The sequence below is a fragment of the Paenibacillus sp. FSL W8-0439 genome (assembly GCF_038008995.1).
Taxonomy (GTDB): domain Bacteria; phylum Bacillota; class Bacilli; order Paenibacillales; family Paenibacillaceae; genus Paenibacillus; species Paenibacillus polymyxa.
In genome coordinates, this window is the sequence record NZ_JBBPAK010000001.1 from 937,672 (window position 1) to 995,342 (window position 57,671).

The following is a 57,671-nucleotide window of genomic DNA, read 5'->3' on the forward strand; positions in this document are numbered from 1 at the left end:
TTGGAAGTACCTATGTGGGTGAAAATCTCAGCTGCAACAGCCATGGCGCTTGGTACGTCTATTGGGGGCTGGAAGATCATCAAGACGATGGGAACTAAGATTTTTAAAATTGACCCAATCAATGGATTTGCAGCCGACGTTTCGGGGGCTTCCGTTATATTCACAGCTACTTTGCTTCATTTGCCAGTAAGTACCACTCATGCTATTACTTCGGCGATTCTGGGTGTAGGGTCTGCGAAGCGTTTTAGTGCGGTTCGCTGGTCACTAGCTGGCCGTATTGTAATAACCTGGGTAATAACGATTCCAATTTCTGCGCTATTGTCAGGTTTGATATTCAAAATTCTTTTCTAGTTTTCTTCATGGTTTCTAGAAAAAGAACATACAATATAGGATACACAATAAGCTTCCGTCCGCTTTTTGCGGCAGGGGCTTATTGGCATTCTCGGGCAAAAATGCATCTCTAAAGTTTACACATCCAGATAGTTCCATGAGATGTTTTTTAAAAAATACCTGACATCAAAGTAGTCAATTTTTAATAACTCCTGTAGAATAAACAGAAAACTTTGAACCGTTCAACTGACTGGAGGATCTTATGCAAAAACCAAGAAAACTAATAGCACTCATGATTTGTTTGTTTTCTGTGGTTGCCCTGGCCGGTAATTTCGGTGTAGTGGCCCACGCAGAAAATAAAACAAAGTATGATATCGGCACGGATACAACGTTCGCGCCTTTTGAGTTTGAAGATGTAAATGGTAAATTTGTCGGAATTGATATGGATTTACTGGCAGCTATTGCTAAGGACCAGAATTTTGAGTATACCGTTAAGCCACTTGGCTTTAACGCGGCAGTGCAGGCCCTTGAAACGAATCAAGTGGATGGTGTCATTGCCGGGATGAGTATTACAGATGAACGCAAGCAAAAATTTGATTTTTCTGAGCCCTATTTCGACTCAGGTGTTGTCATGGCGGTCCGTAAGGATAATGATACGATTAAACGCTATGAGGACCTGAAAGGACAGCGTGTCGCTGTCAAAACAGGAACACAAGGCTACACATTCGCGGAATCCATTAAGGCAAAATATGGCTTTACTACCGTTCCGTTCGACGATTCTTCTCAAATGTATGATGAAGTTAAAACAGGTAACTCGGTTGCCTGCTTTGATGATTATCCGGTACTGGCATACGGTGTGACTCAGAATAATGGTCTTAAGCTGGTGACTGATAAGGAAAAAGGTGGCTCTTACGGTTTCGCTGTCAACCAAGGCAAAAATGCGGAGCTGCTAGAAAAATTCAATGCAGGGCTTGTGAATCTTCGTAACAGCGGGGAATATGACAAAATTATGTCCAAATACCTGGGAGAATCCGGCAAAGGTGTGGCTCCTGTAGAACGCAGCCGCTGGGAACTCATTTCCGCTTCGCTGCCTGCGTTGATTAAAGGGATGGGAAATACGCTGTTGTACACCCTGGTATCCTTGCTCGTAGCCTTTTTGCTGGGACTGGTGTTTGGCTTTATGAAAGTGAGCCATAACAAGGTGTTCCGCGGTATTGCAACTGTTTTCGTTGATGTATTCCGTGGTATTCCACTGATCGTACTTGCATTCTTTATTTACTTCGGTATCCCACAGGCACTCGATTTTAAAATGCCGCTTTTTGTCGCGGCGGTGTTGACGTTATCCCTAAACGCTGGTGCTTATGTGACCGAAATTATCCGCGGGGGTATTCAGTCCATTGATCCGGGACAAATGGAAGCCGCTCGTTCGCTTGGTTTGCCGTATCGGACAGCCATGCTGAAGATCATTCTGCCACAAGCTGTGAAAATCATGATCCCGTCGTTTATCAATCAGTTGGTTATTACGTTGAAGGATACGTCCATTCTGTCGGTTATCGGTCTGGTTGAATTGACTCAATCGGGCAAAATCATTATTGCACGGACGTTCCAATCCTTTGATATTTGGCTGGTCGTTGCGGTGATGTATCTTATCGTCATTACAGTCCTGACCAAAATTTCCAACCGTCTTGAAGGGAGAGTTCGCCGTGGGTAAGATTATCGTTAAAAACCTGAAAAAGAGCTATGGCAGTAACCAGGTGCTGAAAGGCATTGACATGCAAGTACGGGAAGGCGAAGTTGTATGCGTCATTGGACCTTCGGGTTCAGGGAAAAGTACGTTTTTACGTTGTATGAATATGCTGGAGGAAATTACAGCTGGTGAGGTCATCGTCGATGATTACAAATTGGGTGACAAAAACGTGGACATTAACAAGGTCCGTGAAAATATAGGTATGGTGTTTCAGCATTTCAATCTGTTCCCGCATATGACGGTGCTCAAGAACATTATGTTCGCGCCGACTGAGCTGGGCAAACAGACGAAGACAGAGGCCCGCGAGACAGCTATGAAGTTGCTGGATCGTGTAGGTTTGGCCGATAAGGCAGATGCATTGCCAGGACAGCTTTCCGGCGGTCAGAAGCAGCGTGTGGCGATTGCACGTGCGCTGGCAATGAACCCAGACATTATGCTGTTCGACGAGCCAACCTCGGCGCTTGATCCTGAAATGGTGGGCGAAGTGCTCGGCGTAATGAAAGATCTGGCTCGCGAAGGCATGACGATGATGATCGTAACGCATGAGATGGGCTTTGCGCGTGAAGTAAGTGACCGTGTCGTATTTATGGACGGTGGTTACATCGTGGAAGAGGGAACACCGCAAGAGGTATTTGGTAATCCGAAAAACGAGCGGACTATAAGTTTCTTAGAAAAAGTATTGTAAGTGGGACAGGGTTTGCTGGGAGTGCAGGCAAAGACATAGGAGACCGCTCCGCGTTCCATTTGATCTTTCGATCGCTGTTGCCCATGAATTTTTTCGATTATATAAGACCTTATAAGGTGAAAATTCAGGGGCAAAGGCGAGCGCTTCGCTTCTCCAGATTCAAATGGACCACTACGCTACTGCCCGCTGAATCTGCTCCTTTGTCGCAAAACCTGCGCCACTTTTAAATAGGTGGGGATAGGCAGAGGGAATTGGCGCAGCGCTTTGCTTGCTGCGCCAAGGGAAATAGCGATACAAGCAACATATGACTATCGGGGTGAACGACTGAATGCACATCATTTTTATTGCCGATTAGGGTATGAAGCGACAAGCATAGTTTTTTTGAAAAATATAATGCGTTGATTATTGTATAAGGATATCTTCGGGAGCGTGCTGGCCCGGAGATATCCTTTTCTTCATTAGAGCATATGAAACCTAGAACTTGAGATTTGTATAATGTTGAATGGCTTATATAAAATATAAATAACATATAAGACGGCAGTATAAGCGAGGGGGACGTACGGTGATACGTACATTGACTATAGGGCACGATCATCAGGTGACGGTGGGACAACCGTTAGAGCAGATTGTCATGGAAGATTACATATGGATCTGGGCTGACTTTAACGAGCCTACAGATCAAGAGTCAGAGCTGCTGACGAGTTATTTTCATTTTCACCCGCTGGCTGTAGAGGATTGTATGCATGTTCTGCAACGTCCCAAGTTGGATTATTACGAGAATGTACAGTTTCTGGTGGTACATGCGCTTGATGTAGATACATTAGAGGCGGAAGAGGTAGATATGTTTATTAGCAGCCGTTTTTTGGTTACATATCACCATCATGAACTAGAGGAGCTGGATCAGGCTTGGGAGCGGATTGTCGAGCATGCGAACGAACGTAAAATATGGTCTCGCGGACCGCTGGCTGCAGCTTATACTGTGATGGACAAGCTGGTAGACAACTATTTTCCAAGCCTTTTCATCATTGAGGATGAATTAGCCGAACTGGAAGGTTTGGGCGCACACGAATCGGTAGAGGAATTAATGAAGCAGGTATTTGACCTGCGTGGCAGGTTGCTCAAGCTGCGCCGTACGATCGTACCGATGCGTGATCTGATGTACCGAGTTTTGAATTCGCAGCATGTGCAGGGTCAAGGGGATCATATGGCTTATTTTACGGATATCTATGATCATTTATTGAAGCTGACGGACATGCTGGAGGCCGACCGCGAGATGACAGCCGACCTGAGAGACAGTTACATATCGCTTAATTCCAATCGCATGAATTCAATTATGAAGACGCTGACCGTAATTACGACCGTTTTTATGCCCTTGACGCTGATTGCAGGAATTTATGGTATGAATTTTTCGAATATGCCCGAGTTGGGCTGGAAATATGGATATTTTGGCGTACTGTTCTTTATGTTCTTATTGAGTGTTGCGATGGTGGTGTGGTTTATGCGCCGAGGTTGGTTTAAATAAAATAGCCTACTTTCTTGTGCGTTTGCGCGGACGTCTGCGCGGGGTAGTGGTACCTTTGCGCTGTGTCTTTTTCCGGCGTCGGCGTGGTGGTGTATATTCATCCAGTTCCTCAGTAATTGGTGTTGTCGTTTTTTTGCTTGCGTTTTTGTTGAATGCTGGGAGCGAGCCCATAATCAGTTTTGCCATCGGAGCAAATTGCTGCACGCTAGACATGATCTTTTGTACCTTGCCGACCGTAGCAACAATCCCGTCAATACCGCCCATACGGTCAATAATACCTTTAATATCGTTGAGATTACCAAGATTGCCAAGACCGCCAAGCAGCCCTCCTTTGGCTGGGGCGGGGTCTGGCGTGACCACGGCGGCATCTGTTATGCTCGCTGGTGCCTCATAAGGCACCACGGCGGAGGAATCGACTTGCGGAACTTCGCTGTAGGGATCGAGTCCAGGGTAAGGAGTTGAACTATACGGATCGGAGATAGAACGCGTTTGCGCCCTCCGATGATAGTAATGTCCAGGCATGAGATCACATTCCTTTGCAGATTGATACTCTACTGTATGTTACAAACGCACAGTGGGTTTAGGCACGTGTCCTGAAATGAGGTATAAAAGCGGATTTGGGCATTCGTACAGGAAGTTTCTGTAATCATGTAATGTTGTTCTGTAATGCGTGAAACCGTTAATGCTTGAAAAACTAACTATTTGTCGAGTACAATGAGGAGAGATTGTAACCTTTGGGAGATGATAATCTATGCAGCTTAAAAAGCTTAATGATAAAAGTATTGATCAATTGTTCGAAGCTATTTTAACTCTTAAAAATTTGGAAGAGTGCTATGTATTTTTTGATGATCTGTGCACAATTAACGAAATTCAATCCCTCTCCCAACGTCTGGAGGTTGCCCGTATGCTTGGCAAAGGCAGCACATATAATCAGATTGAAGCTGAGACAGGCGCCAGTACAGCCACCATTTCACGTGTGAAACGTTGCCTGAACTATGGGAATGACGGGTATAAAATGACTCTGGAACGTCTAGGTCGCTAATGCAGAGCCCTGGGATACTAGTCATCAGCCATGGCTCTAGAGAGCCATATTGGGTGGAACAGGTGGATCAGGCAGTTGCAAAGCTTCAATTGCTGGAAGCAATGCCGGTAGAGGTTTCATTTTTGGAAACGGTTAAAGGAAGATTGATTCAAGATGGGATTGACCGTCTGGAAGCCTTGGGGGTAACAGATTTACTGGTTATTCCTTTGTTTGTGTCGTCAGGCAGTACGCATGTAGATGAAATTAGCTATGCGCTGGGAGTCAAAGCTGCGCCAGACAAAGAAACGGATTTGGAGCCGTTTCGATTGAAGGCACGTGTGCATTTGGGTAGTCCATTGGATGATGGCGAAGATGTTGCCCGCATGGTGTGGGACAAGGTTCGTCTATTGTCGGTTGACCCTGCGAGAGAGGTCATTTTACTCGTAGGACACGGGAGCGCGCACAACGGCTTTCTTCAGCGCTGGGAGCAAGGGATTTCCTCGTTGGCCCGTACGGTGCAAAACGTGAGTGGTATCATCACGGATTACGCTTTGCTAAATCCTGAGGGTGTGCATGACAAGGCAGCGTATTGGAATCAGGAGCGGGGTCATGATGTTATTGTGGCACCGCTGTTTTTGAGTTCGGGTTATTTTACAAGTCATATGATTCCCAAACGCTTACAGGGACTCGATTATCGTTACTCAGGAGATCCTTTATTGCCGCATCCTTTGCTTACAAGCTGGATGGATAGACAAATTCGTGAACTGTTCCAGAATATGCAGGAGCAAGCAAGGACCGATAATAAATAAGATGATCTGAATTCGGTGATAGTATCTTAACCTGAAATTCCCTTATTTGGATGGTAACTGGCTTCTTTTATTGTAAAAGAGGTCTTTTTCCAGTATGATGATATTTTGTACAGACTGAATGTGATGAACTGCGATGTGAATATAAATATCATTAAATATACGGGTGGCGTAACTGAATGAAAAGAGCTAGATTAATCTATAACCCGACCTCTGGGCGTGAGGAAATGAAACGTCGCCTTGCGGATGTCTTGCAGCGCCTGGATGAAGGTGGCATTGAGGCCTCTTGCCATGCAACTACAGGAGAAGGGGACGCAACGCGTGCCGCAACAGAGGCCGTTGAGCGTGGCTATGATATGATTATTGCCGCTGGTGGCGATGGTACATTGTATGAGGTCATCAACGGGATGGCTGAAAGGGAAAACCGCCCGCCTCTGGGTGTGTTTCCTCTGGGAACGACGAATGATTTTGCCAGAGCACTGGGCATTCCCAAGCACTGGGAGGATTATTGTGACCTTGTTATTCGTCAAAATCCGAAGCCACTGGATATCGGAAAAGCCAATGACCGCTACTTTATCAACATCGCAGGCGGCGGAACTTTAACCGAGCTTACGTATGAAGTTCCAAGCAAGCTCAAAACGATGATTGGCCAATTGGCGTATTATTTTAAAGGTATGGAGAAAATGGTCAGCCTTGCTCCACAGGAGCTGATCATCAAGGCAACGGGTCAGGAAGTGATCCACGACGAATTTATGCTTTTCCTGATCGCGAATACAAATTCGGTGGGCGGGTTTGAAAAGCTTGCTCCTGGGGCGACAATAGATGATGGACTGCTCGATGTCATCGCTGTGCGCAAATGCAATTTGGCGGAAATGATCCGCTTGGTTACACTTGCGCTGCGCGGAGAGCACTTGCAGGACAAAAAAATCGTTTATTTCAGAACAGATTACATGGAAGTGACCTCACCTGGCTATGTCCAGCTTAATCTGGATGGCGAATTAGGAGGCACACTGCCAGCGACCTTCCGAAATCTTCCGCATCATTTGAATGTTTTTCGGTAAGGAAATGAACGGGAATGAATTGGTTCCCAGTTGGTTGAGCAGTGCGATATACAGAACGCAGAGTAGATAATTGTTTATGTAGGGAACATATCGGTCCTTGCCGTTCTCCGTGGGGAGTAACGGCATTTTCGAGTTGATGTTTAAACATCGTCTAGATGACGATTTGAATGATGTGGCTGAATGAAGATAAGCATGAAAAGAAGAACAGAAAGAAGTGACCATCATGACGAATAACCGTAGCGGACGTGGAAAAAGCCGCCGGAATACAGCAACAGCAACTCCAGTTCAAGGAAAGCAGCACCACAAGACCATACAGGCGAAAAAAGAGAGAGAACTGGAACAGTCACGAGTTGGAGCTGGGAATAGAATGCTTCGGGCTGGAACCGAAAGCAAAAGTGGAAATATGGATAATTCGGATCGAAAAATGCGGGGGGATGAACGGAAATCTCGTCCATTTTCCGATGATGAACGGAGTAACGATAGACGGAATCAGGAAGCTTCCAATCGTAGCAGGTCTAATGCAGAGCGTAGCGATCTGCCTGTGCAAAAGAATGATGAGGCCGTGATAGACATCATCGGCATGAACCATGATGGCGAGGGTGTAGGGCGTGTCGAGGGTTTTACGCTGTTTGTTCCGGGCGCGTTACCGGGTGAAAAAGTACGGGTCAAGGTGCTGAAAACAAAAAAGCAATATGGCTATGCCAAGCTTCTGGATATCGCGCAATCTAGCCCTGACCGGATCGCAGCTCCGTGCGCTATCTACGATCAATGTGGCGGTTGTCAGATCCAGCATATGAGCTACGAAGCGCAGCTAGGCTGGAAGCGACAGCATGTGGTGGATGTGCTGGAACGTATCGGAAAGCTGAGTGTGGCTACGGAGTCCAGTGAGCATACTGCAGAGGTTTTGGCTGACTCTGCGGATGGAAGTGCAGACCACATGTCGCGTGTACAAGGCGTAGTCGTGCATCCTACACTCGGTATGAGTGAGCCTTGGCGGTACCGCAACAAAGCCCAAGTGCCGATTGGTGTCACCGAGGGCGGGCTTGTCGGTGGTTTCTACGCACGTGGCAGCCATCGCATCGTGGATATGAACACCTGTCTCATTCAGGACGAGCGCAACGACGAAGTTATCGCACATGTCAAAGAGATTGGCCGAATGCTGGGCATCAGCGCGTATAATGAAGAAACCGGACGTGGGCTGCTGCGCCATGTCGTTGTAAAGACTGCTTTTCGCACGGGTGAAATGATGCTGGTGCTCGTCACGAATGGACGAGATATTCCGCACGCTGATGCGTGGATCGGCAGTATTCGTGAGCACATCCCACACGTGGCAAGCATATGCCAGAACGTGAACACGAAGCGAACGAACGTTATTTTTGGCGACGAGACTCGTGTACTGTGGGGACGTGACGTGATCTACGATTACATTGGAAACGTCCAGTTTGCGATTTCCGCGCGATCCTTTTATCAGGTGAATCCCGTACAAACGGAAGTGCTGTATGGCAAAACCGTCGAATATGCCGGTCTCACGGGCAAAGAAACGGTTATTGATGCGTATTGCGGCATCGGCACGATCTCTTTGTTCCTCGCTCAGCATGCAGACCAGGTGTATGGGGTGGAGATCGTCAAAGAAGCCATCGACGATGCACGAAGTAATGCGCTATTGAACGAAATGCGTAATGTGAAATTTGAGGTAGGCGCGTCCGAGGACGTCATTCCTGCATGGAAAGAGCAAGGGATCACCGCCGACGTTATCGTCGTCGACCCACCCCGCAAGGGCTGCGATCCACGCCTGCTCGACACCATTCTGGAGATGAACCCAGAACGCGTGGTGTATGTATCCTGTAACCCAAGCACACTGGCGCGGGATTTAAGGATATTGGAGGATGGCGGGTACAGTACAGCGGAAGTACAGCCTGTAGATATGTTCCCGCATACGGTTCATGTGGAGTGCGTGGCGTTGTTGGAATGGCGGGGTTTGGAATAAGTGAATGTTTGAGTTGGGGACGCGTCTGATTTTATATTCTTACTTGTTTCTTGGATTAGTATTTTGATAAGTAAAAATTGAACTTATGAGCAAGATTAGAGATTTTCATATATCTGGTAATTTTATAAGAGTTTTTCACTCCGCTGAATAAAAAAGAAATTACAATCGGCTAGCCTTTAATACTGAAGACTTTTACGCTTAAACTCGTGCGTTGGCAGTTTTGCTCTAACTTACGCTTTTCATTAAAATGCTTTGCTCTCAGGGAAAGTCATGAACCACTCGCTAAAGCATAAGGGGCTATTCGTTTTAATTTGCCGTGTATGCATCTTTGGTTGTAAAACTTTATTTAGTCATTCAATGACGAATACTCGCGTCGGCGAAACAGGTTGTACTCCAAAATGCTGTGAAACGGCTCGAATTACTAGCGTTCTGCCCCGTTTTCAGTAGGACGTAGCATCCCGCGTCCAAGGTTTTTTGGAGCATTTCGCAAATCCATGGCAGCTGTACACAACGGCTCTCATTAGCAGTCCACAATCGAACGGCCGAAGACATCTCGTTTAATTTGGTATAAAAAATTCGAATGAAATTCTCTTTTCTAACTTAGGGAACCTAAGAGATAATAGATGTAAAAGAAGAAAATATTAAGATCAGCGCCTAAAAAAGCAGAAAAACAGAGCAAAATTAGTATTGTAGAATGATGAGAGTGCTCATTGTAAAAATCGGAGGTATACAAATGTCAAGTGCAGTACAACGTGCAGGATTACAATCTCAAATCTGGAAAATAGCTAATGATGTTCGTGGATCTGTAGACGGATGGGATTTTAAGCAATATGTTTTGGGAACTCTTTTTTATCGTTTTATTAGTGAGAATTTTTCTAGTTATATTGAAGGTGGCGACGAAAGCATCAATTATGCAGAACTTGACGATAGTATTGTAACTGAAGAAATTAAAGAGGATGCAATCAAAACAAAAGGTTATTTCATATATCCTAGTCAGTTATTTGAAAATATTGCAAAAAACGCCAACACAAATGAAAGTTTGAATACAGATTTAGCTACTATATTTTCTGCTATTGAAAGTTCAGCAAATGGTTATCCTTCTGAACTAGATATTAAAGGATTATTTGCCGATTTTGACACGACAAGCAATAGACTAGGGAATACTGTAAAAGATAAAAACAGTCGTTTAGCTGCTGTGATTAAAGGAGTTGAAGGGCTTAATTTTGGTGGTTTTGAAGATAGTCAAATTGACCTTTTTGGTGATGCCTATGAGTTTTTAATCTCTAATTATGCTGCCAATGCTGGAAAATCTGGAGGGGAATTCTTCACACCGCAGTGTGTATCTAAGCTTATTGCCCAATTAGCAATACACAAGCAAACAACCATCAATAAAATTTATGATCCTGCAGCCGGTTCAGGTTCATTGCTATTACAAGCAAAGAAACAGTTTGATGCTCATATTATCGAAGATGGTTTTTATGGACAGGAGATTAACCATACAACTTATAACCTTGCTCGTATGAATATGTTTCTACACAACATAAATTACGATAAGTTTAATATTGCTTTAGGAAATACGCTATTAGACCCTCACTTTGGTGATGAAAAACCTTTTGATGCTATTGTATCTAATCCACCTTATTCCGTAAATTGGATTGGTAGTGATGACCCTACGCTTATTAATGATGAAAGATTTGCTCCCGCAGGCGTATTAGCCCCAAAATCTAAAGCCGATTTTGCCTTTGTACTTCATACGCTTAGTTACCTTTCAAGTAAAGGTCGTGCTGCTATCGTTTGTTTTCCTGGTATTTTTTACCGTGGTGGTGCAGAGCAAAAAATCAGAAAATACCTGATTGATAATAACTTTGTTGAGACGGTCATTTCATTAGCACCTAACCTTTTTTACGGGACTTCAATAGCGGTTAATATTTTGGTTCTTTCTAAGCATAAAACCGATAATAAAACTCAATTTATTGATGCAAGTGGAGTAGATTTCTATAAAAAAGCAACGAATAATAACATACTTACAGATGAACATATTGAGCAAATAATGAAAATGTTCGACAGCAAAGAAAATATTGACCATGTTGCAAAATCCGTTGATTATGATGCAATCGTTCAAAATGAGTATAACCTTTCTGTAAGTTCTTATATAGCAGCAAAAGACACAAGGGAAGTCATTGATATAAATGAGCTGAATGCAGAAATAAAAACGACTGTAGCAAAGATAGACCAACTTCGTGCTGAAATTGATGAGATTATTGAGGGGATTGAATCATGATTAAGCCGAACTTTATAGAGAAATTGCTTGACGGGGTTGAGGTTGAGTGGAAGCCTTTGGAGGCTGTAATTAAGTCATTAAAAACGGGTTTAAATCCTCGTAAAAATTTTCAATTAAATGCACCTGATTCAGAAGGGTTTTATGTGACAGTTCGTGAAATACAAAATGGAAAAGTTGTATTTCTTGACAAAACAGATAGGGTAGATAACAGAGCCTTATTATTAATAAATAACCGTTCTAATTTAGAAAGTGGCGATGTTTTATTTTCAGGGACTGGAACTGTTGGACGTACTGCTGTTATAGAAACAAAACCTATAAATTGGAATATTAAGGAAGGGGTATATGTAATAAAACCTATCCAAGAAATTATTAGTTCAAAATATCTTTCTCATCTACTTAATTCCCATGATATTGTAAACGATTATAGTAGAAGAATTGTTGGTTCACCTGTTGTGAGCTTACCAATGAGCGAGTTAAAGAAACTCAAAATCCCCATCCCACCCCTTAATGTACAAGAAGAAATTGTTCGTATTTTGGACACCTTTACAGAGCTTACAGCAGAGCTTACAGCAGAGCTTACAGCAGAGCTTACAGCTCGTAAAAAGCAATATACCTACTACCGTGATAAGTTGTTGACTTTTGAAGAGGGTGAAGTTGAGTGGAAGACGTTGGGGGAAATAGGGGAGTTTGAACGGGGCAACGGATTGCAGAAAAGTGATTTTGCAGAGAGTGGTGTGAGTTGTATCCATTACGGTCAAATTTATACTTACTATGGAAACTTTGCATATCAAACAAAATCTTTTGTTTCACCAACATTGGCAACCAAGTTGAGGAAAGCTCAGAAAGGCGATTTGATTATTGCGACTACAAGCGAAAATATTGAAGATGTTTGTAAGCCTCTAGTTTGGCTGGGTGAGGATGAGGTTTGCGTTAGCGGAGAGACTTATGTTTTTAAGCACAATCAAAACCCAAAGTATTTAGCTTATTATCTGCAAACCCCTATGTTTTTTGATTATAAAAAGCAAAATAGAACAGGAACAAAGGTTATTCGAGTACATGGAGATAAGTTAGAAAAATTTAAACTTCCCATCCCATCTCTTACCGAACAAGCCCGAATCGTATCTATCCTCGACAAATTCGATGCCTTGACATCCTCAATTACTGAGGGTTTACCTCGTGAAATAGAGTTGCGTCAAAAACAATACGAATATTACCGCAATATGCTTCTTAGCTTTCCGAAAGAGGAGGTGAAGGAATAATATGGGTGCTTCATTAACGGACATTGCACAAATGTTAAAAAAATCCAAACATAAAACGAAAGCTAAAGGTGCGAGTGAATCGGATGTAACAGTTCAATTAATTTATGCTTTTAATGGAACGGGTAAAACGAGGCTTTCACGAGAATTCAAATCGTTAGTGGCACCGAAAGCAGATGAGGATGCGGAGATAGAGGAATCAGAAGCAGTTAATAAAAAAATTCTTTATTACAATGCCTTTACGGAAGATTTGTTTTATTGGGATAATGACTTAGAAAATGATGCTGAGCCAAAACTTAAAATCCATCCTAATTCTTTTACAAGATGGATCTTTGAAGAGCAGGGGCAAGATAGAAATATTATTTCTAATTTCCAACATTATACCGATGAAAAATTAACGCCACATTTTAATGAAGAATATTCTATTAAAGATAAGAATGGGAATAATGTAACCGTAGGAGCCTTTTCAGAAATAACCTTTTCATATGAGCGTGGTAATGATGAGCGTTCCAATAACATTAAAATTTCAAAAGGAGAAGAGAGTAACTTTGTATGGTGTGTTTTTTATTCTCTGCTTGAACAAGTTATTGATGTATTAAATGTAGCCGAACCAAGTGAGAGAGAAACAAATCAGTTTGATCAGCTGGAATATGTATTCATAGATGACCCTGTAAGTTCATTAGATGATAATCGCTTGATTGAATTAGCGGTAAATTTGGCACACTTGATTAAATCAAGTCAGTCATACCTTAAATTTATTATAACCACACATAATCCTTTATTTTATAATGTGCTGCATAATGAGTTTAAAAAGGGTACATTTAAAAAATATTTTCTTAAAAAAAATGAAGATGGAGAATATGATTTGGTTCCCCAAAGCAATGATTCTCCTTTTTCCTATCATCTTTTCTTAAAAACCGAAATTGAAAAAGCGATTGAAACAGGTCAGTTAAAGAAGTATCATTTTAATTTCTTTAGAAATATTTTGGAGAAAACATCAACATTTTTAGGTTATGACAACTGGGGAGAACTTCTGCCTAAAGACACAAATGAGAATATTAATCCTTATGAGACAAGAATTATTAATATATCAAGTCATTCAAAGCATTCAGGAGACGAGATGGTTGAATTGACAGATGATGATAGACGTGTAATAAAGTATTTAATGAATAACATTAAAGAAATGTATCGTTTTAAATAAAATGAAAGAAATTTTATATAGGGGGGAAATGAATGAGCGATTTCAAACCCATTGTAGAATCAAACAACTTCATCGTTCTGGATAAATATACGAAGATCGATCAGCAAGGAGCCGATTATCAAACAGAAGCTGATTTAGAACGAGAACTCATTCAAGATTTAGTAAATCAAGGTTATGAACATCTCCCAAGTTTAACCACTCCTGAAAAAATGCTTGCTAATGTTCGTGTGCAACTGCAAAACCTTAACAATGTACAATTTTCAGAAGCAGAATGGATTAGATTTTGCGAGCAGTTTTTAGATAAACCGAGTGATAACCATATTGATAAGACCCGTAAAATTCATAACGATTATATTTATGACTTTGTTTTCGATGACGGGCGTATTCAGAACATTTACCTAGTAGACAAAGATAAGATTTCCAGAAACAAAGTGCAGGTCATTTCCCAATTTGAACAAAAAGGAAATCAAGCCAATAGATATGATGTTACCATTTTAGTGAATGGCTTGCCTTTAGTACAAATAGAGCTTAAAAAGCGTGGGATTGCCATTCGTGAAGCCTTTAATCAGGTTCATCGATATAGTAAGGAGAGCTTTAATTCGGAAAACTCTCTGTTTAAATATTTACAGATTTTCGTGATTTCCAATGGGACGGATACCCGCTATTTTGCCAATACGACCAAACGCGGTAAAAACAGTTTTGATTTTACTATGAATTGGGCTACATCAAAAAATAAACAGATTAAAGATTTAAAAGATTTCACAGCTACCTTTTTTCAGAAAAACACTTTATTGAGTATATTACTGAAATATTCTGTTTTTGATGCGAGCAATAATCTACTGATTATGCGTCCTTATCAAATTGCGGCTACAGAAAGGATTTTATGGAAAATCGAAAGTTCATATCTAGCCAAAAATTGGAGAAGTACTGAAAGTGGAGGATATATTTGGCATACAACAGGTTCAGGAAAAACGCTTACGAGTTTTAAAGCAGCTCGTTTGGCTACTGAGCTTGATTTTATAAACAAAGTATTTTTTGTTGTGGATCGAAAAGATCTGGATTTTCAGACGATCAAAGAGTATCAGCGTTTTTCTCCTGATAGTGTTAACGGTTCAGAAAATACCGCTGGATTGAAGCGTAACATTGAAAAAGAAGATAACAAAATCATAGTGACGACGATTCAAAAACTGAATAACCTGATTAAGAGCGAAACAGATTTGCCCATATATCATAAGCAAGTGGTATTTATTTTTGATGAAGCCCACCGTTCACAATTTGGTGAAGCTCAAAAAAATATCAATAAAAAATTTAAGAAGTTCTATCAATTTGGCTTTACAGGTACGCCTATTTTCCCGGAAAATGCGTTGGGGTCTGAAACGACTGCTTCTGTCTTCGGTCGAGAGCTGCACTCTTATGTTATTACGGATGCCATTCGAGATGAGAAAGTTTTAAAGTTCAAAGTAGACTATAACGATGTACGTCCCAAGTTCAAAACGCTTGAACAAGAACAGGACGAGAAGAAGCTATCGGCAGCAGAAAATAAAGAAGCATTATTACATCCTGAACGGATTAAAGAAATTTCTCAATATATTCTTCATAATTTTAAAATAAAAACCCATCGTTTAAATGCGAGTGGAAAAGGATTTAATGCGATGTTTGCTGTGAGTAGTGTTGACGCAGCCAAGCTCTACTATGAATCATTAAAAAACTTACAAAAGGGAAGCAGTAAACCCCTTAAGATTGCGACAATCTTCTCTTTTGCTGCTAATGAAGAGCAAAATGCTATAGGTGAAATTCTTGATGAAACTTTTGAACCTTCAGCAATGGATAGTAGTGCAAAAGAGTTTTTAAGTTTAGCCATTAAAGACTATAATGCCATGTTTAGAACCAATTACGGCGTAGAAAGTAAGGAATTTCAAAATTATTATCGTGACCTTGCTAAACGAGTAAAAGACAAAGAGATCGATTTATTGATTGTTGTAGGCATGTTTTTAACCGGGTTCGATGCTCCTACATTAAATACTTTATTTGTTGATAAAAATCTCAGGTATCATGGTTTGATGCAAGCCTTTTCGAGAACAAATCGAATCTATGATGCAACTAAAACCTTTGGAAATATCATTACATTTAGAGATTTAGAGCAAGCCACTATAGATGCTATTACTCTTTTCGGGGATACAAACACTAAAAATGTAGTGCTGGAAAAAAGCTACAAAGAGTATATGGAAGGGTTTACTGATATCGCAACGGGGGAAGCCCGGCGTGGTTATGTAGACATAGTAAAAGAGCTGCAAGAACGTTTTCCTGATGCTGAAGATATTTCTACTGAAAAAGATAAGAAAGAGTTTGCCAAGCTTTTTGGTGAATATTTGCGTGTTGAAAATATTTTGCAGAATTATGATGAGTTTTCAAGTCTAAAAGCTTTACAAACAGTAGATCTCAATGACTCTGAGGCTTTGGAAAATTTTAAATCTACTCACTATATGGGTGATGAAGATATAGCTGCCATGCAAGAAATTAATGTACCAGAAGAAAGAACGATTCAAGATTATCGTTCATCCTATAATGATATTCGTGATTGGCTTCGTCGTGAGAAAAACGGAAAACAAAAAGACAATTCCTCTATTGATTGGGATGATGTTGTCTTTGAAGTGGATCTTCTAAAATCCCAAGAGATCAATTTAGATTATATTCTTGAACTTATTTTTGAAAATAACAAAAAAATAAAAGATAAAGAATCGTTGGTTGAAGAGGTACGTCGTTTAATTCGTTCGAGTGTAGGGAACCGTGCGAAAGAAAGTTTGGTCGTCGATTTTATTAATCAAACAGACTTGGATAATATTCAAGATAAAGCAAGTATTATTGATGCCTTCTTCTCATTTGCTCAAAAGGAGCAAAAACGTGAAGCAGAAGAATTGATTACTACTGAAAGCCTTAGTGAAGAGGCTGCAAAAAGATATATTTTAAATTCATTGAAAAAAGAATATGCTAGTGAAAATGGAACGGAGCTTAATGAAATTCTTCCTAAAATGAGTCCTCTTAATCCTCAGTATTTAACAAAAAAGCAGAGCGTTTTTCAGAAAATCTCTGCCTTTGTAGATAAATTTAAAGGAGTAGGCGGAAGGATTTAATAAATCTAAAATAGCATGGTGTCTTGTTCTGTGGTGCAGCAGAAGGTGCGATTCGCCAAACGATCATTGAGAAAAACTATCTTGATACCGTTATAGGCTTACCTGCCAACTTGTTTTACGGTGTATCCATCCCAACTACGATTTTAGTATTCAAGAAAAATCGTAAAACAAAAGACATCTTGTTTATCGATGCAAGCAATGAATTTGAAAAAGGCAAAAATCAAAACAAACTTACTGATAAAAACATTAATAAGATTATAGAAACGTACCGAAATCGTGTAGATGTTGATAAATATGCTCATGTGGCATGCAGCTGAAAATGTTGGGTATTCATGTGTGGAAATTGACGAAAAGGGTCCAGGATATTATTCCTCGGCTCTTTTTTTAAGCGATTCGCTTGGGAACGGCGTAGGCTGGGGGGAAGTTATGCCGTGCAGTATTTCTATGAACTGCGGCGCAGTACGTTATAGAAGATGGCAAGGAGGGGCGGCGCTCTTCCTTTTTTTGCGAGTCTTTTGGGGAGTCTGCTCCTCTCTTGGGTATGATATACTCATTTAGATGTCTATGCTTAACATATACTGCCGTTTGAACTACGTTGCTTAAACATATTATATGTGAAGAAGAAGCAAGGACATGAACAGGTTAGCTTTACCATTTTGGGACCAAAGATTTGTCCTGGTATTTATAGAGGAGTTTTTGATATGACGAATAATTTTTGGCGTGATTTGCCACGACCTTTTTTTATACTGGCACCGATGGAAGATGTGACGGATGTTGTGTTTCGCCATGTCGTAAGTGAAGCAGCCAGACCGGATGTGTTTTTTACGGAGTTTGCGAATACAGAGAGTTATTGTCACCCGGAGGGGAACAAAAGTGTACGCGGGCGTTTGACTTTTACAGCGGATGAACAGCCCATGGTGGCCCATATCTGGGGAGATAAGCCGGAATATTTCCGTGAAATGAGCATCGGTATGGCGAAAGAAGGCTTCAAAGGCATCGATATTAATATGGGTTGTCCTGTAGCGAATGTAGCCGAGAATGGGAAGGGAAGCGGCCTGATCTGCCGTCCCGAAATCGCAGCGGATATCATTCAGGCTGCCAAAGCCGGGGGACTGCCCGTCAGTGTGAAAACAAGGCTCGGTTTCACTACCGTAGACGAATGGCGCGACTGGTTGACCCATATTTTGAAACAAGACATTGTGAATTTGTCCATTCATCTGCGGACAAGAGAGGAAATGAGCAAAGTAGACGCTCACTGGGAACTGATTCCGGAGATTAAGAAACTTCGTGATGAGGTGGCACCAGATACACTGCTGACCATTAACGGAGATATTCCGGACCGTCAGACCGGCTTGAAGCTCGCTGAGCAATATGGAGTGGATGGCATTATGATTGGGCGTGGTATTTTCCAGAATCCATTTGCGTTTGAGAAGGAACCGAAGGAACACAGCAGTGAGGAATTGCTTGAATTGCTGCGGCTTCATCTAGATCTCCATGATCAATATTCAGCGCAGGAGCCACGTTCGTTCAGCCCTCTCGCCCGCTTCTTCAAAATATATGTCCGTGGATTCCGAGGGGCAAGTGAACTCAGAAACAGCTTAATGAATGCCAAATCAACAAGTGAAGTGCGTACATTGCTTGATGAGTTTGGAAGCAAGGATCATGATGAGGTAGAGGAACGTGGAAATTAAATTCCCAAGTTGGGGACGGGCTGTTAGTAGGCATTGAAAACAAAGGAGGATATATGTCCTGGAGTAAATTGAAGCAACAACTGGAGAGCTTCCTCTCTCCTGCTTTAGACGGAAGGGTCGAATACCGAGCTACCAGTTACCGTTATTTATCTGATAAGTCTGGAATTTGTCATATAACTGTAGATAAGAAGAACATACTCAATATGAATGATATCACTAGTCCAATCAAATGGTATCAGACGGAGCTGGAAATCAAGAATGATCCCAATATCCAAGTTCCTATCAGCAATGAGGAAATTGAAGCGGTCAGAAAAGATACTAATGGGAACGTTCCGGAGGATCGTCTACAAGTAATTGCAAGAGGTAGAAAAATATCAGAACATGCAAAGGAGCTTTTGTCAGCACAGGCCTCATTAAGCAAGTCTAATTTTAATGTTGTAGCTAATAACTTTTTAACTACTTCTATAGAGGACAGCTTAGAGAGTAATGATATCTTATTGAATGTTCTAGCTTTAGTGGACAGACGAGTAGGAAAAAAGCGAATTTTAAACATGTCTGAGAAGATGAAGTTAAAGCATCCGATTGTTCAGTATTTTTATGAGTTACGGCATAGTACGTTATGAAAATAAATAACTTTTATTGATGGAGGCCCATCGTGTCAGGGTTGTTCTCACTGAAGATATGAATATAGGATGTGAAAGAAATTTGGGAAAGGTTGAGTGGAGAACGGGGCAAACCGGCTTCTACCATGACTTTTCCCTGTTTTTTTGTCTCGGCTATATTCTAGAATTCCCTGCTTGGTAGCATAAGTCTATCTATACAGGTGCGGCCATACAACGGAATTATTACCTATCGTAAATGTCAAAGTTTCTGTTATCTTCCTCCGGTTTGACAAATCAAAACCACCGAACTACACTAAAAATGAATGAATTATTCATTATTGAATGAGGGTGCTCATCATACAGGCCAAAAAAGATGAAGTGAAAAAGGAAATTGAATCAGCCGCTTTAAAGGTGTTTTTTCGAAAAGGCTTTGTAGATGCCAAAATGAGCGATATTGCGGATGAGATCCAAATTTCTGTCGGGAATATTTATACTTATTTTAAGAATAAAAAGGAGTTATTTTATTCGGTTGTTCCGCCATCTTTAGTGGATTATTTGAAGAATGTGTTAGTGGAAAGCATTCATATCGATAACCAGACTTTTTTTGGAGAAACCCATAACGAAAAAAAATCGGCGATTGTTCAGGAGCAAATCAACCTATTAACTCAATACAGCATGCAGATTGTCATTATTTTTGAAAAAAGTAAAGGGACAATCTACAGCAATGCAAAAAAAGAACTAATTGATCTGATGATCGAAACCAAGAAGCCCTATTTGAAAAATACTTATAAAAGATATGAAATCGAAACTGATGAAAATATGATTTTGCTCAGTATCATTGCCAATAGTGTTATCAATATGATTTTGGATTTGTTAAAAAGGGATATGAGCGCTGATCGCCGGAAACGGATTTTTGAGGCGCTTAACCTGTACAGATTGCATGGACTAGAAGGCTTGAATGAATAATGTCTACACGTAGGGAAATATTCTCGGGACAGTCTATCATTTTTTTGACATCAAGATAGTCCCTATTTTTTTGTTTCAAAAATGAATGGGTAATTCATTATTAAACACCATGAGCGCAACAGGAGGGAGAAACGATGGGGACAGGTTATGCACTTAAGAACTGCAATGTGGTTTATGGAGATACGAAAAAAGACGTTGAAAAAATGATGACGATTTTAATTCATGAAGACGGGCTGATTCAGGAGATCGGGAAGGCAAACAATTTGGCTATTCCCAGCCATTATCAAACGATTGATTTATCGGGGAAATATGTGATGCCTGGTCTCATCAACGCGCACGTCCATCTATTCGCAGATGGAAAGCCGTTTACGCTGTCTGTAAGCGAAGGGCTGCTGAATTTTGCATTCCATCATATTTTGGATACGAGACTAGGGCGAAGTGTGTTAAAAAAACGGGTGAAGAAAAATGCTCTGACGGCACTACATTCCGGTGTAACCACGATGCGCAGCGTCGGTGAATTTTTTTACACTGATGCACAGCTCCGAAATGAAATTAATGCAAACCAGTTTGTCGGTCCCAACCTTTTGGCGTCCGGGTATTTCCTGAGCGTAACGGGCGGTCATGGGGCACCTTATTTGGCTTTGACTGGCGATTCGCCATGGGAAGCGAGAAGAAATGTAAGAATTAATGTAAAAAACGGAGTAGACCTAATTAAAATATGCGTGACTGGCGGGGTTACCGATGCCACCATGGTCGGCGAAGCGGGCCGCTTGCAAATGACGGAGGAAGAAGTAGCCGCCGTCTGCGAGGAAGCCCATAAAAACGGTATGCGTGTAGCAGCCCATGTGGAAAGTACCGAAGGCGTAAGAATCGCGCTAAAGGGCGGGGTGGATACCATTGAACATGGTGCGGAGATGGATGAGGAGATCATAAGACTGTACCAAAACAATCCTAGAGCATTAAAGGGCTATACCGCCTTAATTCCTACTTTGCAGGCTGGGTATCCCATTGCAAAATTGGACACAAGCCTAACGAAGGTGAATGAAACGGTTAAGGAAAATTCGCGGCTTGTGTACGACTCCATGCTAAAGGGGCTGCGTCAGGCTGTAGAACATGAGATCAAAATTGGGATTGGAACGGATGCCGCAATGTCTTACGTCACTCACTATGATATGTGGCGGGAACTAGACCACCATATGAGACAAACGAAACTGAATGCGGGTCAGGTCATCGAATGGGCAACAAAGTCTAATGCGGAAATCCTAGGCATTGATCACCTTACAGGGAGCATTGATATCGGAAAACAGGCAGATTTAATCGTGCTGGAGCACAACCCTTTGGACAACATAAAAGCTTTGTCAAATGTAGCTATGGTTATGGTGAAGGGCAATCTTATACCAACACCATCAGTGACCCGAATTCAGGAAGTGGACGAGCTGCTGGATTCAGTTTGGCAAAATTAAATCCATCCCGTAAACTCCAGTATAGACGCTTTCGCCGATTGTGCTTCGGATTGCGCCCCTTTACGCCATTCTTTGGGGGGCTCTCCGATAAGCCTGGAGAAGCATCGGTTGAAGCTGGAAATGGAGCGATAACCGACTTGCTCGGAGATTGAAAGAATGGAGTCTTCTGTGCTTTTTAACTGCTTGCAGGCCTCTTCGATTCGGGTGCTGTTTAGAAAATCAAGGGGCGACGTCCCCATAATCTCATGAAATTTTCTACGGAAATGGGTTGTACTTAGATGGCACAGATCAGCCAAAAAATCTATGGTAACGGGTTTCATATAATGTTTGGTGATGTACTCCAAAGCTGGAGAAATGACAAATTCGCTTTTCAAGCTATGCTCTGTTTCTTGATTTGCCATTGGTTCATTCCTAGAATGAATTCTAAGGAGCTCTATATAAAGGGATAGCAATAAGCCGTAGGCGCTTTCCTGATAGTAAGGGTTCTGTTGTTGTAATTCCTCTACGACCGAAGTCGCAAGTGTATACACCTTGGGATGCTGCTCCTTGTTTAATATGCAGTTTATTCCCTTTACGACCCACAAATTGGGCTCAAAGTTGCTGTAAGCGCTTTTAAAAGTGTGTTGAAAAAGATCCTCTGGCGAAAAAAAGATATAAGACCAAAGGCTGGCTGTATTTGGCGAACTGTACGTGGTATGAGGAAGATACCTGGGAATGAAAGTTACATCCCCGGCTTTGAAGGGGACAGATTCTCCTTTGATCTCCATGAAGCCGCTATCCGAATAGCAAATACCAATCTCCAAATGGTTATGAAAATGGAGATGCTCACTTTTAATATCAGAAATCTTCCAGCGGTCACCGCTTAATAGCAAGACAGGAAAGTTGATGGGTAAACTGTAGTGTCGGTATTCTATAACGGGCTTCTTTTTTCTGGGCATATTCGATACTCCCACACTTGGATTTGAGTTGATTCTAGGTGAACGCTATGTCAAGTTTAGCCAGCAGATATACATCAGGATTTTGCAAAATTCGATTCCAATCGCTGCAAGGTGCAATATATAGACGAACTAGACCATGTCGATCTATATATTGTTTATTGGAAGTCGCTTATTGGATTTTTGCAAAATTCTCACATAAATGATTGAAATTGCGCAGTTTTGTTGCGAATGTGCTTAGATTGAGACTATTTTACTGCGTACAATGGAATAAGTAAAGCGTTTCCAAAATAGTGACGAACAGCTCTCAAGCGCCTTTGGGGGCGTGCGCGCTAATGAGAGGGGAATAACGATGCTTCAATTAACTTATGACAAGGAAGAGATACTAAGAGTTATTGATAAAGTCGTCAGAAAAACCATGGCGATGGATTTAACATGGGATTGGCCCTGCGGTGTGGCTTATTATGGTGTATCCAGAGCCTATACCCAAACAGGAAATAAAGATTATTTAAATATGCTTGTCCAGTGGGCAGATGAATACATCGAGCTTGGTCTGCCGCACTGGACGGTAAACACATGTGCCATGGGTCATATGCTGATCACATTGTATGAAGAAACAGGGGACCAGAAATATTGGGATATTGTGATGAGCAAGGTGGATTACATCCAAAATAATGCTCTCCGGTTCGGAGATCGTGTTCTGCAGCATACGGTATCCACTGCTAATGATTTTCCAGAACAGGCATGGGCAGATACGTTGTTTATGGCGGCATTTTTTCTGCTTCGAGTAGGAACCAAATTAAAGGACGAGAAAATGATCCAGGATGCCTTAAATCAATATTACTGGCATATCAAATACCTGCAAGACCCTAGCAGTGGTCTCTGGTACCATGGCTACAACAATGTCAAACAGGATCACATGTCCGGATTTTTCTGGGGAAGAGCGAATGCTTGGGGAGCATATACCATGTCGCAAGTCAAAATTCATTTGAAAGACTGGTATTTGTATCCGCCGTGTATGGACGTGGAATGTTCCCTTCGGGATCAACTGGCGGCACTGAAAGGTGTCCAAACAGAGAACGGCTTATGGCGGACGGTACTGGATGACGAGGAGTCCTATGAAGAAGTGTCTGCATCTTGCGGTATTGCGGCGGCCATGATCAATAACGGCAATCCGCTGCATACCAAATACGTGCAAAAGGCATTGGAGGGCATCTTGAACCATATTAGCGAAGACGGACGGGTACTGGGTGTATCGGGCGGCACAGCGGTTATGAAAGATCGGGAAGGGTATCGCAATATTCCTAAAGACTGGATTCAGGGCTGGGGACAAGGCTTGGCGTTGGCTTTTCTATCCGATATGTTGAATTAGGAGGGATTGAAGTTGTCTAAACAAACAACGGGGGCCTTTACACTACCGGGGGAATCTGGTTACGAGGCGCTGACCCTAAAATTAGCCGAACGATGGGGCGCCGATGTCATCCGTGACAGTGACGGCACGCAATTGTCCGATGAGATTATAAACGCTGGATACGGCATTTATTCTACAATCTGTATCATCAGAGATCATAACGAGTGGGCGTCCCGCAATCTGGATAAGCTGCAGCAGTGTTTTTTAATTACGAATCCGAAGGTAGCTGTACAGAATTATGTATCTATCTATCTGATGGAGGATTTTTTTGCAGAACAATTCAAAGTGAATGATTCCAAAGAGGCGCTTAACTACTGGCAGGTTTTTGACAGAACGACCGGGGAAGAAGTTCCAAGAGAACAATGGAATTATGAAAGGGAATCCGGAAATGTGGTCATTACCGGAATTGCTCCTTGGCATAAATACACGGTAAGCTTCATGGTCTACCGGATCTGGGAAGAGATTTCCATGTACAATCACACCACGAACCATTGGGACAAAGAGCATTTGATGCAGATTGATCCTATCTATACAGAAACGCAACAGTATCTGCTGGATTGGATGGAAGATTGGTGTCTTCATCATAAGGAAACCACGGTTGTCCGGTTTACCTCCTTATTTTATAACTTCGCCTGGATTTGGGGCAGCAATGAGCGCAATCGCCATCTGTTCTCTGATTGGGGGTCATACGATTTTACGGTAAGCTCAAGAGCGCTTGATCTATTTGCCAAGAGATATGGGTATTCGATGACTGCCGAGGATTTTGTGAATGGTGGAAAGTATCGCGTCACACATATCCCGGCTGAGCAGCGCAAGCTGGACTGGATGGCATTTATCAATGATTTTGTAATCGAATTTGGCAAGAAATTAATTGATATTGTGCATCAGCACGATAAGCTGGCCTATGTGTTTTATGATGACAGTTGGGTTGGCATGGAGCCTTATAATGAACGTTTTCAAGAGTTTGGATTTGACGGATTGATCAAATGTGTGTTCTCAGGTTATGAGGCAAGGCTGTGTTCAGGTGTAAAAGTGAATACGCATGAGATTCGGCTGCATCCCTACTTATTTCCGGTTGGCTTAGGCGGGCTTCCTACCTTTATGGAAGGGGGCGACCCCACGCTGGATGCCAAAAAGTATTGGATTAATATCCGGCGCGCCCTGTTGAGGGAGCCTATTGACCGGATTGGACTGGGTGGATATTTGCATCTTGTAGAGCCTTACCCGGATTTTTGTGATTACATCGAAAAGATTGCCAACGAGTTCAGAGAAATCAAAGAACTGCATCATGAAGGCAAACCCTATCACATGAAGACGAAGGTAGCTATTCTGCACAGCTGGGGAAAATTGAGATCGTGGACCTTGTCTGGTCATTTTCACGAAACATATATGCATGATTTGATTCATATCAATGAGGCTTTATCCGGATTGCCGATTGAAGTGCAGTTCATTAATTTTGACGATATCCGTCAGGGAATACTACAGGATTGTGATGTAGTGATTAATGCGGGCTCTGCTGGTACAGCATGGAGTGGCGGAAAGTACTGGGATGACAACAAATGTGTAGACTTACTGACCCAATGGGTTTATGAGGGCGGCACCTTTATTGGCATCAATCAGCCTTCAGCGGTTGAAGGTCATGACAGCTTTTTCAGAATGGCACATGTCCTCGGTCTGGATGAGGATACAGGCTCCAGAGTAGCTCATGGAAGATGGACATATGAGGTTAGGGATGAGCATGGTTTGGTGCCTGAAGGGGCAAGTATAACGCCGAAGAATAGGATTTATCTTACGGATGGGGCAGCTGCGATAGCGGGTGAAACGAATGGAATGATAACACTATCCACTCATGCCTTTGGTAAAGGAAAGGGAATTTACCTTCCTTCTTTCGAATTCAGCTGGGAAAATACAAGATTGCTACTGAATATAATCCGCTTTGCGGGCAATGAGCTCAATGAAACGAAGTATATTACAGATAACTTATATACAGAGTGTGCTTATTATCCAGAAAGTAAAATGTTGGTTGTTATTAACAATAGCAATCAACTGCAAAAAACGACGATTGAAACGGACTATGGCAAACAAACCATGGAGTTAGAGCCCTATGACACCATGATCACCCATATCGGCTTAACAAAATCGGTATAGGAACAAAAGTGAATAAGAAGTAGCGGTATCAAGCCCTCCTTTATTTAAAGGAAGGGCTTTTTGTTTCAGTTTCAGCACCTCCAGAAAATCCAGCCAATTTACCGGGGATTTTGTCCATTCAAAAGCATTTAGTCCTTCATTAACTATAAGTATAACAATGAAGGAGATGATTTCTTTGCGAAAGGCAACTTTAGTGAAAATTAGAAAAGCGGAAGCAAAATTGGGGAAAAAACTGAAAAAAAGAAGCCATGTGGTTATGAATGTTAGAAAAGCCATTCGTGTAACTCAACTTGGAGATGGGTTTGCACGCTTCACTTTCGCTCCGGTCACTATTTCTCCTAATAGCTTTAGAAGCACTACGATTAACGGTAACGACTACAATCTGATTAGCGGTTCATGGATTTTCTCAGGAAATCAGCAAGGGTTTCTGCTCGATAACTATTCTGCGGCTGAAGACAGATGGTTCTTTACTGCATGGAATCCAACGGGAACCACAAGAACGGTATCTTATGCTGTTATCGCCAAACGGAAGCCATAATACCAATGTCATCGTTAGCAGGGAAAAGGAGCTTGAGGCTTCTTTTCCCTGCTAAAATGTAGAGAGCATTTTGAACAAACCTTCGATGATCTTATAATTTTTGATAGTGGTTTAAGAGGTGCTCAACTCTTTCTTTAATAATCTGTTTTAAAGATTCAGGCTTCACGGATCGTACATAATGACCATATCTCATAAAGTAATTAGCGATAAACTCTTCTTCTCCAGGATTATAGAATCCTTTTATGACTGTTTTATGACCCTGTTCTATTTTCATAGAAGGATAATGTTCTTTATAAAAAATATCCTTAGCTTGTTCTACAATTTCTACTTCAAAATCAATGCTCTTCTCAGATTGATACATTTCTAATGAACGAATAAGGAGTTCATCTATAGAAAAGTGAGAATTTATTTCCTCTTCTTCTATTGAGGTGATTCGATCACATCTGAAAACCCTATATTTGTTCGTATTTAACTCTATTCCAGTAGCGTACCATTGGCCAAACTTAGCGGAAATCTTGAAAAATTGAACATGATAACTTTTGTTCTGGTTATTTTTTGAATATTGAATCTTACAGTACGTCTCATTAAGAACGCTGGTTAGAATTTTATCTAAATAACGACTAACATGATTATGCTGATATATTTCAAATTGTAGAACCTTTTTCATTTTATGAATCTGGTTTATTTGTATTTTAGAAAGACAGTGTTCAAACTTTTCATTGAGTTTATTAACACTTAAATGAAAGGGTGTAGATTGATAAGCTTCTAAGGTCAACATTGCAAAGTATAGAGCATACACTTCATCCATCGTAAAAATAATAGGGGATAACAGTCTATTTTTTAAGATACCATATCGTCCATGTCGGCCATGTTCCGAATAAATAGGCATACCTAATTGTTCTAATGAACTAATATCACGTAGGGCTGTACTTTTTGAAATGTGGTATTTATCCATGAGATCATTTAAATTAAAGTACTCTCGACTGTTTAAGTATCTAATCATGTCATTTAATCTTTCGGGTTTCTTCATACATAAATCTCCTTATAAAAGGTGTCATGTTTTGATACCTTTACAAATGATAATAGATTCAAGGTGATATATCAAATCTATAAGATATCTACCTAAAAGCATGATAAAAAAGGAGATTGAACCCATGAGTACAACACTGGAAGTAGCTATTTTCTTATCCATGAACGGAAAAGCAAAGGAAGCTATAGCTTTTTACAAAAAACATTTTAACGCAGAGGAACGATTTCTCGTTACTTATCAGGACATGGCCCAACGTGACAGTTCAATACAGCTTACTGATGAAAATAAAGATTATATTTCTCATTCTGTCTTATTGATCGGAAGAACAAAGGTTATGATAGCAGAAGAACCAATGAATCCCAATGAGGAATATACCGTAGGGAATAACATTTCATTATGTATTCAAAGTGCTGACAGAGAAGAAATTGAACATTTTTATCATAGTCTAATAACAGATGACCGAGTGAAAATCATTGTTCCTTTATCTAGTAATGTGTTTAGCCAAGCCTATGGTATTATTGAAGACCCGTTCGGTATCCAAATACAATTCATGTTTGATCAGCGGTTACAATAAAAAAGTAGGTTAAAAAAAGCACAACAGCATGGTGAAAAGTGGATAATAAATGGATAGAAGTAAAAACTAAAATGGGCAAATCCAAGATACCACAGCAGAAAAGGAGACACTATGACGGAGAAAAAAGAAATAGCTGATAAAATAGGGTGGAACTTTGACAACAGTTATTCTCGTCTGCCGGAATCCATGTTTACGAAGCTCAATCCAAATCCTGTTCGCTCACCAAAGCTGATCATTTTAAATCATCCGTTGGCAGTCTCACTGGGTTTGAACGAAAATGCGCTGCAAAAAGATGATGCCGTAGCGATATTGGCCGGCAATCAGGTTCCCGAGGGTGCTACGCCTCTTGCTCAAGCTTACGCAGGACATCAATTTGGGCATTTTAACATGCTAGGAGACGGCCGTGCTCTACTGCTCGGCGAACAGATCACTCCCTCGGGCAAACGGGTTGATATTCAGCTCAAGGGCTCAGGCAGAACGCCGTACTCCCGTCGTGGTGATGGCCGTGCGGCACTTGGGCCGATGCTCCGCGAATACATCATCAGCGAAGCGATGCATGCGCTAGGTATTGCTACCACCCGCAGCTTGGCGGTGGTAATCACGGGTGAGGCGATCGTCCGGGAAACAGAGCAGCCCGGTGCCATTCTGACTCGTGTGGCTGCCAGTCATCTTCGCGTCGGCACCTTTCAATTTGTCTCAGCATGGGGCACGTCCCAAGATCTGCGGACTCTGGCTGATTACACATTGGAACGACACTATCCGGAAGTTGCCAATGACGAAAACCGTTACCTTTCACTGCTTCAGGAAGTGATTAAGCGTCAGGCGAAGCTGATCGCCCAATGGCAGCTAGTGGGTTTTATTCACGGAGTGATGAACACCGACAATATGACTCTTAGCGGAGAAACCATTGATTACGGTCCTTGCGCCTTTATGGATACCTATAATCCTGAGACGGTGTTCAGTTCCATCGACATGCAGGGCCGCTATGCTTATGTCAATCAGCCGCATATCGCTGCGTGGAATCTCGCGAGATTGGCGGAGACCCTCTTGCCACTGCTGCATGACAACAGAGAGCAGGCTGTCAAAATGGCCGAGGATGCAATTTCAGATTTTGCAAACATGTTTCGCCATCATTGGCTTGCGGGAATGAGGGCCAAATTGGGGATCTTTAACGAAGAGCCGCAGGATGAGTCCCTTATTGAGGATCTTCTTAAAATCATGCAGAAGCATCGCGCGGACTACACCAATACCTTCCGTGCCCTCACTTTAAACAAGCTGGAGGATGCGGTTTTGTTCAGCACGGCGGATTTTACCCAGTGGCACGAGCAGTGGCAGGCGAGGCTGAACAGACAGCAGGAATCCGAAGCCACCTCGTATCAGCTGATGCGCAGCAGCAATCCCGCAATTATCCCGCGCAACCATCGGGTAGAAGAAGCACTGGAGGCTGCGGTGGAACGAGAAGATTACCGAGTGATGGAGCAGCTTCTTGAAGTTCTTTCGAACCCTTATGCTTATTCTACCGAACAGGAAATTTACTCTACATTGCCTGAGGAATCCACTTGTCCTTACCGAACCTTCTGCGGCACCTGATCTGTAGTAGTCATGTTGAACAATTGGCTGATAACGTATTTCATGCGTTGGTGGAGAAGAACGACTTTCTCTCACCAACGCATTTTGTTTTTATTTTGAATCTGTTCATTTACAGATGAGATCCACCACTTGCATCAATCAATTGACCCGTTATCCAGCGGCTATCCGTTGAGGCAAGAAAGGCAGTTATATCTGCAACATCTTCAGGCTCTCCCCAACGTTTAAAGGTCGAAAGGCCAGCGGCAAATTTCTGTCCGTCAGGATCTTGTAATGTTCCGCTATTCATCTCTGTATTGATAATGCCTGGTTGGATGGCGTTGACGGTAATATGACGGCTCCCAAGTTGATGAGCCAAAACATGCGTTAGTGTGTCGATGGCCCCATTTGACATGCTATATGCAAAAACACCAGGGGAGGCCACGCGTGTAACAAACGATGAGAGATTAATAATGCGGCCTCCATCTTTTAGACGCGGCAAAGCTTGCTGGGTAACAAAAAGAGGTGCTTTAACATTCATGTTCATGACTTCGTCAAAAGATTCTTCTGTTGTCTCTTCCAGAGGGACAATTTGACCTATTCCAGCGTTATTGACGAGAATATCAAACCGATTATCGCCTGTACATTCCCGAAGCGCTTCATCCAATTTCGCATATAAATCATGAATGCCGTTCAGGGCACTGAAGTCAGCACCAATCGTAAATGCAGCCCCTCCAAGTTGCTCAATTTGATGAACCACCTCATCTGCTTCTTTATGCCTTTTTCCGTAGTGTACTGCGACAATGGCCCCCTCCCGAGCCAGACGTAATGCAATGCCACGACCGATTCCTCGACTTGCACCAGTTACTAAAGCGATTTGACCTTTTAACTTACTCATGTCTTCATCTCCTTGTTTGGAATTCATGCATAGTTATATCACAAGGGTATGTTTGAAATGTTGCTCTTTCATTCGGAGCTTATGTTTTACACTGTATGGATATAGGCTTTAAACAAGCTTAATATCGTGATATTTATCATTGAAAAAACACGTATCTTCAACGCTCTAATGCATTACATTGAATTGACCAATGTTCAGTAAAATGAATCTCCTTCCTTTCCATTTCATGTCTAAAAATGTCTGCTAATTAGCAGTTGTATTTAGACGTTTTTTGTCATACAATGCATCTAATGCTACGGACTCGGTCTTAGAAACAGTAAGGTTTGGACGGCAAATAGGACGTGGTTGACTTTGTATATTTATGAATCGTGGAGCTACTGTGTAGTCGTTCGATCAACCACGTCAGTCTGAAAATTAATAATGTTTGGGGGCAGTTTTCCGGATCATTAGCATTTGATGACGAACATATACGAAGGGGAGCGTTCTTTTGGAATCGAAACAATTAACGAGAGGGCTGAAGCCACGACACGTTGAGTTGATTGCGCTTGGAGGCACGATTGGCGTTGGCTTGTTTATGGGATCGGCAAGTACGATAAAATGGGCAGGTCCTTCGGTGCTGTTGGCTTATCTCTTAGCTGGGATTATTATGTTTTTTGTCATGCGGATCATGGGGGAAATGCTGATTCTTGAACCGGTGACGGGCTCATTTGCTACCTTTGCTCATAAATACATCAGCCCTTTGGCCGGTTTCTTGACCGCTTGGAGCTATTGGTTCTTATGGGTTACTGTAGGAATGGCGGAGGTCACTGCGATTGGGGTATATGTGGGCTACTGGTTCCCGGATATCCCGCAATGGTTGCCGGCTTTGGCAGGTGTAATTATTATTGCGCTGGCCAATTTAGCGGCTGTGAAATTCTATGGAGAATTTGAGTTTTGGTTTGCGATGATTAAGATTATCGCTATTATCTTCATGCTAGTAGTTGGTACGGGGATGATCTTCTTTGGCCTTGGTAACGGCGGACAACCGATAGGTCTATCCAATCTAGTCAGCCATGGTGGTTTTTTTGCAGGAGGGTTAAAAGGGTTCCTATTTGCACTATGTATTGTAACGGCGGCTTACCAGGGGATTGAGATGGTAGGCATTACAGCGGGTGAAGCAGAAAATCCGAAAATGACCCTGCGAAAAGCTATTAAAAACATCATCTGGCGTATTCTGATTTTTTACGTAGGGGCAATCTTTGTCATTGTTACGATTTATCCTTGGAACCAAATTGGCGAGATTGGCAGCCCGTTTGTTCTGACTTTTGCCAAAGTAGGAATTGTAGCTGCTGCGGGTATTATTAACTTTGTTGTACTTACAGCTGCGATGTCAGGTTGCAACAGTGGTATTTATAGTGCGGGCAGAATGTTATATACATTGGCAAAGAACGGACAAGCTCCTAAGTTCTTCGGGAAGGTTTCCGCAAGCGGTGTCCCTAGAAATAGTATAATAACGACCATTTCATTGCTACTGGTAGGCGTGTTATTTAACTACCTAATGCCTGATTCCAAACTGTTTTTGTATATTTACAGCGCTAGTGTTCTCCCGGGTATGGTACCGTGGTTTGCATTAGCCATCAGTCAATTTAAATTCCGGAAAAAGTGGAAAAACGAAATGGAAGATCATAATTTTAAGTCTCGTTTTTTTCCGATCAGTAATTACATCACCATTATCTTTTTGTTGCTCGTAATCGTTGGAATGTGGTTTAACCCGGACACACGCTTGTCGTTGATTGTCGGGGCAACATTCATGGCGATCGTCGTTGTTGGATATTTTGTCTTTGGTATAGGAAAGCGGCAGAGAATTGAAGAGTTAGAGAAACACGAATAGGCTGCTCAAGATGTAGTATTTGCCGAGTGTAATTCAGATGTCCTGAGTTGCACTCGGCTTTTCTTTTTATATGAAGAGAAATAGAGCAATGGGAAGGCTGTGAGTGAGCTACAGAAGGGTGTGATCATTGCAAAATAAAGCGAAGGTATCCCCAAGCTATACTTGGAGACACCTTCAAATTAAAACTGCTTTTACAACTTATTGATTTACCTAGCTTACATTGTGCTAATGTCAATCACGAATCTGTACTTCACATCAGATGCTAATACTCGTTTGTAAGCTTCGTCAATCTGGTCAGCTGATACCACTTCAATTTTAGGAACAATATTGTGTTTCGCACAGAAATCCAGCATTTCCTGTGTCTCGCGGATACCTCCTATCATTGATCCTGCAAATGAACGGCGATGTCCGATAAGGGACATCACATTGAGTGACATCGGCTCCCCGGGGGCACCGACATTCACCAAAGTTCCGTCAAGAGTGAGTAGTGCAAAATAAGCGTTCAGATCGATGTTGGCACTTACCGTATTAATAATCAAGTCAAAGCGTCCAGCCAGTTCTTCAAATGTTTCTGGTTCGCTTGTGGCATAATAGTGATCCGCGCCAAATTGCAAGCCATCTTCTTTTTTCTTTAATGTTTGTGATAGAACGGTTACCTCAGCACCCATAGCATGTGCGATCTTGATAGCCATATGGCCAAGGCCTCCCATACCCACAACTGCCACTTTCTTATCTGGGCCAGCTCCCCAGTGGTTTAACGGCGAATAAGTCGTAATACCTGCGCAAAGTAATGGAGCAGCCACGTCAAGCTCAATATTATCTGGAATTCTTACTACAAAATCCTCAGTTACGACAATGTGGGTGGAATACCCGCCTTGTGTAGGCTCGCCGTATTTGTCAACACCAGCGTAGGTAGGGACATTTCCTTTAAGGCAGTATTGTTCCTCTCCTTTACGACAGTTCTCGCATTCGCCACAGGAATCAACCATACAGCCAACTCCTACCCGGTCACCAACTGTGTACTTTGTAACTTTAGCTCCTACATCCGTAACAATCCCTGCAATTTCATGTCCAGGTACAAGTGGGTAGTTCACGGGTCCCCATTCGCCGTGAGCAGTGTGGATGTCAGAATGGCATATGCCAGCATATTTAATTTCAATCAATACATCATGTGAATCAAGATCCCGTCGTTTAATTTCAGCCGCTCGAAACGGTTTGTCTGGGCCGTCGACAGCTCGTGCTTTAGCAGTAATCATAAATAGCCTCCTAATTACTTATATTTTTCAAGAGAAAGTAATTGTATTGAATACAAAGTGAAAACTAAGTGAAGTCGATTGAAGTTTTCCTCTTGCAGATCAATGTTAATCCTTATAGTTAACTCTAAGTCAAGCAACTACCTATATTCCTTTTAAAAAATTATGCTAGGAGACTTTGACACTCAACCAATAGCTTGATAGAATCCCTTTATACCTAGAGTTAACTCGAAGTCTATATCATTAAGGATAGGAGATACATGATGAAGACATATTCGATCAGCGAAGTTGCTAAAGAATTGAATCTTACAGCATATGCATTGCGTTACTACGACAAGGAGGGACTTATGCCTTTTGTAGAACGGACATCTAGCGGAACAAGATTATTTAAAGAATCCGATATTGACGCTTTAAAAATAATTGAATGTCTAAAATCCACCGGAATGCCGATCAAAGAAATTAAAAATTTCATTGATTGGTGTTCTGGGGGAGATTCCACACTACAACAAAGATATGACATGTTTATCGAACGAAAAGCGACTGTAGAAGCACAAATGGAGGAACTAAAAAAAACAATGGAAGTTATCGAACATAAATGCTTATATTACAAAACTGCATTGGATGCCGGAACGGAAAATATTCATAAAAACAATAATATAGGGAGTCACATGACTAACTAACAGAAAAGACATAATTTATCCACACTTCCTTCTAATATTTAACTGTTAGTAGAATTATTGAAAAGCTATAATTCTAATGATGATTTGAGTGTATATGAAGAAAAGAGGTTGTGGGTATGAAGTTGAAAAAATGGCCAGTAGTATTCATGCTAGGTATTATCATGCTGGTATCTGTAGGCTGGAACAGTGGAATATCTTATGCAAAATATTATTACGAATACACTTGGGATCAGTACAAGGGGACTGAAATCAAGACCTACAGGCTGACACCAGTAGCTGGTAGAGCCGGATCTATGGATCAGGAAAAGGCCCTTGCTGCTATTGGCAAAACTCCAAATGTGTATGGAAAGTTCAGTGGCTATCAAACAGATAAAACAACTGAATTTGCAACCAAGAGTGTAACGGATGAGGTTTATCATTATGCGATTGTTGATTTTAATACCGATAAGGAGCCAGCAATTGTAGAATACGTGAATCCAAAAGGCGGAATTCCTCATACATGGAACGGAACTGATGAGATTCGAATTTTTATGAGAGGATCTGAGGCTGCTTCTTTGGCTGAGCTGTTTTATGAGGGAACTCCAAGTGAAGGACGCTATCATTTTAATGCTAACGATGTCTACTTAGTTACATTCTGGTCCAGCACAGCACAATCAATCACGGGAATGTCTGCTGAAGAACTAGTTGAGGAAGGACCCTCTACGCTTATAAATCGAGAGTGGGTAAGTCAAATAAAAGACAAAGATCCTGCTGCTTATCCGCAAAACGGAACTCTAAAGGGCTACTTTTATATTTATAAGGGTTCTGAGTTGAAAAAGGATTAACGAGCAGCCAGGACTTAATAAGTGTATCTTACACAAAAAATGAGATAACATTTTGTATTCAGACGAATGCGGATACAGATGTCATCTCTTTTTTTATTTATGTGTACATGATTAAAATGATAGGCCCAAAAGGTGATAAGTATTTAATTGCCAATGAAAACCATTGTTTAGTGATAGGGAATTAAGGCTTAAAAAAATATGGTGAAAGAGCAGGACAGCAGATTGCTCAAACCACTTTTTTTGCTGGCTTTATTCAATCCTAGGGAGATTATTCCGATAATTCAAGTATATACAGTTTGGTGTTAACAGTAATGAAAAACCGTTTGAAAACAAAAGAGGATGATTTTCAAAATTGATATGAAGGTACAGGTGAAAGTGGCCCAGTGCTATCTCGTAAAGGAGGTGTAATGATCTCAAATAATGAATTATGAAAAAAAGTTAAAACAAATTAGGCATTACATGGCTGGTTTACTGGCTGTCTGGTTGTTCTGTATACATAGTGCGCCTGTTTTTGCGGACAGAGCCTTTAACGATATCGAACATTCCTATGCAGCTGATGCGATTGAGGCCATGGCTGCTCAAGGTTATGTTACGGGTTATCAGGATGGGAGCTTTCGACCTTTACATTTTATCTCGCGTCAGGAATGGGCAAGCATTTTCGCTAAAACCTTAAAGCGAACATCGAATAACAGAGGCGTAACTTCTTTTCGGGATGTGTCACCATGGGCTTTACCTTATGTACAGGCCTTGCAGGAAGAAAGCATTACGAAAGGGATTAGTGATCAATTATTCGGTGCCAAGCACAATATGACTCGTCAGGATATGGCCGTTTGGTATGCCCGGTATTTTGGTGTTACTGATGATACCCGATCTGCTGGTATATCCAGTTTTGTGGATCAACCTAATATATCAAATTATGCACAAACGAGCGTATGGCTGATGGAACGGTTGGAACTGATTGAGGGGGATACAAATCATTATTTCCACCCTAAAGAGTCTGTGAGTCGGCAGGACGCCACGTTGGTTGCTTATCGGTTATGGTTAGGCGGTGACGTTCTGAAAGAACGTGCCAAGCGTTTGCTGGAGTCATTAGAAAATGGAGCTGCAACGATGCCTCAGGCGACCAGCCAACAAGAATCGCAGAAGATTGCGGTCGATTTGACACCGGAAATTAGGCAACAACCTGTGAATTCGGAAATTGAGGAGCCTAAAAGGCATCGCCCAAGGTCTGATTCACCAGTATCTCCGGTGACACCACCGGAGCCGAAACCGGAACCGCCAATCACACCACCGGTGCCTAATCCCAAACCACCAATAATTCCGGTTGACCCATCGGTGATTCCACCGGACCACTCTTCGGATTTTTTGGTCGATGAAGTCGTAATCAAGGCGCAGGAGCTAGTAAATCAGCCGGAAACGTACCCTTCGTATCAGCTATCCTTTCAGCTATACAATGAAGGACGACCAGTAAGCATTCCTGCTGCCAGTGTCACAAGTGTTACGTACACATTTAGTGATGGGTTAGGTGTCTTTGATGTACAAGGGAAAATCGCACATCCCGAAAATATACCGGCTGCGGACAGCTTCATTCCGGTAGAAATGAAGGTCACCATTGCCAAACCTTATCGGGTTCTTACAGCTCAGACCAAGCTGATCGTGAAAGGGAAGACTCCGCCGGCAGAGCCACCGAACGTAATCAGGTCTGTATACTTGGCCACGTATACCATTTCAGAGGCGGCAGCTTTAGATCCAGCTGCTTGGAAAATGTCCTACGTATTTCGTAATGCTAAAGGAGAGATTATAGCTCCTAAAATGCTGCCATCAGACTTGATACTTCGGATAAAGGATTCCAGAGGAATATTTGAAGAGGATGGAAAGATTGCCAACCTGCATTTGATTCCAGCAGTGAACTCGGTTATTCCATTAAAAATCACAGTTGAGTCTCCATCCCAAGGGATTCTCTTCACATCTGATGCGGAATTAACGGTAGAACCCGGGGAACGCAAGAAGCAATATTTTGCTGTCTCCATCATGCTGCAGGGAAGCGCGACTACGGTAGATCAAATCAGGCAATCTCGTCAATTGCTGATGGATCACTTTGGTCCCAACATTAAAGTGACATGGGCGATGCAAAACGGATTTGTTTTTGTAGAAGCGAATCGGCCGCAGCTTGAACAGGTTCTGGCATTTGTCGATCAGTATGGAGATGAAGTTGGGATTCTGGCGGGGTACCCGAACCAGTCCGAGCCCGGGCTTCCTGTTTGGGAAGCAAAGATGGATGAGTGGCTGTATATGTATCGTTATAATGCATTCAATGAGCTGCACCAATCTGGTTCGATGGGATCACCATCCGTGTTTGAAAGCATGGATACAGACCAATATCGGAAGTATCTGCCGAAATCACTGACGAGCTTTACGGTGAATCCTGAACAGACTCAATGGCTTAAAGATCACTATCGGATTACATCCGCGATGGGATGGTCGGCTACACAATATAATGTCAACGGTATGTATGGTGAGGGCTCACCTTTGATGCCTTACTGGTCTCATAAGGACAATCCAATTGTTCCCGCACAAGGAATCGCTGATAATAGCGGTACCGTATTCATGAACTCGGTTACGATTGATCCAATTGGATCACGCTATACGAAAGATTCCTCACGCTGGACTCTTCATCCGGGTGATCCCTATGTGACGGAGACGGATGCGGCACCACAACTGTATATAGTACAGCAATATTTGGATAACCCTTATCAACGTATAAATACGGTAAACTACTTGTCCATTATTTTGGACATCAACGCACTTGCCAACACCCATAACATGGGTCCAATATGGGAGAACTTTGTGAATCATTTCCCGCTTGATCGCAAGGTCGAGATTGTGGGTGTAGACGGGCTGAAACAGATTTATGAATCGGTAGCAGGAGCCAATAATGATCATACCGAGTTTACGCTCATGTTTAGAGGTTCAGGAATAAAGACGGCTATGGATTCCAATAATTCACCGGCAAATCTGCGCTATTTGTGGACTGAAAATGCCTCACAGCGTATTATTTTATCCAAAGAGGATGGAGATGCGGCATGGTCCATTATTGACTTTACCGATTATACCCCAAAACCGGTTCCGAAGCTTGCTTACAGCCCGGAAAATAGTCACACGGACGTAAGCTATGTCACTGGAAGGAACTTCAAGCTATGTCCAACAGCTCCTTTAACAGCAGATGAAATTCAACGCGTGAAAACTCGTTTGAAGGAAATCTATTTCGTGGAAGAAGTGAACTATCAGTAGGCGTTATTATGAAGTGACCACATTTTTAGGAGCTATAGTTTTATGTAAAGAGGGCGCCCCTAGCCATGGAAATGGCTTGGAGCGCCCTTTGTTTTTAATAAGGATATTCCGCGCTTTATACCCACTCCACAATCTGATCTACAGGTCGCCGAGTTTTGTCGCGCGGTTCGTTCAGGCGGTATCCAAAAGCCACCATACAAGAAATACCGAAATGCTCGGCATCCATAATGCCTTCTTCGGAGAGGATGCGTTCAATTTCTTGTTTATTAAAACCTTCGATAGGGCAGGAATCAATGCCGATTTGAGCTGCGGCAGTCATCATATTGCCCAGTGCGATATAGGTTTGTCGGCATGCCCACTCGAACATAGCTCTTTCATTTTCCTCAAGCGCAAAATCTGATTTTAGGAAGGCGTCATATACCTTCTCTTTGCCTTGCATCACTTCAGCAGGTAATTGCTGCACGTTTACCATCATATTCTTGATATAATCGGATGAAGCTACCATATCTTTAGGCAATCTGGAGAGAATAAGTACGAAATGGCTTGCTGTTGGCAACTGTTTTGTGGCCCCCCAGGAATAGGGCAGCAGCTTCTCACGCATATCTGTACTTTGGACGACAACAAATTTCCAGGGTTCAAAGCCAAACGAGCTTGGGGATAAACGACCGGTTTCAAGAATAAACTCAAAATCGGAATCGCTAATTTTCTTATGACTATCAAATTCTTTTGTAGCATGTCTGAACTTGTATGCAGCCAAGATTTGATCTTTAGTGGTTGTTAAGGTTTCCATCGTGATTCCACTCCTTATGGTTGTGATTGAAATTGACGCTTACTAAGTGCATGACTAATATTAGAATATACATGACCATTTTTGAAGTACGCACATTAATGTGCTGTAGTATATAAAATGATACCAAGGAGGAGAAGGGCCAATGCGCAATCGGAAAGGCGGTTTTGGTGAATGTACCGCTGGGAATGATCAGGCGTGTCCTGTTGAGTACACGTTGGATGTGATTGGGGGCAAGTGGAAAGGGATTATTTTATACCATCTCATGTATGGGACTAAGCGATTTAGTGATTTTCGGCGGATCTGCCCGGGAATTACCCAGCGTATGCTGACACTCCAATTGCGCGAGCTGGAAGAGGACGGTGTCGTTCATCGTGAAGTCTACCAGCAGGTTCCGCCTAAGGTTGAATACTCTCTCACCGAGTTTGGAGAAACACTCATCCCGATTATTAATCTGATGAAGGATTGGGGAGAAGAATATAAAACAAAACAGCGATCACCGGAAAGCAGCCCTTCAGCAACCTAGCCCCAATTTGTAGGTTTAAGAAGCAGCCGCATCCAAAAGACCTGGCCATCATTTTGGCAGGTCTTTTTATTTTAAAAGTGAAATAATAAAAAGTTCGCTTTGCAGTTGACAGCAAGGATGACGCTTGATATATTTCTTACGATATTGATAATCATTATCATAATGGTATAAGGCTATTACCATATTACATAGGGGGCTAATAGGTTGAGGAAAAAATCGATATTTATGCTGGCTACTTTGATGCTTGTATTGGCTGTATTTATCAGCGCATGCGGCGGAAATAACACTGAAGGTAATACCGCTTCAACTTCAGGAGATAAGCAAGAATCGGCTTCTACTGGAGAGACGAGAAGCTTTAAAACGGTTAAAGGGGATATTGAGATTCCCGCTAAGCCACAGCGTATTGTAACGGATTTTTACGGCGGAGAACTGCTGTCTGTTGGTGCTAACGTGGTGGGTGTGGAGCCGACTGCGTTTCAAAATCCTTTTCTGACTGATTTGCTAAAGGAAAAAGGAACCAAAGAGGTGGGTGATCCTACCAATTTGGAAAAGACGCTGGAACTCAAACCCGATCTGATCGTGGTTATGAAGGATACGAATTATGAAGCTTTGTCTAAAATTGCACCTACCCTGTACATTCCGTTCGGCACCACGACTAATATCTATGATACGGTCAAGCTGTTCGGCGATATCACTGGGGAAAAGGAGAAGGCTGAGCAATTTATTGCCGCCTTTGACAAAAAGGCTGCTGAAGGCCGCGCTCGTCTGAAAGGTGTTATTGACGAAAAGGCAACTTTCGGGTTGTATGAGCTGACGGACAAGAACGCACTTTGGATCTTTGGTGACAATGCGGGACGAGGCGGACAAGCCGTATACAATGCGCTCAAACTGAACATGCCGAAGAAGACAGCTAATTCCAAGGAACAAACCGTACAGCTTTCAATGGAGGTACTGCCGCAGTATGACGCAGATTACATGTTCCTGACAACCTATGATCCAGACAAAAAGGGAACCGCGCTTAAGCAACTGAAATCGTCCGCTGTGTGGGGCAATCTGCCTGCGGTGAAGAATAATAGAGTGTTCTTTAATGATTTTGATACGTACTATCGCTATGATCCGATCGCTATTACCGGACAGATTGATATGATTGTGGATATGCTGGTTGAAAGAGAGAAAGAGAATAAAGCTAAAAAATAGGTGGATTTTGTGTTGTAACGAAATGTCGAAGGCAGATAGGAAGCTGCATACTACACGCAGTATATAGCAATAAAAGACCAGTCCAACATAAATCATGTTTGGACTGGTCTTTTATATATTATTTCGTCGTAATTACGATAGTATCTTCTTTTTGTAGCCAATCTACCTTGGCTCCCAGTGTCTCGCTGATGAGCCTCAGTGGAAGATAACCAATACCGTTCACCATGAAGGGCGGATTAGTGAGTTCTACAGATTTACCGTTCACTTTTGTTTGGCTGGTTTTAAAATTAATTTCTAGAGAGACGGGATGGTCTCCCGCCTTGGACTGATTCATTTTCGCTATTTTGCTGTTGAAATCATAAGTGATGTCGGCCCCCAGTTGGTTAAAAACAGAACGCAAGGGAATAAACGCCTGCCCATTGCGGGTAATCACACCGTTGCTTAGAGGGACAGGTGTACTGTTGAGACGGACGAGAATCGGCTTTTGTACAGGAACTGGCGTATTATAAAGAAATTCATAATCGCCTATGCCGAGTTGCGCGTGTTTGTTAACACCCCAGCCCCACAGTGCGTCGTTTGCCTTTTGCATGATGACGTGCCGTGGGCCTGCCTTGATGCTTTGAATATTTTGAGCAAGTAATGTAAAAGGGACATTGGAGGATAATTTTTCGCCATCTAGAGATGCAACATATACATTACCAGCAGTGGTTAGAGCAAGAAGGGAGCGCTCAACGAAAAAGGCGTCTTTAACGTCCTTTACTCCTGTTAGCAGTACAGGGATATTAGTGTTGTGATAGGTCGTATTGTCTAAGGCACCTGTAACTGTAGCCCCCCAGAACCATAGCCGACCTTGCTGATCAATGGCGAGATTGGAATACCTATTAGCCTTGATTGTCTTGATGCCCGATAAGGCTTGAATTTGTGATACGGCTAGCGTTTCGGACGGAGCTGCATTTTTATCAAATTCTTTGGGCCACGTCCACACGGTACCATCCTTTTTTAAGGCTATATTTTTAGCAATTGCCTTAATGTCTTTTAATGGTGAAATAGGTTCGAAGCCCTGTAAGGCTGTTGTGTTTTTCCATACACTGCCGTCTTTCTTAAGAAATATCCAGCGTTCCTCATAATCCGGTCTTTCTTCATAGTAACTGACTATATCGGCAACCTCGTCGATGCCAGACAGAATTTGAAAAGGACTAAAGGTATTTTTATCTTCGAGTTGATCAGCGAGAAATATGCTGCCTTCGTTGGTCAGAGCGAGTACATGATCATTCAAACTACTTACAGCAGCGAGGTTCTGTAGTCCTTCCAGAGGAACAAACTTCACAGATTCAGAAATGTTGTTTCTAGGCACATACCAAGCAGAGTGGTCTTGCAAGGTAAATAGCAGATCACCTTCGTTGATGATATTAGAGAATGTTTTTATTACGTTTGGCTTACCCTCTACACGAGTCGGTACGGATTGATTATAGCCCCACAGCCACAAGCTTCCATCGGATTGGATCAGACTTCCGGAATCATAGGAGCGAATATGCGATGTAGAATCATTTCCGGCCGCCCACACCCTGGGACTGATCAGTAATAACGTAATTATACTGAGTAATAGACCACGTCTTTTCATACGATTTTCCTCATTTCTTGATCAATGTGTATAAGAGAAAAAGTAATCTTAAAGAATATCCCTAATCCATAGACGAAGAAAGTATAGAAAAGTTTTCCAAATATAATGAATTGCAATAAAATAACCTCCAAACCCAACGAATAGAGATGGATTTGGAGGTTATTTCTGTTAGCAAGTAGGTAGAATATATGGGTTAGCACAGCTAGTGCGTAGTATGAGCTAACTACTTGCGATTCGACTGCGTACGGTCAACAAGGTTTGCTCTTTAATTTGTCCGATTTCACGGAGGAGTGTGGCTGTTTTGGCTTCGTAGGATTGTTTGACATCCAAGTCTTTTAGCGAGGCAAGGTTAATATCAATGGTGAGCAGGGCGGATTGAGCCGCTGCTTCAAACAAAATCGCACCGATGCCCAGATCAGAGATCACATTTTTATTGGATATTTCCACAATATTGTAGGCTTGTGATAGTCCGTCCCGGCATACTTCCAGCAGGCGCATAGGTACTTCAATGGCAGCAATCACAGCTGTTTGTAAGGAATGGGTACGATAGCGCTTTTCTTCGTCTGTTTCTTTGGGCAAACGCAGCGCGGTCATGTACTGTTCAAAGGATTGGATGTCTGCGGCCATCAGTTCCTCACAATGCGTAGACAATCTTTCCATACTGCTAATGACTTGCACCATTTGTTCACTGAATTGCGTGTATTTTCCTCCTTGTGAAAGGTTGGCGGTCATGGAGGTCATCGCTGCGCCTAGTGCCGCAGCCAGCGCGGATACACTTCCTCCACCAGGGGTAGGCGCTGCACTTGCAGCTTCTTTCAGAAAATGTCCGATGGACTGGTTCCACGACAGTTCACTCATGAATAAACCACCTCTCTGGAGTAATGTTGCAGATGTATCGCTTTGAGCAAGTTTTTGTACAAAATTGCGGTCGTTAAGGTGCCTACACCGCCGGGAACGGGAGAAATGGCATGTACCTTTTCTACAACGTCCTGAGCAGCGTCCCCCACAATTTTACCCTCCAGCGTCTCATTAATTCCTGCATCCACGAGAATCAGACCTGGATGAACCATATCCTGCGTAATCACATCAGGACATCCGACTGCGACGAAGGCAATGTCTGCATGGCTCAGATGCTCTGCAATATCACGCGTACCTGCATGACAGGCGGTGACGGTGGCATTTTCTCTTTGCAGCATGTGGAAAAGGGGAAGTCCCACCGTCTGTCCGATGCCGACGAGCGTGACATTTTTGCCTGCCAAGGAGTGGCCGTAATGCTTGAGCAGTTCAATACAGGCTTGAGGTGTAGCGGGGTATAGCCCTGCGTCACCCGTAACGGTAGCCAGCTTGTTATCAGGCGTAATTCCATCAATATCCTTGTAGGGGGCGATGGATTGTTTAATAACGGAGGCAGAAAGATGTTGCGGAAGCGGGAGTTCCAGCATAATGCCATGTACATGGGATGCATCATTTAGGGTACCGATCACGTGCAGAAGTTCGGCTTCGCTTACATGACGATTAAAAGTATGGAGATGAAATGAGATGCCCAGCTTCTCTGCTATTTTTTGCTTGGTCCGTGCATAGTATGCAGATGCCGGATCACCCTCTATCAACAGGGTTGCCAGATGGGGACGGTGTCCTTGCTGTTTCATTTGCTCTACTTGGGAACGGATCGTTGCATACACTTGCTCAGCTGCTTCTTTGGATTTCATGATAATAGCCATAGTCCGAGCCTCCTCTGAATTTATCGCATAATGGAATCAACAGGGTGTCATGGTCTTCGAAAACGAAAAAAAGTATTTGCACAAGGTCGTCAAGACAGACGAATCCTCTGCAAATACTTCTCCCAGGCGAACGGTACGCTTGATTGTATGCTCCCTCGTGGTTCATTCCACTGACTTCGCCAGTCACATACAGCGTTATATATCTTATATTTTAACAAAATAACAGTAGAAAAGAAACCCGTGAACATTTGCCAAACAGGTTTGGTTAGTTGTCTATATGACAAATGTCATATGCCTGAACTGACGTTTATGACTACAGCAGATACAGCGGTCTCTTTATACTGAGCTTAGATCAACATGTACGCCTGACAGGATTAAGGTATGGGCTGCATTTTAAAGGAGGATCATAATGGGTATGACACAACTCCCGTTAGCTCAATTGAAAAAAAATATGGCTCCCTACGAGAAAATAAACACGAAATCCAGCGTTCTGCAACTGTTCAATACCTTGGGACCGCTGATCCTATTGTGGTATGCCGCTTATCTTAGCCTAGCGGTTTCTTACTGGCTGACGCTTCCCATTACCATTATTGCGGCAGGGTTTGTGGTACGGACGTTTATTATTTTTCACGATTGTGGTCATCAATCTTTTTTCAAAAGTCGCAAGCTGAACGATATTGTGGGAACGATTACAGGTATTATTACGCTCTGCCCTTATCACCAATGGAAAAATAGTCACGCGATCCACCATGCAACCAGCAGTAATCTGGATAAAAGAGGCACAGGTGATATGTGGGTGCTCACGGTAGAAGAGTACACAGCAGCTTCCACATGGACACGGCTGGCCTATCGTATATATCGAAATCCTTGGGTTATGTTCGGCCTAGGTCCAATCTATACTTTTTTGATTTCCTATCGGTTTAATGTCAAGACAGCCAAACGTAAGGAAAAAATAAACACCTATGTGACGAATATATCCATTGTTGCATTGTATGCACTGTTGTGCTGGGCTATTGGCTGGCAGGCATTCCTTCTGGTACAGACGCCTATCTTTTTTGTCTCTGGTATGTTGGGAATCTGGCTGTTCTATGTGCAACACCAGTTTGAGGATTCGTATTTTGAGCATGATGAAGAGTGGAGTTATATTAATGCGGCCGTCGAGGGCAGTTCTTACTACAAGCTTCCTAAAGTATTGCAATGGATTACAGGTAATATTGGTTTTCATCATGTTCACCACTTGAGCCCGAAAGTACCAAATTACAATTTGGAGAAAGCGCATGAAGCGACACCGTTGCTGCAAAAGGCGACCACGATTACGGTGAGTAGCAGTCTGGAATCTTTGAAGTTCCGACTATGGGATGAAAGTACCAAGACCTTTCTGACCTTTAAACAAGTAAAGCCGCTGCTTAGCAAACGTGTTGGCACTTCAAAGCCCATCCCTACGCCTGTTGTAGGCACGGAACGAAAATAACGTTGTACGGAAATTGGTATGATAAAATAAGGGGTATCTAAAGTAGAAAAGGGTGGCAGGATGCAAAAGTGGTATCAGATTTTCCAAAGAAATACGGGACTTAGCCCTTATGTGTGGGTTGTCTTTTATATCCTGCCCTTTTATTATTTTAGCTCTTCATCTACAAGTCATATTATTCTGGGAACTGCTATTATTTTGGTGTTTTTTGCTTGTTATGTACTGGCTTTTGTCTCTCAAGGCTGGCTCATATACTTTTGGACCAGTGTGCAGATTGCTATATCGATTACGATGACGCTGCTATTTAGCTATATGTACTTTTCCATATTTATCGCTTATCTGATTGGTAATATGAAAAGTAAGGCTGCATTTACGACGCTGTATATTATTTTAATGGTGATTACGATTGGATTAATTAATTACGGGTTTGTTTCACAGAATCCCGTTTTTATTAAGCAGATTCCTTTTATCCTGCTCAATCTGATTGGTGTGATTCTCCTGCCGATTACGAACTTTAATCGCAACAAAAGTGATCGGCTTCAGGTCCAATTGGAGGATGCCAATAAAAAAATATCGGAATTGATTAAGTTGGAGGAACGGCAAAGAATCGCGCGTGACCTGCACGATACCTTGGGTCAGAAGCTGTCACTCATTGGACTGAAGAGCGATTTGGCGGGCAAGCTGCTGGACCAGTACCCGGAACGGGCTCATGCCGAAATTAACGATGTTCGTCTTACGGCGAGAAGTGCGTTAAAAGAAGTACGAGAAATGGTTACTCAAATGCGCGGCATGAGACTAGAGGATGAACTGCTGCGTATTCGGCAAATTTTAAAGGCTGCTCACATCGAACTGACCTTGGAGGGCGACCCGAAGCTGGAGCATACGTCATTAATGAATGAAAATGTGCTGAGTATGTGTATGAAGGAAGCCGTAACCAATGTAGTGAAACACAGTGGAGCTACCGCTTGCTCCATCACCATTGAGCCGTCTCGTAAGGAATTGACCCTGCGGATTCAGGATAATGGAGTTGGTATTATGGGAGAAAATGCAGTCTTTCGGGGACATGGTCTGCAAGGCATGAAGGAAAGGCTCGAATTCGTGAACGGATGTATGGAACTGCGTTCAGATCAGGGAACGACCCTGGTCATTAAAGTGCCTAACATCACTGAAAAGCCGAATGAGGAGGTGGGGCCATGATTCGAATCGTCATCGCAGAAGACCAGCGTATGCTGCTGGGTGCTCTAGCCTCCCTGTTGGACTTGGAAGAAGACATGAAAGTAGTCGGAAAAGCAAGCAACGGGGAAGAAGCTATAGAACTGGTGAAGCTGCATCAGCCAGACATATGCATTATGGACATCGAAATGCCGATCAAGAGCGGATTGGATGCGGCAGAGGAACTCAAAGGCTTGAATTGCAAGGTGCTTATTTTAACAACGTTTGCTCGCCCCGGGTATTTTGAACGAGCGATTAAGGCGGGCACACACGGTTATTTACTCAAGGATAGTCCCAGTGAAGAACTGGCTTCCTCCATTCGCAGTATTATGGCAGGTCGACGTATTTACGCTCCAGAACTGGTTGATGATGCTTATGCCGAGGTCAACCCGCTGACTGAGCGTGAAAAGACCGTTTTGGCGCTTATTGCTGACGGAAAGAACACCAAAGAAATTGCTGGTGAACTGTATTTAACAACAGGGACAGTGCGGAATTATATTTCAGTCATTCTCGATAAGCTGGGTGTCAGCAACCGGATTGAGGCCATTACACGTTTTAATGAAAAAGGTTGGTTTAAATGAGAGACAGACAAAATATTAAGCAGGACAGGGCGCTATGAATCCAAACATAGCTGCTCTGTTTTTTTGTTTTATCCATAGATTTGCTATGCCTCTAGCGTACTTCCTTGTGATACAATAGGATAGTTGTCCACAGGATGGACCTGGAGTACAAGGAGGAGCAGAACCGCATGAAACAAGCCCCGTTTATAGCCGTTGAAGGGCCGATTGGAGCCGGCAAGACGACGTTGGCTTCGATGCTTTCAACCGAGCTACATTTGCCGATGATCAAAGAGATTGTCGAGGAAAACCCGTTTCTCGATAAATTCTATCAAAATATAGATGAGTGGAGCTTTCAGCTGGAAATGTTCTTTCTCTGCAATCGGTATAAGCAGCTAGAGGATACTGGCCTGCAATATATCGAGAAAGCTCAGCCTGTGATTTCAGATTACCATATCTATAAAAATCTGATTTTTGCTGAACGTACACTTAAAGGTATAAAACTCGAAAAATATCGCCAAATCTATCATTTGCTCACCGATGATATGCCTAAGCCGGACATTATCGTTTATATTAGAGCAGATTTGGATACGTTGCTGAGCAGAATCCGTAAGCGCGGACGCTCCTTTGAACAGGAGATGGACCCTGCCTATCTGGAGCAATTGATTACGGATTATGATAAAGGCATTCAGTTTCTCGCCGAACAGTCACCTGCTCCACGTATATTAACCGTGAACGGGAATGAAATTGATTTTGTAGAAAACCAGGCACAATTTGAACAAATTGTTTCCGATGTAAAGGAGCTCATATAGTGAATAATTACAACATTCCTGCAAATGCCCTGATTACGGTAGCGGGTACGGTAGGTGTAGGTAAATCCACGTTAACAGGTGCTTTGGCCAGTCGTCTTGGTTTTAAAACCTCGTTAGAGCAAGTCGATCATAATCCGTATCTGGAGAAGTTTTATCACGACTTCGAACGATGGAGCTTTCATCTGCAAATCTATTTTCTCGCGGAACGCTTCAAGGAGCAAAAGAACATTTTCTTGTCTGGTGGAGGTTTTGTGCAGGATCGTTCCATTTATGAGGATACGGGTATTTTTGCGAAAATGCATGCTGATCAGGGAACAATGAACCCTACCGATTATGAAACATATACTAGCCTGTTTGAGGCGATGGTCATGACCCCGTTCTTTCCGCACCCTGATGTGCTGATCTATCTGGAAGGCAGCTTGCCCTCCATACTGAGTCGGATCGAAGAACGCGGCCGCGAAATGGAAATCCAGACCGAGCGATCCTATTGGGAGCAAATGCATCGCAGATATTCCAATTGGATCAACGAATTTGATGCCTGTCCTGTACTGCGTCTAAACATTGATGAGTACGATGTACACGACCCTGCCTCCATGGATGCCATTTTGACAGAAGTGGGCAAGGTAATCTCCACAAAGTAGAGATATAACCCCAAAAAGCATACAAGGACTGTGGTACAATCAGTATAAATTAAGCTGATAGACCGCAGTCTTTTTTAATATGTGGAAGCATGGGGGATGACAAGCGGTATAGTGGACAAGTCTTGGCTGGAATGCGAGAATAGGAACATATATTAATTGTAATGACTCACGGGAAAGGATGGGATACTGTGATGCGTTTTGGTATCGTTGGAACGAACTGGATAACGGAAAGATTTATTCAAGCTGCGATAGAGACAGACGAATTTTCCCTGACTGCGGTGTACTCACGAACAGAGGAGAAAGGCCAAGCCTTTGCTGATAAATATAGCAGCCAGCCGGAGGTTTTTACAGATCTGGCGCAAATGGCTGCAAGTGATCAGGTGGATGCCGTATACATTGCCAGTCCTAATTCCTTACATGCAGAGCAAGCGATCTTATGTATGAACCATGGAAAGCATGTGCTGTGTGAGAAGCCTTTTGCTTCTAATGCAGCAGAGGTGCAGAGCATGATCGAAGCCGCGCGCAACAACGATGTTCTGTTGATGGAGGCTGTTAAATCCACGCTTATGCCCAACTTTAAAATTATAAAGGATCATATGTATAAAATAGGCCGGGTTCGGCGTTATTTTGCAAGTTACTGTCAATACTCTTCACGCTTTGATGCTTTTAAGCAGGGTAAGGTGCTGAATGCCTTTAATCCGGCTTTTTCAAATGGTTCCTTGATGGATCTGGGAGTGTATTGTTTGTATCCGATGGTGGCATTGTTTGGCAAACCGGATGAGATCCGAGCGGTGGGTGTGCTGTTATCCTCTGGTGTCGACGGCGAGGGCAGCATTGTAATGAAGTATCCGGATATGGATGCGATCGTCATGCATTCCAAAATTACAGATTCCTATTTGCCTGCCGAAATTCAGGGTGAGTATGGAACGATGGTGATTGACAAAATCAGCCAGCCCTATGAGGTGAAAATTCATTATCGGGACGGCACGATTGAGGATTTGACCAAGGCTCAGACGCGTGAGCCCATGTATTATGAAATTCAGGAATTTATGGATCTGATCAAGAGTGGGGAACGCAACAGTTCTATTAACTCTTTGGAGTGTTCACTGGCAGTCGCTGAAGTGATGGAGGAGGCAAGACAACAATTTGGCCTTCGTTATGAAGCGGATTTGAAAAATACTTCTGCACATTAGTCTGTGGCGCATAATCAAGATTAACAATGCACAAAAGGCTGCCGATTTTGCATAACTTTGCAAATATACGGTTAGCCTTATTTGGCTTTGTAGGTCTAAAAAGGTAATCCATGGTGATGACGAGAGTAAGCAGATTGTATTCTTTTTTTATTGACAGATTCTCTTTCATGTCTTAAGGTGTTAACAATACATGATCAATATCAGTTAAATTATCCCATTTTTGTCCACGAAGATTAGGGAGTTTTTTTTTAAGTTTTAAATCCGATTAAATCAACCGGATTACTAAATGAAATGGAGGAATACATCAATTGTAGGCGCAAGGGGGAAGCGGTTTGATAAAGTTTGAGCAAGTTAGCAAAATATTTTCCTTACCCAATCGCAAGGTAAGTGCACTGGAAGAGGTATCGCTATCGGTTGGAAAGGGAGAAATTTTCGGCGTGATTGGCTTTAGTGGTGCGGGCAAAAGTACGCTGCTGAGGCTTGTCAATCTACTGGAGCGTCCCTCAGAGGGACGGATTGTCGTTAATGATCAGGATATTACCCAGATACGTCCCAAGGAGCTGAGGAATTTAAGAAGGCGGATCGGGATGGTATTCCAAACCTTTAATCTGTTTAACTCTCGTACTGTGTACGGGAATTTGGCTTATCCGCTAAAACTGGCTAAACTGCCTAAGGCTCAGATCGATGTCCGTGTTAAGGAAATGCTACAATTTGTTGGATTGGAGGACAAAGCGGATTCCTATCCAGAGCAGCTATCTGGTGGGCAAAAGCAGCGGGTCGGCATTGCCAGAGCACTGGCGAATTCGCCTGATATTCTGATCTGTGATGAAGCGACCTCAGCACTCGATCCGGAAACGACAGAAGACATATTGAAGCTGCTGAAAAAAGTAAATGAGGATTATCAGATTACCATTTTGCTCATTACCCATGAAATGAATGTGATTCGTAGTATTTGTGATCGTGTGGCAGTAATGGAGAATGGTAGGGTGATTGAGCAAGGGAGTGTATTCGATGTATTTGCCAATCCACAGACGAAGACGACGAAAAATTTTATTCGTTCTGTACTGAATGACCAACTCTCACCCAAGCTGCTGGACAAGATTCGGGAGCATCACGTCGGCCGATTGTACAGACTTGTTTTTCGAGATGGGGCGACAAGTGAACCAGTGCTCTCAAGAGCGACACGTAAGTATAATCTGGATTACAACATTGTATATGGAAGCATTAATGAGCTGCAGGGGGCGCTGTTTGGAAGTTTAATTGTTGAATTAATCGGTGCAGAGGATGAAGTTAACAAGGTCGTGGAGGAACTGCGAACGACGGTGGAAGTCAGGGAGGTGGTCGATCATGAGAGTTAATTGGGATACGTTTTGGCTTAAGATCGTGGAGGCTACAGGGGAAACGCTTTTGATGGTTGTTGTCACGCTGATTTTTGCTAGTATTCTGGGACTTATGATTGGTTTAGTGCTGTATGTGACACGTAAAGGGAGCTTGTTTGAGAACAAATTTGTGTTTATGTCTTTAAACCTGCTGATTAATATCATTCGCCCGATTCCGTTTATTATTTTTTTAGTGGCGATTAGTCCGGTTACACGTTTAGTCATAGGAACTACGATTGGCACCTCGGCAGCTATTTTTCCAATGACTATTGTAGCAGCCTTTGCAGTTGCAAGAATTGTAGAAAACAATCTGGTCTCCATTGATCCAGGGATGATCGAAGCAGCCAAGGCGCTGGGGGCAACTCCCTTTCAGATCATCACGGGTGTGCTGATTCGGGAAGCACTGGGACCTTTAATTCTTGGTTTGACGTTTATTACGGTGGCCTTGATCGATTTCTCTGCTATGGCTGGCACTGTGGGCGGAGGGGGTCTCGGGAATCTGGCCATGACCTATGGTTATCAACGATTCGATACTTCGGTTATGATCGTCACGATTGTTTTGCTGATCGTCTTTGTACAGGTCGCCCAATATGCGGGGAACTACTTGTCTCGTAAATTCCTACGTCGTTAATTGGAAAACAAGGATTATACATAATGATAAAGGAGAAATGAAAATGAAAAAAATATTTCGCTTAGGTTTGCTGGCTATTCTTAGTGTCTCGGTTCATTCTGCTTGCTCAGCTAATGGTTCAGGCTCCAATGGTAATGAAAAAGTACATGTTAAAATTGGGGTTTCAGGATCAGAGGATACGTATTGGGATGTGCTTAAGAAGAAAGCAGAAGCCAAAAACATTGAAATTGAGCTGATCAGCTTTTCGGATTATACCTTACCCAATAAGGCACTTGCGAATAAAGAGGTAGATTTGAATTCCTTTCAGCATTTGGCCTTTCTCAGCCAATTTAATGTAGAAAATGATGTGAATCTCGTCCCTATTGGTGCAACGATTATCGCTCCCATGGCGCTGTACTCCGAAAAATTCAAAAACGTATCGGATATTCCTGCTGGCTCCAAAATTGCTATACCGGATGACCCCTCCAACCAGGGACGGGCATTGAAATTGCTCCAGTCTGCCGGATTGATTACATTGAAGCAAGGCTCAGGCCTGTATCCGACCCCAGATGAGATCGAAGGGAATCCCAAAAAGCTAGAGATTGTTCCAGTTGTCGCCCAACAGATGCCGCGCGTCTTGTCTGATGTAGCTGCCTCAGCCGTGAACAGCGGTGTTGCTACGGATGCCGGGCTCAAGCTGGATGGAGCCATTTACAAGGATGATGCAAGCAGTGAAGAAGCGAAGCCATATGTGAACGTGTTTGCTGCCCATGCAGAGGATAAAGATAATGCGACCTACAAGACGATCGTGGATTTGTACCATGACGCTGATGTAGCCGAGGCTGTAAAGCAGGATTCCAAAGGAGCTAATGTCGTAGTAGACCAGTCTGCCGAGGAGCTGCAGGCTACATTGGATAAGCTGGTGGCGGATGTTAAAGCGCAAAAGAAATAAGGATATCTGATAGAAGTTAACTTGGAAGCATATAAAAACTACTATTATTGAAATGAGGAGAGATTGCGATGAGTACAGCGAATACGGTGGATACCCAAAGACAGCGGATTATTGAGAAAATTGAGGAGTCTCGTCAGCTCTACACGGAGACGAGCCGGTTTATTCACGCTAATCCCGAAATCGGCAATCAGGAATTCCAAGCTTCCAAGGCACTGACGGGTATTTTGGAGCAAGCGGGATTTGAGGTAACCCGTAATGTAGCGGGACACGAAACCGGATTTGTTGCTCGCAAGACTTCGGCTAGACCAGGTCCGAAAATTGGATATCTGGCTGAATATGATGCACTGCCCGGTCTGGGCCATGCTTGCGGCCACAATATTATCGGGACCGCAAGTACGGCAGCAGCTATCGCTTTGGCACAGGTGATTGATGAGACGGGGGGCGAGGTGTATGTGTTCGGTACTCCTGCGGAAGAAGGCGGTCCTAATGGAAGTGCAAAAGGCAGCTTCGTGAAGCACGGGCTGTTCGAAGGAATTGATGCTGCACTGATGGTTCATCCATCAGGTGTGACCCGGCTGACCTCGCCGAGCCTGGCAGTTGACCCGCTAGACTTTCATTTTTACGGCAAAGCGGCTCATGCCGCAGGATCACCAGAGCAGGGAATCAATGCGCTCGATGCGGTGCTGCAATTGTTCAGCGGGATCAATGCTTTGCGCCAGCAACTGCCGACCGATGTGCGTATTCATGGCATCATTACGCATGGAGGTGACGCACCCAATATCATTCCGGATTATGCGTCGGCGCGCTTTTTCATTCGGGCAAGTACTTGGCAGCGCACAGAGGAGGTTTCCACGAAAGTTCGCCACATAGCTGACGCTGCTGCTTTGGCAACGGGAGCCACTGTGAAAATCGAACGTTTTCAAAATGAAGTGCGCGACTTCATACTGAACGATACGCTGGACGAGGTCGTCGGTCGTGAACTGGAAGCGCTGGGAGAACAGCTGGATCGTGGCCCTCGTGCCGGGCTGGGTTCGACAGATGCGGGAAATGTGAGTCATGTTGTCCCAACTGCACATGCTTACATTAAAATTGGTCCGGATGATCTCATCGCTCATACGGTAGAGTTCCGGGAAGCAGCGGGTTCTGTCAAGGGAGAGGAAGCCTTGGTGACTGGAGCCAAAGCGTTAGCCTTGTCAGGCTTGGAGCTACTGGTGAATGAAACCCTGCTGGTTGCGGTGAAGGAGGATTTTAAGCGTACGCATCCAGCGGCGCAGTAAGCATCAGCGCTTTAATAGCTTCTATCCTAATAGCATAAAGAGGATATCTTACTGTCTTGTTGACTGTAAAGATATCCTTTTTTATTTTTACAAAGCACTGCATCTCAGCAAATAACGTATTAACAATTGATTGTTATGATCATATTTATAACTTTTACATATTAACTGCACAGAGGAGTGTACACATGTTTAAGAAGTTTCAAAAATGGTCAGCAACATCTATGTCTGTTGCTCTTGCACTAGGTTTGATTACTGGCATGTCAGCTTTGCCTGTTCATGCTGAGTCACCAGTGAACACAGATCAAGGTATTAGTAAAGTTACAGCTACATTTTATGGAGACACCAAAGCCTCCAAAGGATTTACCTGGTATACTTCAAAACTTTTCACGAAGAGCACGGTTCAAGTAACCAAGAAAACCGCTTCTGAAGCTGATTTTACGAGTGCTCTTACATTTGAAGGTACTTCCGCTCCATCAACCAATTCTCCAGAAGAACTTGTCCATAAAGCCGTAGCAACAGGTCTTCAAGCGGACACAGCTTATTATTATCGTGTGGGTGATGCAGCGCGTGGGATATGGAGCGAAACAGGTACGTTCCAAACAGCTCCTAAGAGTGGTGAATTTACCTTCATTGATCTAGCTGATACACAAGCAAAAAGCGAAGATGAAGCCATATTGTCTTCACAGACGCTCGAAAAAGCACTTCAAACCGTAAATAATGCTCAGTTTGTAGTCCACAACGGGGATATCGTAGATACCGGTACCAAAGAAGAACAGTGGAACTGGTTGTTGGGGCATTCACAAAAAAGCCTTTTGAATACAACCATTGTTCCCTCAGCAGGTAATCATGAGGATGAGAACTACGCTTTTTATGATCACTTTAATATTAACCAACCAGCTGGTTCAGCTACTAAAACAGGAGCGTACTACTCCTTTGATTACAGCAATGCTCACTTTATCGTCCTGAACTCCAATGAGGACTCAGAGAAATACGCCAATTTTTCGGAAGACCAAGTTGAATGGTTAAAGAAAGATGCTGCGGCAGCCAAAAAGGCAGGTGCAAAGTGGATCATTGTGAATATTCATAAAGGTCCTTACACTACCTCTAACCATGCAACAGATGCTGACATCATGGATAACAATGGAGTTCGTAACCAAATCGCTCCACTCATGGACAAACTTGATATCGACTTTGTCGTGCAGGGGCATGATCATATTTATGCTCGGACGAAACCAATCAACCAAGAGGGTAAAGCAACAACGCCAACCAAATTAAAAGATAGATTAAATGAAAAGACGATTGAATATAGTGTGAATCCGGATGGAAGTATCTATGTCATCCCGGCAACCGCTGGCCCCAAGGTCTACTACAAAAACCCAAGCGAAAAACTTGGAGATAAGTACTATAATCTCTTTGAACTAGCTGAAGAGAATCATGCGGCAGTCTATGGCCCAGATCCGAGTGACAATCGTAGACCTGTACGAGGACAGGTACAAAATTTTGTGGGCATCACCGTAGACGAAAATAAACTTACAGCCGTAACGTATGAAATTGATCAAAACAAAAATGATGCCAAACCTTTTATTGTGGATCAGTTCGGAATTATCAAAAAATATTAGTATATTTTGATTCAATGGTTTCCAAATGGTCTCTAAATGATCTCTAAATGATCATACAAGGATATCCTACAGTCTGTTTGGCTGCAAGGATATCCTTTTTCATTTCCTTATAGGGCCGGGACTTTCTTATAGAGAGACGTCTGAAGTGGTGCTTGTAATACTTACGCCCTGTTCGGAAGCGGGTACATCGTACATAATGCTATTAACAGTCCAAAGTTTAAAAGTAGAGTATTCAATTTTACATACAAAATTTTCTTGCAAAATACGGGAGGATACAACGATGGCTTATCAAGAAATGAATGGAGTACGCGTATGGGGCGCACCTGATCCGGGGGCACTATCTCAAGCCCGCACATGTGCCGAAAATGGCAATGTGATTCAGGCGCTGCTGATGGCAGATCATCATAAAGGCTACAGTCAGCCGATTGGTGGTGTGGTGGTATATGACGGACAAATTTCACCTTCAGGTGTGGGGTATGATATCGGCTGTGGAAATAAGGCGGTAAGAACCAAGCTGTCTGCAGCAGATATTATGCCGCGTATTTCAACCGTGATGAATGAGATTGCACGTCAGATTTCGTTTGGCGTAGGTCGTGTGAATGAGGTTCAGGTAGACCATGAGCTGTTCGATGACCCGGATTGGGCGGTATATGCAGCGATTGGAAAACAAGAGCATAATAAACTGAAGACCTTGGCGAGAGAACAGCTTGGTACAGTAGGAAGTGGTAATCATTTTGTTGATGTATTTGTGGAGGAAGTGACAGGACAGGTCTGGGTTGCCAATCATTTCGGTAGCCGGGGCTTTGGACACAAAACAGCAAGCGGGTTTCTAAATTTGGCCGCAGGACGGGAGTTCCTCGGAAAGGCGCCAGGAGAACATATGGATCAGCCGCCTGTGCTGCTGGATATGAACAGTGAGCTGGGGGACATGTACTACCGTGCGATGCGCCTTGCCGGACGTTATGCTTATGCCGGACGTGACTATGTGATAGAACAAGTGCTTGGTATTATGGGGACTGAAGCGGACTTTACGGTGCATAACCACCATAATTACGCGTGGAAAGAACAGCATGATGGACGCGACACCATTGTGGTCCGCAAAGGTGCAACCCCCTCGGCCCCTGGTCAAATGGGCTTTATTGGAGGAAGCATGGGCGATATCTCGGTGATTGTACGTGGAAAAGATTCGGTAGAAAATCGGGATTCCTACTATAGTACAGTTCATGGCGCAGGGCGTATTATGAGTCGTACCCAGGCAGCTGGTAAAATGAATTGGAAAACCCGTACGCGTAGCGGTGGGCAGATTACGGACCTACAGATGAAGGAGGCCG

Annotated in this window: 48 protein-coding genes, 2 pseudogenes and 1 riboswitch (2 of these 51 only partly in view); of the genes and pseudogenes, 40 read left to right on the plus strand and 10 right to left on the minus strand. The window is 42.9% G+C overall.

Annotated elements, in window-relative coordinates; all coding sequences use genetic code 11:
- From MKX36_RS04235 to corA, 4 genes are all read left to right on the plus strand, one after another.
- Nucleotides 1-351, plus strand: partial view of an inorganic phosphate transporter gene (locus MKX36_RS04235; protein WP_016819805.1) — the 3' end only. It extends 639 nt beyond the left edge of the window; 351 of the gene's 990 nt are visible here — the last part of the coding sequence; the start codon falls outside the window, past its left edge; it ends in the stop codon at nt 349-351.
- 241 nt (nt 352-592) lie between these two features.
- A complete protein-coding gene (locus MKX36_RS04240; RefSeq protein WP_016819806.1) occupies nt 593-2,041 on the plus strand; it encodes an amino acid ABC transporter substrate-binding protein/permease in 1,449 nt (482 codons plus the stop codon).
- Complete coding sequence (locus MKX36_RS04245; protein WP_013369518.1) at nt 2,034-2,762, plus strand: amino acid ABC transporter ATP-binding protein; 729 nt, start codon at nt 2,034-2,036, stop codon at nt 2,760-2,762. Before MKX36_RS04240 ends, MKX36_RS04245 begins: the two co-directional genes overlap by 8 nt.
- A gap of 562 nt (nt 2,763-3,324) precedes the next feature.
- Nucleotides 3,325-4,284, plus strand: coding sequence for a magnesium/cobalt transporter CorA (corA, locus tag MKX36_RS04250; RefSeq protein ID WP_025364065.1), 960 nt, complete (start codon nt 3,325-3,327; stop codon nt 4,282-4,284).
- 6 nt (nt 4,285-4,290) lie between these two features.
- On the opposite strand, the gene MKX36_RS04255 is transcribed toward corA, so the two are convergent.
- Nucleotides 4,291-4,806 (minus strand): tyrosine protein kinase, encoded by a 516-nt coding sequence (locus tag MKX36_RS04255; protein ID WP_340864267.1) that lies wholly within the window; start codon nt 4,804-4,806, stop codon nt 4,291-4,293.
- Nucleotides 4,807-5,035: 229 nt separating this feature from the next.
- On the opposite strand from MKX36_RS04255, the gene MKX36_RS04260 reads away from it, so the two are divergent.
- The 13 genes and pseudogenes from MKX36_RS04260 (at nt 5,036) to MKX36_RS04320 (ending at nt 21,750) form a co-directional block, all read left to right on the plus strand.
- Nucleotides 5,036-5,326 (plus strand): YerC/YecD family TrpR-related protein, encoded by a 291-nt coding sequence (locus MKX36_RS04260; RefSeq protein ID WP_007428885.1) that lies wholly within the window; start codon nt 5,036-5,038, stop codon nt 5,324-5,326.
- On the plus strand, nt 5,326-6,114 hold the full coding sequence (locus MKX36_RS04265) for a sirohydrochlorin chelatase (RefSeq protein ID WP_340864268.1): 789 nt from the start codon (nt 5,326-5,328) through the stop codon (nt 6,112-6,114). Before MKX36_RS04260 ends, MKX36_RS04265 begins: the two co-directional genes overlap by 1 nt.
- Nucleotides 6,115-6,290: 176 nt before the next feature.
- The gene (locus tag MKX36_RS04270; RefSeq protein ID WP_019686192.1) at nt 6,291-7,172 is read left to right on the plus strand and encodes a diacylglycerol kinase; all 882 of its coding nucleotides are present in this window, start codon (nt 6,291-6,293) and stop codon (nt 7,170-7,172) included.
- Nucleotides 7,173-7,395: 223 nt separating this feature from the next.
- Nucleotides 7,396-9,159, plus strand: a complete 1,764-nt coding sequence (gene rlmD / locus MKX36_RS04275) for a 23S rRNA (uracil(1939)-C(5))-methyltransferase RlmD (protein WP_340864269.1) — start codon at nt 7,396-7,398, stop codon at nt 9,157-9,159.
- Nucleotides 9,160-9,892: 733 nt separating this feature from the next.
- Entirely contained in the window at nt 9,893-11,440 is a 1,548-nt protein-coding gene (locus MKX36_RS04280) for a type I restriction-modification system subunit M (RefSeq protein WP_340864270.1), read from the plus strand.
- Nucleotides 11,437-12,699 carry a restriction endonuclease subunit S gene (locus MKX36_RS04285; protein WP_017426209.1) on the plus strand — a complete coding sequence of 421 codons (1,263 nt, stop codon included), beginning with the start codon at nt 11,437-11,439 and terminating at the stop codon, nt 12,697-12,699. Before MKX36_RS04280 ends, MKX36_RS04285 begins: the two co-directional genes overlap by 4 nt.
- Before the next feature lies 1 nt (nt 12,700).
- Nucleotides 12,701-13,897 (plus strand): AAA family ATPase, encoded by a 1,197-nt coding sequence (locus MKX36_RS04290; RefSeq protein ID WP_038978099.1) that lies wholly within the window; start codon nt 12,701-12,703, stop codon nt 13,895-13,897.
- A gap of 32 nt (nt 13,898-13,929) precedes the next feature.
- Entirely contained in the window at nt 13,930-17,028 is a 3,099-nt protein-coding gene (locus MKX36_RS04295; RefSeq protein WP_340864271.1) for a type I restriction endonuclease subunit R, read from the plus strand.
- Nucleotides 17,029-17,042: 14 nt separating this feature from the next.
- Nucleotides 17,043-17,336: pseudogene (locus MKX36_RS04300) on the plus strand (N-6 DNA methylase); the annotation flags it as partial.
- A gap of 393 nt (nt 17,337-17,729) precedes the next feature.
- Entirely contained in the window at nt 17,730-18,719 is a 990-nt protein-coding gene (locus tag MKX36_RS04305; RefSeq protein ID WP_340864272.1) for a tRNA dihydrouridine synthase, read from the plus strand.
- 53 nt (nt 18,720-18,772) lie between these two features.
- Entirely contained in the window at nt 18,773-19,342 is a 570-nt protein-coding gene (locus MKX36_RS04310; RefSeq protein WP_340864273.1) for an SF0329 family protein, read from the plus strand.
- A 357-nt stretch (nt 19,343-19,699) separates the two neighbouring features.
- On the plus strand, nt 19,700-20,287 hold the full coding sequence (locus tag MKX36_RS04315; RefSeq protein WP_225164844.1) for a TetR/AcrR family transcriptional regulator: 588 nt from the start codon (nt 19,700-19,702) through the stop codon (nt 20,285-20,287).
- A gap of 134 nt (nt 20,288-20,421) precedes the next feature.
- Nucleotides 20,422-21,750, plus strand: a complete 1,329-nt coding sequence (locus MKX36_RS04320) for a metal-dependent hydrolase family protein (protein ID WP_340864274.1) — start codon at nt 20,422-20,424, stop codon at nt 21,748-21,750.
- Here the strand turns inward: MKX36_RS04320 and MKX36_RS04325 are convergent.
- Nucleotides 21,747-22,151, minus strand: coding sequence for an AraC family transcriptional regulator (locus tag MKX36_RS04325; RefSeq protein ID WP_340866071.1), 405 nt, complete (start codon nt 22,149-22,151; stop codon nt 21,747-21,749). The two genes, MKX36_RS04320 and MKX36_RS04325, sit on opposite strands and share 4 nt — an antisense overlap.
- Nucleotides 22,152-22,202: 51 nt before the next feature.
- Nucleotides 22,203-22,688 (minus strand): annotated as a pseudogene (locus tag MKX36_RS04330) (AraC family ligand binding domain-containing protein); the annotation flags it as partial.
- Between the two features lie 349 nt (nt 22,689-23,037).
- On the opposite strand from MKX36_RS04330, the gene MKX36_RS04335 reads away from it, so the two are divergent.
- The 3 genes from MKX36_RS04335 (at nt 23,038) to MKX36_RS04345 (ending at nt 26,782) form a co-directional block, all read left to right on the plus strand.
- A complete protein-coding gene (locus tag MKX36_RS04335; protein WP_019686207.1) occupies nt 23,038-24,057 on the plus strand; it encodes a glycoside hydrolase family 88/105 protein in 1,020 nt (339 codons plus the stop codon).
- Between the two features lie 12 nt (nt 24,058-24,069).
- Nucleotides 24,070-26,244: a 1,3-beta-galactosyl-N-acetylhexosamine phosphorylase gene (gnpA, locus tag MKX36_RS04340; RefSeq protein ID WP_340864275.1), complete on the plus strand. Its 2,175-nt coding sequence runs from the start codon at nt 24,070-24,072 to the stop codon at nt 26,242-26,244.
- Between the two features lie 256 nt (nt 26,245-26,500).
- Nucleotides 26,501-26,782, plus strand: coding sequence for a hypothetical protein (locus MKX36_RS04345; RefSeq protein WP_257126703.1), 282 nt, complete (start codon nt 26,501-26,503; stop codon nt 26,780-26,782).
- A 91-nt stretch (nt 26,783-26,873) separates the two neighbouring features.
- On the opposite strand, the gene MKX36_RS04350 is transcribed toward MKX36_RS04345, so the two are convergent.
- Nucleotides 26,874-27,812 carry a helix-turn-helix transcriptional regulator gene (locus MKX36_RS04350; protein ID WP_107735004.1) on the minus strand — a complete coding sequence of 313 codons (939 nt, stop codon included), beginning with the start codon at nt 27,810-27,812 and terminating at the stop codon, nt 26,874-26,876.
- Between the two features lie 124 nt (nt 27,813-27,936).
- Between MKX36_RS04350 and MKX36_RS04355 the strand changes: the two genes are divergently transcribed.
- Nucleotides 27,937-28,386 carry a VOC family protein gene (locus tag MKX36_RS04355; RefSeq protein ID WP_107735003.1) on the plus strand — a complete coding sequence of 150 codons (450 nt, stop codon included), beginning with the start codon at nt 27,937-27,939 and terminating at the stop codon, nt 28,384-28,386.
- 111 nt (nt 28,387-28,497) lie between these two features.
- The gene (locus MKX36_RS04360; RefSeq protein WP_107735002.1) at nt 28,498-29,976 is read left to right on the plus strand and encodes a protein adenylyltransferase SelO; all 1,479 of its coding nucleotides are present in this window, start codon (nt 28,498-28,500) and stop codon (nt 29,974-29,976) included.
- 109 nt (nt 29,977-30,085) lie between these two features.
- Here the strand turns inward: MKX36_RS04360 and MKX36_RS04365 are convergent, their stop codons facing one another.
- Nucleotides 30,086-30,850, minus strand: coding sequence for an SDR family oxidoreductase (locus MKX36_RS04365; RefSeq protein ID WP_340864276.1), 765 nt, complete (start codon nt 30,848-30,850; stop codon nt 30,086-30,088).
- A 487-nt stretch (nt 30,851-31,337) separates the two neighbouring features.
- On the opposite strand from MKX36_RS04365, the gene MKX36_RS04370 reads away from it, so the two are divergent.
- Nucleotides 31,338-32,720, plus strand: coding sequence for an amino acid permease (locus MKX36_RS04370; protein ID WP_019686214.1), 1,383 nt, complete (start codon nt 31,338-31,340; stop codon nt 32,718-32,720).
- Between the two features lie 215 nt (nt 32,721-32,935).
- On the opposite strand, the gene MKX36_RS04375 is transcribed toward MKX36_RS04370, so the two are convergent.
- Nucleotides 32,936-33,976 (minus strand): NAD(P)-dependent alcohol dehydrogenase, encoded by a 1,041-nt coding sequence (locus MKX36_RS04375; RefSeq protein WP_045244183.1) that lies wholly within the window; start codon nt 33,974-33,976, stop codon nt 32,936-32,938.
- 260 nt (nt 33,977-34,236) lie between these two features.
- Between MKX36_RS04375 and MKX36_RS04380 the strand changes: the two genes are divergently transcribed.
- From MKX36_RS04380 to MKX36_RS04390, 3 genes are all read left to right on the plus strand, one after another.
- Nucleotides 34,237-34,653, plus strand: a complete 417-nt coding sequence (locus MKX36_RS04380; RefSeq protein WP_031462928.1) for a MerR family transcriptional regulator — start codon at nt 34,237-34,239, stop codon at nt 34,651-34,653.
- A 116-nt stretch (nt 34,654-34,769) separates the two neighbouring features.
- Nucleotides 34,770-35,477: a hypothetical protein gene (locus MKX36_RS04385; protein WP_025364088.1), complete on the plus strand. Its 708-nt coding sequence runs from the start codon at nt 34,770-34,772 to the stop codon at nt 35,475-35,477.
- A gap of 420 nt (nt 35,478-35,897) precedes the next feature.
- Nucleotides 35,898-38,768 (plus strand): S-layer homology domain-containing protein, encoded by a 2,871-nt coding sequence (locus tag MKX36_RS04390; RefSeq protein ID WP_340864277.1) that lies wholly within the window; start codon nt 35,898-35,900, stop codon nt 38,766-38,768.
- A gap of 115 nt (nt 38,769-38,883) precedes the next feature.
- Here MKX36_RS04390 and MKX36_RS04395 read toward each other — a convergent pair whose 3' ends face one another.
- Nucleotides 38,884-39,558 (minus strand): NAD(P)H-dependent oxidoreductase, encoded by a 675-nt coding sequence (locus MKX36_RS04395; RefSeq protein WP_045244180.1) that lies wholly within the window; start codon nt 39,556-39,558, stop codon nt 38,884-38,886.
- A 142-nt stretch (nt 39,559-39,700) separates the two neighbouring features.
- Here MKX36_RS04395 and MKX36_RS04400 point away from each other — a divergent pair, with 142 nt between their 5' ends.
- Nucleotides 39,701-40,081 carry a winged helix-turn-helix transcriptional regulator gene (locus tag MKX36_RS04400; protein ID WP_017426240.1) on the plus strand — a complete coding sequence of 127 codons (381 nt, stop codon included), beginning with the start codon at nt 39,701-39,703 and terminating at the stop codon, nt 40,079-40,081.
- Between the two features lie 204 nt (nt 40,082-40,285).
- Nucleotides 40,286-41,278, plus strand: coding sequence for an ABC transporter substrate-binding protein (locus tag MKX36_RS04405; RefSeq protein WP_080942662.1), 993 nt, complete (start codon nt 40,286-40,288; stop codon nt 41,276-41,278).
- Between the two features lie 118 nt (nt 41,279-41,396).
- Here MKX36_RS04405 and MKX36_RS04410 read toward each other — a convergent pair whose 3' ends face one another.
- The 3 genes from MKX36_RS04410 to MKX36_RS04420 form a co-directional block, all read right to left on the minus strand.
- Nucleotides 41,397-42,899 (minus strand): stalk domain-containing protein, encoded by a 1,503-nt coding sequence (locus tag MKX36_RS04410; protein ID WP_045244179.1) that lies wholly within the window; start codon nt 42,897-42,899, stop codon nt 41,397-41,399.
- A gap of 219 nt (nt 42,900-43,118) precedes the next feature.
- The gene (locus tag MKX36_RS04415; protein WP_045244178.1) at nt 43,119-43,757 is read right to left on the minus strand and encodes a cyclodeaminase/cyclohydrolase family protein; all 639 of its coding nucleotides are present in this window, start codon (nt 43,755-43,757) and stop codon (nt 43,119-43,121) included.
- A complete protein-coding gene (locus MKX36_RS04420) occupies nt 43,754-44,620 on the minus strand; it encodes a bifunctional 5,10-methylenetetrahydrofolate dehydrogenase/5,10-methenyltetrahydrofolate cyclohydrolase (RefSeq protein WP_031462934.1) in 867 nt (288 codons plus the stop codon). The genes MKX36_RS04415 and MKX36_RS04420 overlap by 4 nt, the downstream gene beginning before the upstream one ends.
- Before the next feature lie 113 nt (nt 44,621-44,733).
- A riboswitch (ZMP/ZTP riboswitch) is annotated at nt 44,734-44,817 on the minus strand.
- A gap of 212 nt (nt 44,818-45,029) precedes the next feature.
- Here MKX36_RS04420 and MKX36_RS04425 point away from each other — a divergent pair.
- From MKX36_RS04425 to MKX36_RS04480, 12 genes are all read left to right on the plus strand, one after another.
- The gene (locus MKX36_RS04425) at nt 45,030-46,091 is read left to right on the plus strand and encodes a fatty acid desaturase (protein ID WP_016819850.1); all 1,062 of its coding nucleotides are present in this window, start codon (nt 45,030-45,032) and stop codon (nt 46,089-46,091) included.
- A 60-nt stretch (nt 46,092-46,151) separates the two neighbouring features.
- Entirely contained in the window at nt 46,152-47,285 is a 1,134-nt protein-coding gene (locus MKX36_RS04430) for a sensor histidine kinase (RefSeq protein WP_016819851.1), read from the plus strand.
- Nucleotides 47,282-47,881, plus strand: a complete 600-nt coding sequence (locus MKX36_RS04435) for a response regulator transcription factor (protein ID WP_017426246.1) — start codon at nt 47,282-47,284, stop codon at nt 47,879-47,881. The genes MKX36_RS04430 and MKX36_RS04435 overlap by 4 nt, the downstream gene beginning before the upstream one ends.
- Nucleotides 47,882-48,048: 167 nt before the next feature.
- Entirely contained in the window at nt 48,049-48,669 is a 621-nt protein-coding gene (locus MKX36_RS04440) for a deoxynucleoside kinase (RefSeq protein ID WP_025364095.1), read from the plus strand.
- Complete coding sequence (locus tag MKX36_RS04445; RefSeq protein ID WP_017426248.1) at nt 48,669-49,310, plus strand: deoxynucleoside kinase; 642 nt, start codon at nt 48,669-48,671, stop codon at nt 49,308-49,310. Before MKX36_RS04440 ends, MKX36_RS04445 begins: the two co-directional genes overlap by 1 nt.
- 191 nt (nt 49,311-49,501) lie before the next feature.
- The gene (locus MKX36_RS04450; protein WP_016819855.1) at nt 49,502-50,503 is read left to right on the plus strand and encodes a Gfo/Idh/MocA family protein; all 1,002 of its coding nucleotides are present in this window, start codon (nt 49,502-49,504) and stop codon (nt 50,501-50,503) included.
- A gap of 332 nt (nt 50,504-50,835) precedes the next feature.
- Nucleotides 50,836-51,861 carry a methionine ABC transporter ATP-binding protein gene (locus MKX36_RS04455; RefSeq protein ID WP_019686227.1) on the plus strand — a complete coding sequence of 342 codons (1,026 nt, stop codon included), beginning with the start codon at nt 50,836-50,838 and terminating at the stop codon, nt 51,859-51,861.
- Nucleotides 51,851-52,513, plus strand: coding sequence for a methionine ABC transporter permease (locus MKX36_RS04460; RefSeq protein WP_016819857.1), 663 nt, complete (start codon nt 51,851-51,853; stop codon nt 52,511-52,513). The genes MKX36_RS04455 and MKX36_RS04460 overlap by 11 nt, the downstream gene beginning before the upstream one ends.
- A gap of 43 nt (nt 52,514-52,556) precedes the next feature.
- The gene (locus MKX36_RS04465; RefSeq protein ID WP_340864278.1) at nt 52,557-53,444 is read left to right on the plus strand and encodes a MetQ/NlpA family ABC transporter substrate-binding protein; all 888 of its coding nucleotides are present in this window, start codon (nt 52,557-52,559) and stop codon (nt 53,442-53,444) included.
- A gap of 68 nt (nt 53,445-53,512) precedes the next feature.
- The gene (locus MKX36_RS04470) at nt 53,513-54,721 is read left to right on the plus strand and encodes a M20 family metallopeptidase (protein WP_340864279.1); all 1,209 of its coding nucleotides are present in this window, start codon (nt 53,513-53,515) and stop codon (nt 54,719-54,721) included.
- 185 nt (nt 54,722-54,906) lie between these two features.
- Nucleotides 54,907-56,340 carry a purple acid phosphatase family protein gene (locus MKX36_RS04475; protein ID WP_031462936.1) on the plus strand — a complete coding sequence of 478 codons (1,434 nt, stop codon included), beginning with the start codon at nt 54,907-54,909 and terminating at the stop codon, nt 56,338-56,340.
- Nucleotides 56,341-56,620: 280 nt separating this feature from the next.
- Nucleotides 56,621-57,671 carry the 5' portion of an RtcB family protein gene (locus MKX36_RS04480; RefSeq protein WP_340864280.1) on the plus strand. The gene runs 176 nt beyond the window's last position, so only the first 1,051 of its 1,227 coding nucleotides appear in the window; the start codon lies at nt 56,621-56,623; its stop codon lies beyond the right edge, outside the window.

Excerpts from the sequence above, each read along its gene's own strand:
- MKX36_RS04350 (WP_107735004.1), bottom strand. The coding sequence starts at position 27,812 with ATGAAGAAACCCGAAAGATTAAATGACATGATTAGATACTTAAACAGT.
- MKX36_RS04260 (WP_007428885.1), top strand. The coding sequence starts at position 5,036 with ATGCAGCTTAAAAAGCTTAATGATAAAAGTATTGATCAATTGTTCGAA.
- MKX36_RS04355 (WP_107735003.1), top strand. The coding sequence starts at position 27,937 with ATGAGTACAACACTGGAAGTAGCTATTTTCTTATCCATGAACGGAAAA.
- MKX36_RS04280 (WP_340864270.1), top strand. The coding sequence starts at position 9,893 with ATGTCAAGTGCAGTACAACGTGCAGGATTACAATCTCAAATCTGGAAA.
- MKX36_RS04415 (WP_045244178.1), bottom strand. The coding sequence starts at position 43,757 with ATGAGTGAACTGTCGTGGAACCAGTCCATCGGACATTTTCTGAAAGAA.
- MKX36_RS04475 (WP_031462936.1), top strand. The coding sequence starts at position 54,907 with ATGTTTAAGAAGTTTCAAAAATGGTCAGCAACATCTATGTCTGTTGCT.
- MKX36_RS04385 (WP_025364088.1), top strand. The coding sequence starts at position 34,770 with ATGAAGTTGAAAAAATGGCCAGTAGTATTCATGCTAGGTATTATCATG.
- MKX36_RS04325 (WP_340866071.1), bottom strand. The coding sequence starts at position 22,151 with ATGGCAAATCAAGAAACAGAGCATAGCTTGAAAAGCGAATTTGTCATT.
- MKX36_RS04335 (WP_019686207.1), top strand. The coding sequence starts at position 23,038 with ATGCTTCAATTAACTTATGACAAGGAAGAGATACTAAGAGTTATTGAT.
- MKX36_RS04425 (WP_016819850.1), top strand. The coding sequence starts at position 45,030 with ATGGGTATGACACAACTCCCGTTAGCTCAATTGAAAAAAAATATGGCT.
- MKX36_RS04310 (WP_340864273.1), top strand. The coding sequence starts at position 18,773 with ATGTCCTGGAGTAAATTGAAGCAACAACTGGAGAGCTTCCTCTCTCCT.
- MKX36_RS04390 (WP_340864277.1), top strand. The coding sequence starts at position 35,898 with ATGAATTATGAAAAAAAGTTAAAACAAATTAGGCATTACATGGCTGGT.
- MKX36_RS04465 (WP_340864278.1), top strand. The coding sequence starts at position 52,557 with ATGAAAAAAATATTTCGCTTAGGTTTGCTGGCTATTCTTAGTGTCTCG.
- MKX36_RS04435 (WP_017426246.1), top strand. The coding sequence starts at position 47,282 with ATGATTCGAATCGTCATCGCAGAAGACCAGCGTATGCTGCTGGGTGCT.
- MKX36_RS04410 (WP_045244179.1), bottom strand. The coding sequence starts at position 42,899 with ATGAAAAGACGTGGTCTATTACTCAGTATAATTACGTTATTACTGATC.
- MKX36_RS04365 (WP_340864276.1), bottom strand. The coding sequence starts at position 30,850 with ATGAGTAAGTTAAAAGGTCAAATCGCTTTAGTAACTGGTGCAAGTCGA.
- MKX36_RS04360 (WP_107735002.1), top strand. The coding sequence starts at position 28,498 with ATGACGGAGAAAAAAGAAATAGCTGATAAAATAGGGTGGAACTTTGAC.
- MKX36_RS04305 (WP_340864272.1), top strand. The coding sequence starts at position 17,730 with ATGACGAATAATTTTTGGCGTGATTTGCCACGACCTTTTTTTATACTG.
- MKX36_RS04470 (WP_340864279.1), top strand. The coding sequence starts at position 53,513 with ATGAGTACAGCGAATACGGTGGATACCCAAAGACAGCGGATTATTGAG.
- MKX36_RS04395 (WP_045244180.1), bottom strand. The coding sequence starts at position 39,558 with ATGGAAACCTTAACAACCACTAAAGATCAAATCTTGGCTGCATACAAG.
- MKX36_RS04295 (WP_340864271.1), top strand. The coding sequence starts at position 13,930 with ATGAGCGATTTCAAACCCATTGTAGAATCAAACAACTTCATCGTTCTG.
- MKX36_RS04345 (WP_257126703.1), top strand. The coding sequence starts at position 26,501 with ATGAATGTTAGAAAAGCCATTCGTGTAACTCAACTTGGAGATGGGTTT.
- rlmD (WP_340864269.1), top strand. The coding sequence starts at position 7,396 with ATGACGAATAACCGTAGCGGACGTGGAAAAAGCCGCCGGAATACAGCA.
- MKX36_RS04440 (WP_025364095.1), top strand. The coding sequence starts at position 48,049 with ATGAAACAAGCCCCGTTTATAGCCGTTGAAGGGCCGATTGGAGCCGGC.
- MKX36_RS04320 (WP_340864274.1), top strand. The coding sequence starts at position 20,422 with ATGGGGACAGGTTATGCACTTAAGAACTGCAATGTGGTTTATGGAGAT.
- MKX36_RS04430 (WP_016819851.1), top strand. The coding sequence starts at position 46,152 with ATGCAAAAGTGGTATCAGATTTTCCAAAGAAATACGGGACTTAGCCCT.
- MKX36_RS04450 (WP_016819855.1), top strand. The coding sequence starts at position 49,502 with ATGCGTTTTGGTATCGTTGGAACGAACTGGATAACGGAAAGATTTATT.
- MKX36_RS04380 (WP_031462928.1), top strand. The coding sequence starts at position 34,237 with ATGAAGACATATTCGATCAGCGAAGTTGCTAAAGAATTGAATCTTACA.
- MKX36_RS04285 (WP_017426209.1), top strand. The coding sequence starts at position 11,437 with ATGATTAAGCCGAACTTTATAGAGAAATTGCTTGACGGGGTTGAGGTT.
- MKX36_RS04270 (WP_019686192.1), top strand. The coding sequence starts at position 6,291 with ATGAAAAGAGCTAGATTAATCTATAACCCGACCTCTGGGCGTGAGGAA.
- MKX36_RS04255 (WP_340864267.1), bottom strand. The coding sequence starts at position 4,806 with ATGCCTGGACATTACTATCATCGGAGGGCGCAAACGCGTTCTATCTCC.
- MKX36_RS04240 (WP_016819806.1), top strand. The coding sequence starts at position 593 with ATGCAAAAACCAAGAAAACTAATAGCACTCATGATTTGTTTGTTTTCT.
- MKX36_RS04460 (WP_016819857.1), top strand. The coding sequence starts at position 51,851 with ATGAGAGTTAATTGGGATACGTTTTGGCTTAAGATCGTGGAGGCTACA.
- MKX36_RS04265 (WP_340864268.1), top strand. The coding sequence starts at position 5,326 with ATGCAGAGCCCTGGGATACTAGTCATCAGCCATGGCTCTAGAGAGCCA.
- MKX36_RS04400 (WP_017426240.1), top strand. The coding sequence starts at position 39,701 with ATGCGCAATCGGAAAGGCGGTTTTGGTGAATGTACCGCTGGGAATGAT.
- MKX36_RS04290 (WP_038978099.1), top strand. The coding sequence starts at position 12,701 with ATGGGTGCTTCATTAACGGACATTGCACAAATGTTAAAAAAATCCAAA.
- MKX36_RS04375 (WP_045244183.1), bottom strand. The coding sequence starts at position 33,976 with ATGATTACTGCTAAAGCACGAGCTGTCGACGGCCCAGACAAACCGTTT.
- MKX36_RS04420 (WP_031462934.1), bottom strand. The coding sequence starts at position 44,620 with ATGGCTATTATCATGAAATCCAAAGAAGCAGCTGAGCAAGTGTATGCA.